Below are 56,909 nucleotides of genomic sequence, written 5' to 3' on the forward strand. Positions count from 1 at the left end.
CGGCGTCGGCACGACGGATTTCGATGACCGATACCCCTTCGCTGGCCTGGGCTTTTCGCACGTCTTCAAGTGAGGCGGGCATGCCGCCATGGGGGTACAGGTAGCGATAGTTGGTGTATTCGTTGTTGATGGCCATCAGCGCGCGGTTCGGGTCATCGGGGAAGGCAAATAGGCTCATGCCGTCATTGTTGTCGCCGAATTGCACTTCCTGGGCCTTGGCCGAACCGTTACCGCTGGGGTCGAACGCCGGGCCTGCGGCGTGCAGCGGCTGACCCCAACTGATCAGTACGCTGGAGCGATAGCCGGGTGGCAGGCTGATACTGTCAGTGGTGGCCGCCTTGATACTGTCAAAACCCAGCAATTGGCTGGAGGCGGCGCTGATGCCGGTAGCCAGGGCGCTACGGCTCAGCAGGCCGCCGCCCAAAAACATGGCTGCACCGCACAAGGCGCCGGCACCGATAAAGCTACGCCGGCTAAGGCCGATGATTTGCTCAAGGTCAGTGAGTTGATCTTCTTTTAACAGGGTCATGACAGGCTCGGCTCGCAGACGGTTTTGGCAGTCACCATAAGCAGCGGGCATGACAGCAATGTTTCAAACCGCAGTCCTGACCTTTACACAGGGGTGCCCAGCAACACCAGCGACGGCGAAAACTGCACCTGCGTCGCGCTGCCCGCCTTGAGCCCGAGTATTTCGAGGTGTTGCGGTTCGCTCAGGGCGCACAAAATCTGGCCGCCGGACAGGCTGATGCGCACTTCGCTGGGGCCGTCTTCGGCGTGGAGGATCTGCTCAATCTGCCCCTGCAGATGATTGTGCTCAGGGGGCGGTGTCTGACTGGCATCGATCACTTGCAGCCAGCCGGCCTTGATCAGGGCCACCACCGGGCTGCCCACAGCCAGCTCCAGGCGCAGGGTACTGTCGCGGGTGATTTGCGCGTGCAACGTCAGGCCGCCCGACAGTTCGAGCTCAATCATGTCGTTATGGCCATGACTGGCGATGGCGATCACGCTGCCGCGCAACTGGTTGCGGGCGCTGGTTCTGAGCATCAGGCGGCCCAGCAGGTCGAGGTCTTCGGCATCTTCGGCGGCGTCCAGCACCTGGCTCTGCAATATCTGCAGGCGCTGGTAAAGGCGCAGCACCCGCTCACCGGCGTCGGACAGTCGCGCGCCGCCTCCGCCTTTGCCGCCAACACTTCGCTGCACCAGCGCCGTTTGTGCCAGGTTGTTCAGTTCATCGATGGCGTCCCACGCAGCCTTGTAGCTGATGCCCGCGCTTTTGGCCGCGGCAGTGATCGAGCCCTGTTCGGCAATGTGCTGTAACAGCGCAATTCGCTGCGGGCGGCGGACCATGTGTTGTGCAAGCAGGGTGGGCAGGTGCATGACGGCGGATTCGCTAGACGGGTCGAGCCGCGCAAAGTGCCTGCTAGACCCGGGGGCCGTCAAGGTGCGCCTTCAGGTTTCGGGGTACGGGCCAGGCAGTACACGTCGACCCTCCGTGCCCCGGCGTTGAGCAGCAGACGAGCCAGACTTTCTGCAGTGGCCCCGGTGGTCAGTACGTCATCGATCAGGGCCAGATGCAGCCCCTTGACCTGCGTCCCCGGTGCCAGGGCAAAGGCTTGCAGCAGATTGCGCTTGCGGATTTTGGCGCCCAGCGCCTGTTGCGCAGGGGTGTCCCGGGTGCGCAGCAGCCAGTGCTCGCACCTCGGGATACTCAACTGCGCACTGAGCCAGTGACAGAGCATTGCCGCCTGGTTATAGCCACGTTGGCGCAGACGCTGAACGGACAGCGGTACCGGCAGCAAAAAGTCGGGTCGCTCCTGGCCACAGTTGAAGCGATCAAGCAGGCATCGGCCGAGAAGTTCGGCCAACAGTCGGCCATAGGGCCATTTACTGTTGTGCTTGAACCGTACGATCAGGCTGTCGACCGGAAAATCGTACGCCCAGGCTGCATGCACCTGCTCGAAGGCAGGCGGTTGCTTGAGGCAATGACCGCAGATAAGTCCAGACATTGGCAATGGCAAGGCGCAGCGCTGGCAGCTCTCGTCCAGCCAGGGCAGCTCCAGTTTACAGGCGCTGCAGATCGGTAAAGCACTCTCGATCGCTTCATCGCAGAGTAAACAGGTGTGGTTATTAAATAACCAGATGTCAACCTGTCGAATCCAATGTGGTTGACAGTTCATGTCGCATCCTTAAACATGCCGGGCATCCGTGCCGTGCCTGAAGCGCTTGCTTCAGGTTCAAGTCAAAGCATAAATCAAGAGAAACGCCGATGAGCGCCAGCACCCTTGCCAACTTGCGACATGATTGGTCCTTAGCCGAAGTTCGCGCCTTGTTTGTTCAGCCATTCAATGACCTGCTATTTCAGGCCCAGACTGTTCACCGCGCACATTTCGATGCCAATCGGGTGCAGGTTTCGACGCTGCTTTCGATCAAGACCGGGGCTTGCCCGGAAGATTGCAAATATTGTCCGCAGTCGGGCCATTACAACACCGGCCTGGCCAAAGAGAAGCTGATGCAGGTGCAAGCCGTACTTGAAGAAGCGGCCCGGGCCAAGGCGATCGGAGCTACCCGTTTCTGCATGGGCGCAGCCTGGAAACATCCTTCGGCCAAGGACATGCCCTACGTGCTGGAAATGGTCAAAGGGGTCAAGGCGCTGGGGCTGGAAACCTGCATGACCCTGGGCAAGCTGGATCAGGAGCAAACCAGCGCACTGGCTCACGCCGGGCTCGATTACTACAACCACAACCTCGACACCTCGCCCGAGTTCTACACCAGCATCATCACCACCCGCACTTATAGCGAGCGCCTGCAAACCCTGAGTTACGTGCGCGAAAGCGGGATGAAAATCTGCTCCGGCGGGATTCTGGGCATGGGTGAATCGCTGGATGACCGGGCCAATCTGCTGATCCAGCTGGCTAACTTGCCCGAGCACCCGGAATCGGTGCCGATCAACATGCTGGTGAAAGTGGCCGGTACGCCAATGGAAAACGCGGAAGATATCGACCCGTTTGATTTCATCCGCATGCTGGCGGTGGCGCGGATCATGATGCCGCAGAGCCACGTGCGGCTGTCGGCGGGGCGTGAAGCGATGAATGAGCAGATGCAGGCGCTGGCATTCTTTGCCGGGGCCAACTCGATTTTCTACGGTGACAAATTGCTGACCACGGCCAATCCGCAGGCTGACAAGGACATGCAGTTGTTCAGCCGCCTTGGCATCCTGCCCGAGGCCCGCGAAGACCATGCGGATGAAGTGCATCAGGCGGCCATTGAGCACGCGCTGATGGATCAGAAATCCAGCGAACAGTTCTATAACGCTGCGGTTTAAACCCGAGCCCCACCCTCTGCAGGAGCGAGCTCTTAAACGGCTCGCGAGCTAGCTCGCTCCTGCAGGGGCCGCTCGCTCCTGCAGGTTGTGCGCCATCTGTTTTCGAGGCCAGCATGTCTTTTGATCTGAACGCCCGTCTGGCCGCGCGTCGTGCCGACAATCTATACCGCCAGCGTCCATTGCTTGCGAGCCCGCAAGGGCCGCAGGTGGTGGTCGATGGTCAGCCGTTACTGGCTTTTTGCAGTAACGACTATCTCGGTCTGGCCAATCATCCGCAGGTCATCGAAGCCTGGCAGGCCGGTGCATCGCGCTGGGGAGTGGGCGGCGGGGCATCACATTTGGTGGTCGGCCACAGCACGCCGCACCACGAGCTGGAGGAGGCGCTGGCCGAGTTCACCGGTCGCCCGCGGGCGCTGTTGTTCAGCAATGGTTATATGGCCAATCTGGGCGCAGTTACCGCTTTGGCGGGGCAGGGCGATACGGTGCTCGAAGACCGTCTCAATCATGCTTCGCTGCTGGATGCAGGCTTGTTGAGCGGTGCGCGTTTTAATCGTTATCTGCATAACGACGCACTCAGTCTGGCCGCGCGGCTGGAGAAGGCCAACGGTAATACGCTGGTGGTGACTGATGGCGTGTTCAGCATGGACGGTGATTTGGCCGACCTTCCCGCACTGGCTCGCCAGGCCAGGGCCAAAGGCGCGTGGCTGATGGTCGATGATGCCCACGGTTTCGGTCCTTTAGGGGCCAATGGCGGCGGGATTGTCGAGCACTTCGGCTTGGGTGTGGACGATGTGCCGGTGCTGGTCGGCACCCTGGGCAAGGCATTCGGCACCAGCGGTGCATTTGTGGCCGGCAGTGAAGAGCTGATTGAAAGTCTGATTCAATTCGCCCGGCCCTATATTTACACCACCAGTCAGCCGCCCGCGCTGGCCTGTGCCACGCTGAAAAGTCTCGAGCTGTTGCGCACCGAACATTGGCGCCGTGAACACCTCAACCAATTGATTGGCCAGTTCCGGCGTGGCGCCGAGCAGATTGGCCTGCAGCTGATGGAGAGTTTCACGCCGATCCAGCCGATCATGATTGGCGACAGTGGCCGGGCAATTCGTTTGTCGCAGATGTTGCGGATGCGCGGGCTGATGGTGACGGCCATTCGTCCGCCAACGGTGCCGGCAGGCAGCGCGCGATTGCGCGTGACACTGTCCGCCGCGCACACGCAGGCGCAGGTGCAGCTATTGTTAAATGCACTCGATGACTGTTGGCGCAAGCTGGAGCCCGACCATGCGTGATCGTCTGATTTTACTGCCCGGCTGGGGCCTGGGGGTTTCACCACTGGAGCCCCTGGCTGCAGCGTTGCGGGGCCTGGACGAGCACTTGCGGGTTGAAATCGAGCCGCTGCCGGTGCTGGCGTCGACGACCCTGCAAGACTGGCTCGATGAACTGGATGCCACGCTGCCCGACAACGTCTGGCTGGGTGGCTGGTCGTTGGGCGCGATGCTCGCCACGGAGCTGGCTGCACGCCGGGGTGATCGTTGTTGCGGGCTGGTGACTCTGGCCAGCAACCCGAGTTTCGTCAGCCGTGACGATTGGCCAAGCGGGATGCCGGCCTCGACCTTCGAGCCCTTCCTCAGTGGTTTTCGCGAAGCGCCCAACACCACCCTCAAACGCTTTTGTCTGTTGTGCAGCCAGGGCTCGGCCGAGCCTCGTGCATTGGCCAGCCAGCTGTTGAGTGGCGCACCCAAAGCGCAACCGGACATCCTGCTTGCAGGCCTGGAGTTACTGGGCAAGCTTGATACGCGGCGTGCCTTGCAGGCGTTCAACGGGCCGCAATTGCATTTGTTTGCCGGGCTTGACGGGCTGGTGCCGGTACAGGCGGCAACAGACATGCTGGCGCTGTTACCTGATGTCGAAGTGGGTCTGATTGAACAGGCCTGTCATGCCTTCTTACTGGAAGCTCCCCACGAATTGGCGGCGGCGATCCAGGCTTTTTTACATGAGTCGGGTGATGACTGATCTTGGTTTTGCAACCCCCGCCAATTGCCTGCCGGACAAACGTCAGGTGGCGGTTTCGTTTTCCCGGGCCGCGGCCAGCTACGATAGCGTGGCTGAGCTGCAGCGCGCGGTTGGTCATGAACTGGCCGCCCGTTTGCCGGCCGATCTGAGACCGCAGCGGTGGCTGGATCTGGGCAGCGGCACAGGCTATTTCAGCCGGGTGCTGGGCCAGCGTTTTGTTCACAGCGAAGGCCTGGCGCTGGACATCGCCCAGGGCATGCTGGCGTTCGCCCGGCCCCAGGGCGGAGCGCACCACTTTATTGCCGGGGATGCCGAAAGCCTGCCGCTGCAATCGGGCAGCTGTGATTTGATTTTTTCCAGCCTGGCGCTGCAATGGTGTGCCGATTTCAATGCCGTGCTCAGCGAAGCCCATCGGGTGCTCAGGCCCGGAGGAGTATTTGCCTTTGCCAGTTTGTGCGTGGGTACATTGAGGGAGTTGCGTGACAGCTGGCGGGTGGTCGATGGCCAGGTCCACGTCAATCGCTTCCGTGAGTTCGAAACGTATCAACAGCTGTGTGCCGAAAGCCCCCTGGATGTGCTCGGCTTGCACAATCAGCCGCATGTGCTGCACTACCCGCAAGTACGCCAGTTGACCCATGAGTTGAAAGCCCTGGGGGCCCATAACCTCAACCCCGGCCGCCCTGAAGGGTTGACCGGCAGGGCGCGGCTTCAGGGGTTGGTGGGTGCTTACGAACAGTTTCGTCAGCCTCTTGGATTGCCGGCGACGTATCAGGTGGTCTACGGGATTTTGGAGAAAACGCGATGAGCCCTGCGTACTTCATTACAGGCACCGACACCGACGTTGGCAAAACCACGATTGCAGCAGGTTTGTTGCATGCCGCACGCGAGGCCGGATTGAGCACGGCGGCGGGCAAGCCGGTGGCTTCGGGCTGTGACAACACCCCTCAAGGTTTGCGTAACGCCGACGCGCTGGCGCTGATGGCAGAGTGTTCGATCAAGCTCAGCTATGACGAGGTCAACCCCGTGGCTTTCGAACCGGCTATCGCTCCGCACATTGCTGCGCGCGAAGTCGGTGTGGTGCTGACGGTGAAATCGTTGTTGTTGCCCATGCGCCAGATTTTGGCCCGGCAGGCGGATTTCACCCTGATTGAAGGCGCCGGAGGCTGGCGCGTGCCGCTGTCCGGGCAAGACAGTTTGTCGGATCTGGCCCAGGCACTGGATCTGCCGGTGATTCTGGTGGTGGGCGTGCGCCTGGGGTGCATCAGCCATGCCTTGTTGACGGCCGAGGCGATTGCGCGGGATGGTCTGCAACTGGCCGGTTGGGTGGCCAACATCATTGGGCCGAAGACCTCCCGGCTTGAAGAAAACCTCGCCACCCTGGCTGAGCGCCTTCCGGCGCCCTGCCTGGGCCGGGTACCAAAGCTCAAGAGCGCCTCGGCACAAGCGGTGGCCGAGCATCTGCAGCTGGATTTGCTGGACTAAGCCCTGTTCCCCATGTGACTGCTCCCTTGTAGGCGCTGGCTTGCCAGCGATCCTGGGGGCGGGTGTGCCTGTGCCCAGGCGCTGATGAAATCGCCGGCAAGCCGGCTCCCACCGTTCGAGACAGGCCCCATATAAACGCGTTGCTGATATGCCAAGACGAACGGCGGCATAGCGCTGCTTGACAATAAATGGGCGTAAACGTATGTTTCAAACACCTGTTTGACCGCCATAACAAATCCACGCGGTTGTTCATCCCCGGATTCATCAGCAGAGGTTTATCGCTATGCCTGACTACAAGGCCCCCTTGCGTGATATTCGCTTCGTTCGTGACGAACTGCTCGGTTACGAAGCGCACTATCAGAGCCTGCCGGCTTGCCAGGACGCTACTCCAGATATGGTTGACGCCATTCTTGAAGAAGGCGCCAAGTTTTGTGAGCAAGTGCTAGCACCGCTGAACCGCGTGGGTGATATCGAAGGCTGCACCTGGAGTGAATCCGGGGTTAAAACGCCTACCGGCTTTAAAGAAGCCTACAAACAATTCGTTGAAGGTGGCTGGCCTAGCCTGGCTCACGACGTAGAACACGGCGGCCAGGGCCTGCCGGAGTCTCTGGGTCTGGCAGTCAGTGAAATGGTTGGTGCGGCCAACTGGTCGTGGGGCATGTACCCGGGGCTGTCCCACGGTGCGATGAACACCATCTCCGAGCACGGCACTCCCGAGCAGCAGAACACTTACCTGAGCAAGCTGGTTACCGGCGAGTGGACCGGCACCATGTGCCTGACCGAATCGCACTGCGGTACCGATCTGGGTCTGTTGCGTACCAAGGCCGAACCTCAGGCTGATGGTTCGTACAAAGTTTCGGGGACCAAGATTTTCATCTCGGCCGGCGAACACGACATGGCCGACAACATCGTCCATATCGTTCTGGCCCGCCTGCCGGATGCACCGGCCGGCACCAAAGGTATTTCGCTGTTTATCGTGCCCAAGTTCCACGCTAACGCCGATGGCAGCATCGGTGAGCGCAACGCGGTGTCCTGTGGCTCCCTTGAACACAAAATGGGCATCCACGGTAACGCGACCTGCGTGATGAACTTCGACGGCGCTACAGGTTTCCTGATCGGCCCGCCGAACAAAGGCCTGAACTGCATGTTCACCTTTATGAACACGGCACGTCTGGGCACCGCTTTGCAGGGGCTGTCCCATGCCGAGATCGGTTTCCAGGGTGGTTTGAAGTACGCTCGCGACCGTCTGCAAATGCGTTCGCTGACCGGGCCTAAAGAGCCTGAAAAGGCCGCTGACCCGATCATCGTCCACCCGGACGTACGTCGCATGCTGTTGACCATGAAGGCATTCGCCGAAGGCAACCGTGCGATGGTTTACTTCACCGCCAAGCAAGTCGACATTGTGAAATATGGCGTTGATGTAGACGAGAAAAAGAAAGCCGATGCACTGCTGGCCTTCATGACTCCAATCGCCAAGGCGTTCATGACTGAAGTCGGTTTTGAGTCCGCCAACCACGGTGTACAAATCTACGGCGGCCACGGCTTTATCGCTGAGTGGGGCATGGAGCAGAACGTTCGCGACAGCCGCATTTCGATGCTGTACGAAGGCACCACCGGTATTCAGGCACTCGACCTGCTGGGCCGCAAAGTGCTGATGACTCAAGGCGAGGCGCTTAAAGGCTTCACCAAGATCGTGCACAAGTTCTGCCAGACCAACGAAGGCAACGAAGCCGTTCAGGAATTCGTGACACCGCTGGCTGCACTGAACAAGGAATGGGGCGAGCTGACCATGAAGGTCGGTATGGCAGCCATGAAGGACCGTGAAGAAGTGGGCGCGGCCTCGGTCGACTACCTGATGTATTCCGGCTATGCATGCCTGGCGTATTTCTGGGCCGACATGGCGCGTCTGGCAGCTGAAAAGCTGGCTGCGGGCACGTCCGAAGAAGCGTTCTACAAAGCCAAGTTGCAGACCGCGCGCTTCTACTTCCAGCGCATCTTGCCGCGTACCCGTACGCACGTTGCCACCATGCTGTCGGGTGCAGGCAACCTGATGGACATGAAAGAAGAGGACTTCGACCTGGGCTACTAAGCCCCGGCCAGTCATCTGCAAAAGCCGCTTCTCCTCAGGGGACGCGGCTTTTTTATTTTGTACGTACCCCTTGTTGCAGGGGGCGAGCTTGCCCGCGGGCTTTTATACAAACAGCTCGCGAGCAAGCTCGCTCCTACAGGTCGTGACTTAACTATTCTGCGTGGTCACAGCTTGACTCTATGTATCACTATCGTCGTTAAGTTAGACTGAGCTCCGGTTTCAACTGCCCGTTCGGGCTTGAACGTTTACAGATTACGAGGTTTGCCATGGCTGATTACAAAGCGCCCCTGCGCGATATGCGCTTCGTCCTCAATGAAGTTTTCGAGGTTGCTGCTCTTTGGGCGCAATTGCCTGCATTAGCTGATTCCGTCGATGCTGAAACTGTTGAAGCCATTCTCGAAGAAGCGGGAAAGGTCACCGCCAAAAGCATCGCGCCGTTGAGTCGCAGCGGCGACGAAGAAGGCTGCCACTGGAAGGACACCGTGGTGACGACACCTGCCGGTTTCGTCGACGCCTACAGAACCTACGCTGAGGGCGGCTGGGTCGGCGTGGGCGGCGCCCCGGAGTTCGGCGGCATGGGCATGCCCAAGTCGGTGTCGGCCCAGGTCGAAGAGATGATCAACTCCTCCAGCCTGGCTTTCGGTTTGTACCCGATGCTGACGGCGGGCGCCTGCGTATCGATCAACGCTCACGCCAGCGAAGCATTGAAGGCCACTTACCTGCCGAATATGTACTCGGGCGTGTGGGCGGGCTCCATGTGCCTGACTGAACCCCATGCCGGTACCGATCTGGGGATTATTCGCACCAGGGCCGAGCCCCAGGCAGATGGTTCCTACAAAGTCAGCGGCACCAAGATTTTCATCACCGGTGGTGAGCACGACCTCACGGAAAACATTATCCATCTGGTTCTGGCCAAACTTCCCGATGCGCCCGCCGGTCCTAAAGGCATTTCGCTGTTTCTGGTGCCCAAGTTCATGGTGCATGCCGATGGAAGCCTGGGTGAGCGCAACCCGGTTACCTGTGGTTCCATCGAACACAAAATGGGGATTCAGGCTTCAGCCACCTGCGTGATGAACTTCGACGAAGCCGTCGGTTATCTGGTGGGCGAGCCTAACCGTGGGTTGGCGGCGATGTTCACCATGATGAATTACGAGCGTCTGGGCGTCGGTATTCAGGGCCTGGCTTCGGGCGAGCGTTCGTATCAGAACGCTGTGGAATACGCCCGCGACCGCCTGCAAGGGCGTGCGGCAACCGGCGCTCAGGCCAAGGACAAAGTGGCTGACCCGATCATCGTTCATGCTGATGTGCGCCGCATGCTTTTGACCATGAAAGCCTGCAACGAAGGCGGACGTGCCTTTTCGACCTACGTCGCCAACCAGCTGGATATTGCCAAGTTCAGCGAAGACCCGGCGGCGCGTGAGCGGGCCGATGCCCAGGTGGCTTTGCTGACGCCTGTGGCCAAGGCCTTTTTGACTGATCTGGGGCTGGAAACCACTGTGCATGGCCAGCAAGTGTTTGGCGGGCATGGCTATATTCGGGAATGGGGCCAGGAGCAACTGGTGCGTGATGTACGCATCACGCAAATCTACGAAGGCACCAACGGTATTCAGGCGCTGGATCTGGTCGCCCGCAAAATCGTCGGTAACCGCGGGGCTTACTACCGCTTGTTTGCCGACGAAATTCGTCAGTTCATCGCCGCGCAATCCAGCAGCCTGGACGAATTCACCCAGCCTCTGGCTGCAGCTCTGGACACGCTTGACGAGCTGACGGCCTGGGTGCTGGAGCACTCGCAAAATAATCCGAATGAAATCGGCTCGGCCTCGGTCGAGTATCTGCAGGTTTTTGGCTACACGACCTATGCCTACATGTGGGCATTGATGGCCAAGGCTGCTTTGGGCAAGGAGTCGCAAGAAGCCTTCTATGTCAGCAAACTGGGCACTGCACGCTTCTACTTCGCGCGTCTGCTGCCACGTATTCACTCGTTGAGTGCGTCCGTGAAGGCCGGCAGCGAATCGCTTTACCTGCTGGATGAAGCGCATTTCTAAAGTCTTGTCAGGGCAATGTAAGCATTTGCTTACATTGCGTACTGCCAATCGCCCATATCGCCAGATTGGATCCATGGGTAATCTACTTATCAGGGACGTAGAGCAGGAAGCTCAAAGCAACAACAGGGACACGTAGGATTCTGCCAGGAAGGCGGAGTGAAAAGGATGTCAGGGAAACAGTCTGCAAAACCCCGCCTAGGCGGGGTTTTCTTTTTTGTGCGTCTGGATTTTGATGCGCCTGGCAGTTCCCGACTTATGGCCGCTGGCAAGCCAGCTCCCGACTTATGGCCGCTGGCAAGCCAGCTCCCACAATGAATGAGGCGAAGGGCTACAGTGTCGTGTCTTTGCGATGCGTCACTTCCTCCAGCAACGTGCGCAGTAGTTCAAGAGTCGCCTGCTGGCGCTGTACATCACGGCATACCAACCCTACTTTAAGCGGTACGCGCGGTTCACTGAGCGGCTTCCAGAGCAATGCCTGATTGTCGTGCTCGTGTCGCGAGCGCCCTGGCAATACCGTCGCCAGCCTGGTATGGGGCAAGCTTTCGAGAATCCCGGCCATGGTGTTCAGTTCAGCCTGAACCTGTGGGCGACGGCCCAGGCTTGCGAGCTGGCTCTTCCAGATCTGGCGCACCTGAAATTCTTCCCCCAGCAGCAACATGGGCAGTTCTGCAGCCTGCGTCAGTGACACCTTCTTGAATTCGCGCAACGGATGATCGGCCGGGATTACCAGTTGCAACTCGTCTTCGTACAGCAGTAAGCCGTGTAGCCCGGGCTGACGTGGCGGCAGGTAGCTGATACCGATGTCGAGTGACCCATTGAGCAGGCGCCGTTCGATCTCGATGCCCGTCAGTTCATATATCTGCACCACCAGATGCGGCTGGGCCTGGCGTACTCGCTCAAGCATCTGCGGCACCAGGCTGGTGTGCACGGTTTGCAGTACACCGATGGCAATCGTGCGCAACGCCTGGCCCTGGAAGTTGCTCAGTGCCTCTTTGGCCCGTTGCAAGCCATCGAGCAACGGCAAGGCATGGTTGTACAACGTATGGGCAGCCAGGGTCGGCAGCAGGCGTTTGCTGCTGCGTTCAAAGAGGCTGACGTCGAGGTTGTGCTCCAGGTGGCGTATCTGCTGGGACAGCGCCGGCTGTGAGATGGACAGGCGCTCTGCAGCACGTCCTACATGACCTTCCTCGTAGACCGCGACGAAATAACGCAGTTGCTTAAAATCCATAAGTATTACTTATCGAAAATGCTTAAAAAACGAAATGGCTCAAAGGCCCGACGGCGCCTAGTCTACGCCCATTCCACAAGGGCCGTAGAGCCTGAGAGCCAGAAGATCACTGATTTGCATGAGAGTTTTTGCATAGGTTAGGCAATATAACTTGCCCACAGCACGACCATTCATGCACAAGACACCCGCTTGCAAATCGGATCTGCTTATGATCACAAGGTCAGCGTGCATGAACCTGTTTAACCTGCGTCGTCCCCAGCCCAGCCTCAACCTGATGGCAGCTGAGTCTGCCCCGTCAATTCACGACGGCCGCCAGTCCCGCGCCTGCCTGATGCCCAGCGTCGAGCGTGCCGCTCAAGTCTTTGTGCGGGGCCAGGGCTCATGGCTGTGGGACAGCGAAAGCCGTGCCTATCTGGATTTTACCCAGGGCGGGGCAGTCAACAGTCTGGGCCATAGCCCGGCCGTGTTGATCAAGGCGATGGCTGATCAGGCGCAGTCGCTGATCAATCCGGGGGCGGGTTTTTACAATCGGGGAATGCTGAGCCTGGCCGCGCGTCTGTGCGACAGCACCGGCAGTGACCAGGTGCATTTTCTTAACACCGGAGCCGAGGCCAACGAGGGCGCGATCAAACTGGCGCGCAAGTGGGGGCAACTGCATCGTGGCGGCGCCCATCAAATTATTACCGCAACCCACAGCTGCCACGGTCGCAGCTTTGGCGCGATGTCCGCTTCGGGCAGCAGCAACTTTGAGAACCGCTTTGAGCCGCAATTGCCGGGCTTTATCCACGTACCGTTCAACGATCTGCCAGCGTTGCACGCCGCCGTCGACGCGCAGACCGTGGCCATCATGCTGGAGCCGGTTCAGAGCGATGCCGGCGTGATCCCGGCGACCGGGCATTACCTCAAGGGCGTCGAACGGCTGTGTCGCGAGTTGGGCATCTTGCTGATTCTGGATGAGGTCCAGACCGGGATGGGGCGTTGTGGCACCTTGCTGGCGGAACAGAGCTACGGCGTACGTGCCGACATCGTAACCCTGGGCAAAGGCCTGGGCGGCGGTGTGCCTCTGGCCGCCGTGCTGGCGCGGGGCAAAGCCTGTTGCCTGGAGCCGGGAGAGTTGGGCGGTACTCATCATGGCAACGCATTGATGACGGCTGCCGGCGGTGCGGTGCTTGAGACGCTGCTGGAAAAAGGTTTTCTGCAGCAGGTGCGGGACACCGGTCAGTACATGCGCGAGGGCCTGGCCCGTTTGGCAAATAGTTATGCACAGGGTGAACTGCGTGGCCAGGGCCTGTTCTGGGGGCTGACCTTGTCGGATGACTCGGCGCAGGCCGTGGTAAAGGCGGCCTTGTACGAAGGTTTGCTGATCAGCGCGCCTCAGGCGGACTGTCTGCGCTTCACCCCTGCGCTGTGCGTCAGCAAAGGCAACATCGATGAAATGCTGCTGCGTCTGGCCCGGGCGTTTGCACGGGTACGAACGGCGCAGTTGCAGTGCCGCAGAATTTAGAGTCATACCGGATTTAAAGAACCGTCTCGCGGTGTACCGCGCGCCCTGTGCCTGTTTTGTTCGGCACGGGGCGTTTTTTTGTCCAGGATAAGTACCGACTGAACCTTTTAATCGCGTGCGCAGTCGATTAGCTGTAGGGCTCGATTGGGCCCGCTATCAATTGGGAGCTGAACTCATGGACCTTATTAAAATCATTTTTGCGATCTTGCTCCCTCCACTTGGCGTGTTTATGCAGGTGGGATTTGCCGGCGCATTCTGGCTGAATATTCTGCTGACCTTGTGCGGTTACATCCCGGGGATCGTTCACGCGGTATGGATCATCGCCAAGCGCTAATGGAACTGTAGGAGCGAGCTTCAAGATCAACAGCTCGCGAGCAAGCTCGCTCCTACAGGTGGTGCGCAGTCCAAGGGTTATCTGGCCAGCAACTCGCTATAAAACAACCATTCCTGTTCCAGTGCATGTTCCTGATTTTTGGCCTTGCGAAATCCGTGGTGCTCATCGGGGTAGTAGTACGCCCGAGCCGGGATGTCGTTATCTTGCAGCGCCTTGAGCATGTCGCGGGTTTGTTGCGGAACGACCACGGCGTCCAACTCTCCCTGAAAGAAAATCACCGGCACGCGGATCTGGCTGGCATGCAGTAACGGGGTGCGCGCCGCATAACGCTCGGCATCCTGTTGCGGGTCGCCGATCAGCCAGTCCAGGTAGTCGCCTTCAAACTTGTGGGTGGCACGCGCCAGGGCGATCGGATCGCTGACCCCATACAGGCTGGCTCCCGCACGAAAGACATCGTGAAATGCCAGCGCACACAAGGTGGTATAGCCGCCTGCACTGCCACCACGGATAAATGCGTTTTCGCCATCGATCAAACCCTGGGCCGCCAAGTAGCTGACCACAGCGCAGGCGTCTTCAACATCCACCTCCCCCCATTTCAGATGCAGGGCCTGACGATAGTCGCGACCGTAGCCAGTGCTACCCCGATAGTTGAGGTCGGCAACGGCAAAACCGCGCTGCGTCCAGTATTGAATGCGCGGGTCGAGCATCGGGTAGCAGGCCGATGTCGGGCCACCGTGAACAAACACCACCAATGGCGGTTTGGTTTCGCCGTGCATCGCCGGGTAGAAAAAGCCATGGGCTTCGCCGCCACCGGAGGGGTAGCGCAGGGTATGTGGGCGGCTGATCTGCTCGGGGGGAAGCGGTGCAATGCCCCCGGCCAGAACGCTGACCTGTTTGTCGCGGCGGCGGATGGCAATCACGGCCGAGGGGCTGACCGGTGATGCGGCAATGCAATAGATGAACTCATCATCCAGTGCCAGACAGCGAAAGCGGCTGTAATCCCCGGTGTAATCTTCAAGATGGCCGTCAGGCGTATGGATGCCCAAGCGTGCGAAACCGCCCACGGTCCAGCTGGCCAGATAGGCCTTCTCTCCCAGTGGGAGCCAGGTGCTGGTGCCCAGTTGCCAGGGTGCTGGGGCGTGATCGGCATCAGCACTCGGGGCAGGTATCAGGCCATCGGCAAATTGTGCCCACGGCTGCCAGAAGCCGGCACGATCGGTGAGGCAATACAGGCGGTTGTGTTCGTCGAAGCGCGGTTGTTGCAGTGATTCTTCGCTGAGGTCGCCGGCGATGCAGCGCGGGGTATTCCAGCGGCCATCGACGTTGCCTTCAGCCAGCATCAAACGGGTCGACGTCCACGGCTGATGCGGCCGGCTCCATTCGATCCAGGCCAGACGCTGACCGTCAGGGCTGAGGGTGGGGGCGGCGTAGAAGTCGGCGCCTTCAGCCAATATCCGGCGCTCAAGGGTGTCGAGGCTGATGCTGACCAGTCGGTGCCGGTCGGCATTTTCTTCGACGGCGAGTACCTGCCCGTCGGTGTATTGCGCATCGCCATAGCGACAAGTGCCCCGGGTCAGTGCTTGTGGAGCCTTGCCGTCCAGGGTTTGCAGATACAGTTGCTGGTCGGATTCGTTGACGAACACCACACCGCTATCGCTCAGGCAGAACGCCCCACCGCCATACTCGTATACCCGGCTGCGCACACTGAATCCGTCGGGTGTCAGACAACGTGCCTGGCCATCGCGCCAGTGCCAGATGCGACAGGCGGCGTCAGCAGGGCGGTATTCATTCCAGAACAGCCCGGCCGGACCGACCCGCAACTCTGCGAAATCGACTCCGGCGGCTACGGCGAGTGCGGCGCTGAAGGGTTCAGCCTTTTGCGATGAGACGTGAGTTTCGATCATTTCGGAACGTCAGTTGTTCGATGGTCTGGGTGGCGTGCTCGGCTTCTTCGCGCGCCTTGAGAATCAAGTCGTGTTGCGGCGATTTGCTGCAAACCGGGTCCGCATTGCTGGCATCGCCGGTGAGCATGAAGGCCTGGCAACGACAACCGCCAAAGTCCTTCTCTTTCTCGTCACACGAGCGGCAAGGCTCGGGCATCCAGTCATAGCCTCGAAAACGATTGAAGCCGAACGAGTCGTACCAGATGTGTTGCATGCTGTGGTCGCGCACGTTGGGGAACTCGACCGGCATCTGACGCGCACCATGACACGGCAAGGCAGTGCCGTCAGGTGTCACGGTCAAAAAGATGCTGCCCCAGCCGTTCATGCAGGCTTTCGGGCGTTCTTCGTAATAGTCCGGGGTGACGAAAATCAGCTTGCAGGGGTGGCCTTCGGCTGCCAGTTTGGCCCGGTATTCGTTGGTGATGCGCTCAGCCCGCACCAGCTGTTCTTTGGTTGGCAACAGCCCGACCCGATTGAGCTGGGCCCAGCCGTAGAACTGGCAGGTGGCAAGCTCGACGAAGTCGGCCTCAAGGGCTATGCACAGCTCGATAATGCGATCGATCTTGTCGATGTTGTGCCGATGGGTCACGAAGTTCAGCACCATCGGGTAGCCGTGGGCCTTCACCGCGCGGGCCATTTCGAGTTTCTGCGCGAAGGCTTTTTTCGAGCCCGCCAGCAGGTTGTTCACCTGTTCGTCGCTGGCCTGAAAGCTGATCTGGATGTGGTCCAGGCCGGCCTTTTTGAAGTCGCTGATTTTCTGCTCGGTGAGCCCGATACCTGAGGTGATCAGGTTGGTGTAGAAGCCCAGCTTGCGCGCCTCGGCGATCAGCTCGGCCAGATCCTGACGCACCAGCGGCTCGCCCCCGGAAAAGCCCAGCTGCGCGGCGCCCATTTCCCGTGCTTCGCGAAACACCTTGAACCATTGCTCGGTGCTCAGCTCCTTGCCCTGTTGGGCGAAGTCCAGCGGGTTGGAGCAATAGGGGCATTGCAGCGGGCAGCGGTAGGTCAATTCGGCCAACAGCCAGAGCGGCAGGCCGGTTTCCGGTTTGGGCGGAATACGGCTGTCAGGCAAGTTCGATCCAGTGCTCTGCACGAGCGACCTCCATAAATTGCTCGATGTCTGCGCCGAGCTCGGGTACGCCGGGGAACTGTTGGTCCAGTTCGCCGATAATGGCGGCTACGTCACGCTGGCCATCTATCAGGCCACCGATCAATGCCGCGCTGTCGTTGAGTTTGATCATGCCTTCGGGATACAGCAGCACATGGCCTTTTTGCGCCGGTTCGTACTGAAAACGATAGCCCTGGCGCCAGGTCGGGATTTTGCTGCGATCGAAGCTCATAGGGTGATTCCTTTGTGCCAGACCCGTTGGTCGGTCACGCTGTGGTAAGGCGGGCGGTCCAGCTCGTAGGCCATGGTCATGGCATCGAGCATGCTCCAGAGAATGTCCAGTTTGAACTGCAGAATCTCCAGCATGCGCTGCTGGCCTTCGTAAGTGGTGTAGTGCTGCAGGGTAATCGCCAGCCCGTGCTCTACATCGCGCCGGGCCTGACCCAGGCGGGTGCGGAAGTACTCGTAGCCGGCCGGATCGATCCACGGGTAATGCTGCGGCCAGCTGTCGAGGCGCGACTGGTGGATTTGCGGGGCAAACATTTCGGTCAGTGAGCTGCTGGCGGCTTCTTCCCAGCTGGCGCGGCGGGCGAAGTTGACGTAGGCATCCACGGCAAAACGTACACCGGGCAGGACCAGTTCCTGGGAGCGCAGTTGCTCCGGATCCAGCCCGACGGCCTGGCCAAGCCGCAGCCAGGCTTCGATGCCGCCGTCTTCGCCCGGTGCGCCGTCGTGGTCGAGCATGCGCTGAATCCACTCGCGCCGCACTTCACGGTCGGGGCAGTTGGCCAGAATCGCGGCGTCCTTGAGCGGGATGTTCACTTGATAGTAAAAGCGGTTGGCGACCCAGCCCTGAATCTGCTCGCGGGTCGCACGGCCTTCGTACATCGCCACCTGATAGGGGTGATAGATGTGGTAGTACGCGCCCTTGGCCCGCAGGGCGGCTTCGAATTCGGTGGTGCTGAGAGGGGCGTGGGTCATGGTGCCTCCAGAAAATAATGTCTCCGTAGGAGCGAGCTTGCTCGCGAGCAAGCTCACGCCTACAGATTTAGAGCTCGATACTCATGCCGTCAAAGGCCACTTCAACCCCCCGGCGGGCCAGTTCGGCGCGCTCGGCGGAGTCTTCGTCGAGGATCGGGTTGGTGTTGTTAATGTGGATCAGAACTTTGCGTTGGCCGGGCAACTGCTCAAGCACTTCGAGCATGCCACCGGCGCCGTTCTGGGCCAGATGACCCATTTCGCGCCCGGTGCGAGTTCCGACTCCGCGGCGTTGCATTTCGTCGTCATCCCACAGGGTGCCGTCCACCAATAGGCAGTCGCTGCCGGCCATGATCTCCAGCAATGGCCCGTCGACCTTGCCCAGCCCCGGCGCGTAGAACAGTTTGCCGCCGGTGCGCAGGTCTTCGACGATCAGGCCGATGTTGTCGCCGGGGTGCGGGTCGAAACGGTGCGGTGAATAGGGCGGTGCAGCACTGCGCAGGGGGAGCGGGCTGAAGCGCAGGTTCGGGCAGGCCGGGATGGTGAACGAGCCTTCAAGCTCGATACGGTGCCAGTTCAGGCCGCCGTTCCAGTGCTTGAGCATGGTAAACAGCGGGAAGCCGGTGCTGAGGTCTTCATGAACCATGTCGGTGCACCACACATCGTGCGGGCAGCCTTCGCGCAGACTCAGCAGGCCGGTGGTGTGATCAATCTGGCTGTCCATCAGAATGATGGCGCTGATCCCTGTGTCGCGCAGGGCTCGACCCGGTTGCATGGGGGCAAAACTTTGCAGTTGTGCGCGGATGTCGGGCGAGGTGTTGCAAAGCACCCAGTTAACGCCGTCATCGGAGATTGCAATCGAGGATTGGGTTCGGGCTTTGGCGTTCAGCGTGCCATCGCGAAACCCCGCGCAGTTGACGCAGTTACAGTTCCACTGCGGGAAACCGCCGCCAGCGGCGGAACCTAGAATCTGGACAAACATGGCATGCTCTCTGGCAAATCTGAAAATAAAAACGCCCCGGCGAACCGAGGCGTTGAGTTGCTCTGCTCAGCTCTGTTGTGTACAGAGGCAGTGCAGATCAACGGCTAGCGAAGTACATGGTGACTTCAAAGCCAATACGCAGGTCGGTGTAAGCGGGTTTAGTCCAAGCCATGAGGTAACTCCTTCAGCGGTGGTGGGTGGGATCTCTAACTTAGTACAACTCCCGAAGGCGTTGTGCAAATGCTTAGGTGGCTATCTTACTCAATTAGACAGTTGTTGAACGCCCAATGTCGGAAAAAGCTCGTTGCACGTACGGTAACGATCAGCTTCTCCCTCGATAAAACGTTTCAGTCGCGGCGTGTGTTGCAAGGCACACACGAGCGCTATCAGCCTGATTGATTTGCTGTGCAGCCTTGAGTGTAGTGTCTTGCTCAAGCGCTATAAGCGCGGCGTAGAGGCCTGTGAGGTAATCCGACGGGTGACCTGCCAGTCTGGCCTGCCATAACAGCTCAGCGGCCTGCGACACGCCCAGTGACTCACTCGAGAATTGTCGTGCCAAAGTATCGCGTGCTTGTGTGAAAGAAGTTTCATCCAGCGCGCTGACTAATTTCGGCAAATCGTCGAGAAAACTCTGGATGTGGCCGTGGATTTCAGCGGTCGAGGCGTGAGGCGATTGAACGCCAAACAGCAGGCCGGTTTGCCCATTGATTTGGCGCAGGCCACTGAACACGGCGTAGCCCAATTGCAGCTCGACCCGTAGCCGCTGATAGAACGGGGTTTGCGCGATATGGGCAAGCATGCGCCAGGCGGCTTCGTCAGCGAGATTGCCCATTGGAGCAGGGCAAAACAACAGCAGGGCCTGCTCGCTGGAATCGCAGGGCTCGGTATGCCAGAGGTGCCGGCTCGCAGGTTCGAGCGATTGCGTGAGCCGGGCATCCGGGGTGCCGGGGACTTTGGCCAATACGGGCGTAATCAGGGACTGCGTGGCGGCTGGCAAGCCGACGGCCAGCCCGTCCCACTGTGCTGTGGCCCAGCACTGCTCCAGGTCCCCGACCGCGTATTCGCTGCGAGTCTGGCAGACCTCGGGGAGGCGCTTGAGCAATTGGCGAATGGGCATCAAGGAAGGGGCGCGTGGGGGGCTACTCAATGGCACGGTCGGCGGCGTGCCCAGTACGCGCAGGGCGTGTTCGAGGATGGCTGGCATGGGCATATGAAAGCCGTGCAATTTCAGCAGCCAGTCATTGGCGCAAGCGCTGAAGGACAGTTCAACTCCGGCCTGGCGGGCATCCTGTTGCAGCGAGCGCAGGCCTGTTTCCAAGAGTGGCAGCACGCCTTCTGCGGGGATTGCCCGCAGACGCCAGCGCAGGTAAATCGCAGCTTCGCCGTTATGGGCAGGAACCGCCGTGCTGAAGCTCATCGCAGACAGATCGCGGCGACTGCGCAAGCGATCCTGAGCGAAGGTGCGCAAGCCCCGGTGAGCGCTGGTTTGTCCACGAATCAGGCCGGCACTGACCGGCTCTTTAGGTGCAAGGAGAAATGGATTGGGTGTTGGCAGTTGCCAGGCGTGCAGGCGGGTGAAGATGGTCCCGGGCTGCATCTGTGCCAGCATGGCTTTAAGGGCCGCCACGGCTTGATCCGACAACTGCACCTCGCGCTGCTCGCAGTCCAGGCGGGCCAGTTCCATTGCGCCACAGACGTCCATCTGACGCTGTTGCAGTAAATGAAACTCTTCGCGCAGAGCCGGCCAGTCTTGCTGGGCGCTGAAGAACGCCAGCCAGTCGTAGAACATCTCGTTTATCTGTGTGGCGTCTTGAGTGATTTCGGCCGCTGCGCTGAACTCAATTTGCAGCAGTGCCTGACCCTTGAACTGATACAGCACAGCAGCTTTCAGGCCAGTGATCAGTTGCTGCTGGCGTAGCTGTGCCATCAGGCCGCCGGGTTTATCGGCATTGATCCAGTGGCACAGGAAGTCCAGAGCCTGGCTAGAGGCGGGCGGCAGATGCTCGAACGCGAACATCAGGTTCAAGTGCTGGCCGTCGATATGTTGGTAGCCCTGCCTGGCGTCAGCCATCAATGCCGGGGGCGCGACTTGTGCGACGGTTTCTGCGCAGCGCAGTTCGGCGCTGCAGTGTTCTGCCAGTGCGGTCAGTTGGTCTAAGGACTGCGGGCCCGTCAGGCTCAGACTCATTTGCCCGGTTTGATAGAACTGTTGGTAAAAGTCCTGCAGCGCCTGCTGAAAACTCGGGCGAGGGATTGGCAGGCTGTAGCGGTTGCCGGCATGAAAAGCCCTGAGCGGATGTGCCGGGTTCAGGTGCTGCAACAGTTTCAGTTGGCGTTGTGTGGAGGGTTCGCGAGCCCAGGCGATAAATTCGGCATGCAGTACTTCGCGTTCGCGTAGCTGGTCATCCAGAGTCATGGATGAATGCGCGAGCATGTCGCATAAACGCTCAACGCCACCGGCAAAGGCCTCGGGTGTCAGCTCAAAAAAGAAGTCGGTATGACGCTCACTGGTTCTGGCATTCACTTGACCTGCGTGGCGTTGCACGTAGGCCATGAGGTTGTCTTGTGCCGGGAAACGCTCGGTGCCGAGGAACAGCAAGTGCTCCAGGAAGTGCGCGAGGCCAGGCCAGGCGGCGGGGACATCGTGACTGCCTGCGGCTACGCGCAATACGGCCGCGCAGCGCTTGAGGCGCGGCTCATGGCGCACAGAAAGCGTCAGCCCGTTGTTCAGGGTCGAGCGTTGGGTGTGGGGGTGGTTCAGCGCAGGCATGGGCACTTCCGGAACAGAGAAGCGCTCATGCTAGCGGATTACTGGCAATTAGCGCTTGCTCAGCTCGTTGTAAAGTTCGGGGCGGCGGTCGGCCAGGTAGAAATTTCCGGTTTTAGCGTCAAGCAGCTGCTGGCGTTCCAGCGTAGCGCTAATCAAGGTTTCGTCATGTTCGGCCAGCGCAATCTGCAAGCCATTGGGGGCGGCGATACTGCTTTGGCCGCAGTAATGAATACTGCCCTCATGTCCGCAATAGTTGGCGTAGGCCACATAGCACTGGTTCTCGAAGGCACGGCAGCGCACGGTGACATCGGCGATAAAGTCATAGGGCGCCATGTTGGCGGTGGGTACCACAATCAATTCGGCGCCGGCCAGGGCCAGGCGCCGGGTATTTTCCGGGAATTCCAGGTCGTAGCAAATCAGCAGGCCCAGTTTCCAGCCATTGAGTTCGAACACCGGGAAGGCGTCGGGGCCTTTACTGAACATGGAGTGGTCCAGGTCCCCGAAAAGATGGGTTTTGCGGTAGTTGCACAGGCTTTTGCCGTGGGCGTCGATCAACTGCACGCTGTTGTAGATTTTCCCGTCGGCACCGCGCTCGGGGTAGCCGTACGCAATCGCCATGTTCGTGGCTTTGGCCAGTTCGGCAATTTGTTTCGCAGCATCGCCGTCGTGGGTTTGCGCGAGGCTCTCCACGGCTCTGGCACCGATGTTGTAGCCCGTGAGGAACATTTCCGGCAGGACCAGCAAGTCGACGTCTTCGGATTGCAGCGCAGTTTCACTCAAGCGCTGAAGGTTTCCCGCGACATCCAGCGGCAGGGGCGGACATTGATAAAGTGCGATGCGCATGGGGTTCTCCGGTGTGAATGCTGACCTTTCCCAGGAGTCTGGCTCGACGGCGCTGATGCAATCGCTGGCAAGCCGGACGTGAATAAGCCTTGGATCAATTCAGACCCTGGGGATACACGATCATCACAAGGATGGTCAATCCGGCAGGGCAATCGGGCCGATTTCGTGGAACACATCGCCCGGCCCTGGATTCTCGGCATGGGTGCTGCCGCCGAAGTGGGTCATGATGCCCCATACCGCGTTCAAGGAGGTCTGTACCGCACCCTCTACCCATGCCGGGGTCCATGACACATCATCGCCGGCAATGAAAATTCCGCGTTGCTCGCCGGGTAAATCCTGCTGCATGAAGTGGGCGTACATTCGCTGGTTGTAGCGATAGTGCCCCGGCAGCGCGCCTTTAAAGGCGCCAAGGAAGTGCGGATCGGCTTCCCACGACACGGTGATCGGGTCGCCGATGATGCGGCTGGCGATATCCACCTTGGGGTAGATCTTTTTCAGCGAGTCGAGTGCCAGTTTGACGCGCTTTTCCACGGGGTGAGGAAGCATTTTCAGCGCATCACTCATCCACGAGTACGACAGACAGATAACCCCGGGCTTGTCGTCTCCGTTATCGAACAGGTAGGTACCGCGGGTCAGGCGATCGGTGAGAGTCATGCTCATCAGGTCGCGGCCGGTTTGCGGGTCTTTGTCTTTCCAGAACGGGCGGTCGACCATGACAAAAGTTTTCGAGGACTGCATGTAGCGCGTACGGTCCAGTGCCATCCACACCTTTTGCGAAAACAGCGACTCTTCGCATTCGATCTGGGTGGTCAGCAGCCAGCTTTGACAGGTGACCAGAATGGCTGCATGGGAGCGGACTACCCCCAGGTTGTCGGTGACGCAAAACTGCCCGTCAGGGGCGCGGGAGATGGCTTTGACCCCGGTACGCGGTGCACCGTTGTGCAATGAGCTGAGGCTGGTGCCTTCGGGCCAGTGGGCGCAGCGTTCAGGCGCATGGCGCCAGATGCCCAGCGGGACTTGCTCGACGCCGCCGACGACCAGGTGCTGGTGGTCATCACAGTTGGTCATCACTACCCGGAAAATTTCGAGCATCGAGTTCGGGAAATCGGAGTCCCAGCCGCCGGTACCAAAGCCGACCTGGCCAAACACTTCGCGGTGCTGGAAAGACAGTTTGGCGAAGGCCTTGGATGTGGCTACAAAGTCGTAGAACGTGCGGTCGTCCCACAGTGGAACCAGCGTGTTCCACAGCTCTTTGAGGCGTGGTACGTCACGGTCGCGGATGGCTTGCTGGATATCGCCAAAGCGCGAACCCGATTCGAGCGCATCCGCCCACGCGTCAGCGACTTCCTGGAAGAGTGCAGGCAGGTCCGCCAATTTCTGGGCATAGAACGTCTGGCCTTCCAGATCGATCACAGTGCTGCCCGAAGCGGGTGTCAGCGGGTTGGGAAACGGTTTGGTTTCCAGCCCCAGCTTGTCGACGTAATGGTAGAACGCGGTTGAAGACACCGGGAAACGCATGCCGCCCAACTCGGCGATTACCCCTTCAGTACCTTCAAAGGCTTGTGAACGCAGGCGCCCACCCATTTTCGAGGCTTCATACACTACGGGTTTGAGGCCCAGTTTCATCAGTTCGTATGCGGCGACCATTCCGGCCATGCCAGCGCCGACGATGGCCACCTCGGACCCCAATTTGTCCGCAGGGATACTGCCCAGGCCAGCCGGGTGTTCGATCCAGTCATCAAAGGCAAACGGAAAGTCCGGGCCGAAGATGGTAATGGGTTTTTTTCCGTCGATAGGGTGGCGATTATTTTTGTTCATGGCTGACCTGCTGGCGACCCGCGTTCAACGCTGAGTATAGGAAAAGACAGGCACCATGATAGGGAGCGCAGAACACGTTAATAAGGCGCAATGTGTCGTCGTTATGACTAATTTTTAGTCATTATGACGAATAAAGACTACATAGTGATGTGTCTGGCAGGGGTAAGTGTCACCCGCGGTCGACTTTGCTGCTGAGAATGATCGAGGTGGTGGTTTTTTCAACACCTTCGACATTGCCTATCTGATCCAGCAATTGATCCAGCTGCTCGGGAGAGTCGCTGCGTAGCCAGGCCACGTAATCGAATTCGCCACTGACAGCGCACAGTTGCTGCACCTGGCTCATGCTGCTCAGGCGTCTGACGACCTCTTTACCCGAGCGCGGTTGCACGGTAATGCCGACATAAGCCTGCAAGCCACCATCAATAAGTCGCTGCCCCAAACGTACGCCGTAGCCTGTGATCACTCTGGTTTTCTCCAGCCGCGCCAGACGAGAGGTCACTGTAGTGCGCGCAATCCCCAGCTTGCGCGCCAGCATCGCCACGCTTTCGCGGGCATTGAGCTGCAAGGCCGCAATCAATTGACGGTCGATTTCATCCAGTGCATGCGGGTGGGCATCAGACAAGGGGGGGCTCCTGTTACATGAGTGGCGCGGGCGGTCATGGTACATGGCCTCTCGTTAGCAGCCTACGTCTGGACACGGTTCTTCATATGTTCATCAAACGACAGTTATAACCACGAAGATAATGACTCTGTCGATCATACGAAGAAATATATAGAAGTTGTAAGCGTGTATCGGCAGTTTATTGGAGGGGTAAGTTCGGATTAGGCACTTTTCGCTAAATATGTAACGTTGAATTTAATTACCTGAAAAACTACAACGTCCAGTACTTATATTTGTACCGGGCGTCGCGACAATAATCACTCTTGCTATTGACATATAAGAAAACATTTTAGGTGCGTGCGCCCCGTATCCAAATAAAAAAACGTCGTCGATACTGATTATCGCAACATCGAATCTGTTCATAACCGGCAATCTCTATTTCTTTGGAAATAGCAGGCGGCCATTAATTGAGGAATATATAAATGGTTACTCAAAAAGCGATTACCCATACAAGTCCGGGTGATATGGATACCAGCTTTGGAATAGGTGGCATTGCAACCATTGAGGTGCCAGGTGCCTTTTACTCTACCGTTACGGGAGTCATAAATGGTCAGGACGACTCCCTGTATGTTTGCGGAACGGCGGATACGGAAACTGGTTCAAGATTTTTCATCACGGCTTTAGAATCCAGCGGGAGCATTAATCAAGATTTTGGTAACAAGGGTTTTGTCATTGGTACCTTTGGTGCAGCAGTCGAAGACTCCTATGCCGCGCAGCTTGTCTGGTCTCACGATGAAAAGCTGCTACTGATTGGGTCCTCCCGTATTGGTCTCGATATTTATCCGGCACTGGCCAAGTTTGACCAACGGGGCAATATTGAACCGACATTTGGCGAAAGTGGCAGTGGTAAAGTTGTAGTGTTACTTCCCGGTCCGCCGGGCACACATTTCTCATCAGAAAGCGATTCTGAGCAGAAGGCGGTTAAAAGCACTATTGCACCATTGAAAGTCGGCGCAGCCAGCCTGCTGAATGATGGGAAAATTCTGTTTTCCCATTATTTCTTCAGAGGACCTGCCCCAAGCTACGGCATGGTCATCCAGCTCAGCTCTAATGGCTCTCTGGACACAGAGTTCAACGCTACCGGTTATTTAGCTGTCATGGCTCCCGGTTACAAGTCGGGTCAGACACAAGTAACCAATGTAACGATTGATTCAGCAGGCCGGTATTTAGTGTGCGGTGGTGTTAACCGTCTTGACTCCTCCCCGCTTAATTCTTTTATTGCGCGCTATACGGCACAGGGTGTGCCGGATAACACATTCGGCCCGGACGGGTTTCAAATAGTGTTTCAGGATGAAGTCCTTCCCGGTGGGGATCGCGTAGAAGTAATGGTTCCGTTGGACGCTGGGGGTGTTTTAGGGCTCGGTGGTTCTATTTATGAGCCTTATGTCGGTCAGCTATTAATGCTGGAAGAAAATGGCCAGATGAACCCTGATTTTAATTTTGGTACCCCCCTTAATACACGTTTGGGTGAAAGCGGGACGCTTTGGAAAAACTGTACTTATCAACCTGACGGGAAGCTGGTAGTCGTGGGTGCAATCGACAAGCTTGTAGACTCATTTGACTTTGATATCGTTATTGCCCGTTTTGATAATTCGGGTAGTCTGGACAGTTCATTCAACTCGGGGCTCGGTTGGGTGCGCACGCGATTAGGCAATGAAGTAGCAGGCGCTTACACGGTTCAGCTGCAGAACAACAAGATTGTCGTTGGTGGGGTTTCGGATTCCATGGGGGTTGTATTGCGCTATCAAAGTTAAGACCTGTGTAGTTTAACAATAACTCAGCCTTGTAGTGTGAGTTGCTGAGTGTAGATAAGAGCCTGTCATATATATGGCGGGCTCTTCAGTATTCTTATTTCATCGCCCGAATCTGATGGACTGTCACGGGGCCATCAAGGTAGGTGAGGTTGTTATGCGTGTAAAGATTGCTAGGGCGGCGCACGTACGCTCTAAGCCGTTGCGCCTGGATGCTCGCACCTCTGGTCATGCTGTCTTCGGTGCGAAAGGTTGCCACCCGGCTTGCGAATCAGAGCCTTCCAGATGGCGAAAGGAGCTTTGACGAGAGTTTCCATGAGCGGTGTTCTAAGGAGGCCGGCGAGCCTGTACTTAACCTCTGGAGCGCAGAACTAACGCCAGGGCTCATGCAAAAACACGAAAGCCGCGCAATGCGCGGCTTTGAGTATGGTGGGCCCAGTAGGACTCGAACCTACGACCAAGGGATTATGAGTTGGCAAGTGACGCTGCAAGCCTAACGGGATCGTACATAGGTAAGCACAGGTTAAACAAGTCAAAGCAGCGTGGATATTGATGTGTAACGGAGCCTAGCGGAGGTGATAGAAACTAGGTGCTGTACCTCTAGTGTACCCGCGAGGTCGCTTTATTTGGGGGGAGGCTCGTGATTAGGCACAGGAGGAGGTGAAGCTCCGTCGATTTTTTCGTTTTTTTGCCACTGCTATCAGTTTTGCATTTCTTCGTGAGTGTCCGAGCTAGCACCCGCTGGCAGATCTGCTAAGGGATAGATTCGAGCTGAAATGAATTTGATTCTCATGAGAGAATGATCGACGAAATTAAATACCAAAATGGAGGTTGATGAATGCCGCTTACATCCAAGCAAATTAGCGCAATACAGAGTCAGCTTGAGAGTAAACGCAAAACTGTGTCTTTCGATAGTTACGACCTTTCGGTTAGGCAAATTTTAGATATGGTGGAGTCAGGAGATGTATTTGTTCCGCCAGAATACCAACGACAGTTTATTTGGGATTCAAATCGGCAGTCGGTTCTTATTGAATCGGTTTTTTTGGGGATTCCGGTTCCGAGTTTGTTTATGGCAACTAACACCGATTCAACATGGGAGGTAGTCGATGGAGTACAGAGGCTTGGCTCTCTTAGTCATTTTGTAGGTACCGAAGGGCTTCTCGATAAAATCAACAAAGATACGCCCCTTGTTGTAAAAAATCTAGAGAAGCTAGATAACTTCAATGGCGTGAGCTTTCAGGATTTACCTAAGTCAATACAGCTACAGTTCTTGACGCGTCCTATCCGAGTTACTGTTTTAAATGATAGGAGTGATCTTGCTGTAAGATTTGACCTGTTTGAACGGCTAAATACGGGGGGGGTATCCCTTACTGCGCAGGAAATAAGGAACTGTGTTTATCGAGGTAAGTTTAATGATGATATAAAGCTTTTAGCGGCATGTCCGGTGTTTAGAAGTGTTGTTAGAGTTCAGGATAGTAAAGGATTGAATGGTACTTATGAAGAGTTGGTGTTGCGGTTTTTTGCATATTTAAATAATTATAGTAACTTTAATCATTTAGTGAAGGACTTTCTTAATGGGTATATGAATGATAACCGTCATGTTGGTGTGAGTGTTGCAGATAAAGCTCTTTTTGATAAGACTATAGATATATTGCATAAGGCCTTCCCGAAGGGTATTTCAAGAGGTAGAGCGGTCACCCCAGTAAATTTGTATGAAGCCTTTTCGGTAGGCGTGGCTTTAGCGTTAAGGAAAGGCAAGGCTGTTGATCCGGTCAAGCTGCCGGACTTAATTGATGATAAAACACTTAAAACTTATACAGGGGCAGGGTCTAATCAGAAGAAGTATGTTGTGGGTAGAATTGAGTATGTAAGAGATGCTATATGACAATCTGTAAATATGTCAGGGAGGGTGCGAATAGTCGATTGGCAGAGGCTCGAGAGCTGCTGGTTAATATTAAAAATGAGGAGCCTCAAGAAGGTGTTCCACGACCACCAACGCCTCTGTCTTCTGCGCTAAGAGGGCTGATGTATGTCTCGCTGTATGGTGCGATAGAGTATGCAGTTACTCATGGTGTTCAATGCTTCATAAATCACATGTGTGGACTTAAAGTCAGTACTAAACATTTAGAGTCGTCTCTCTATTCAATTGCTCTTAACTCACAGCTGGAGTCTGCTAGAGGGGGCGCTGAAAGAAGAAAGTGGGAAGCTAGAAGGGCTATTTTCGTAGGAGTAGATTCTGAAATAGTTTGCAGCATACCTGACACGGTTTTTGGCGGTTTTTTGCATAATGTATATCCGAAAACAGTACTTGAAATATTCCTGTGTCTAGGAATAAGCAAGCCTGCGACGATTAGCGAAAGTGAGATAGGGTATCTGAATGAAATCACAGAAAAGCGTAATGCGGTTGCGCATGGGCGAGAAACAGCCACTGAGGCCGGTAAAGGGTTATCAGTGAAAGATTTAGAACTTAGATTAAGTGTGTTATATAGCGCATGTTCATATTTCCTGGATGTGATCGAGGAGCATGCGCTGGAGCTTCGTTTTGTTAAGTTGCAGTATAGGGCTGGCTATCAAGAGAAGGCTGCAGGTTGAAAGTGGTTTTTTTATTAAAAAACAATACGCTCTCAATGGTGGAACGCTTTGCTATATATTTTTTAGAGTTGGTATTCATGTCGACCATCGAGCGAGATGAGCTAAAATCTGCTCGATGAGTCGGTTTTAATGATAAGCTTTCTGCCATTTCACTGATTATTAGTGCAACGTCATTTCTGATTTCTTTATAGTATGAATTTTGCACGACAATAATGCATGGTGCTTCAGGCTTCAATACTCTCGATATTTCGCTCAGGGATTTATAAAGTGAGTCGAAGTACTGGAGGTGATTTTTCAAGTAGTAAGTTTGAGAAGCTTTGGATGGGTGTTCGCGCAATGCATCCAGGAAAAACTTACACTCACGGCCCCACTCAGCCCGTATTTCTATGTTGCTTTTCTGAACGGTTGAGCTTCCAGTGAGTGAGCGACGAAGCTGTTTAAACTGGACGCCACCTATCCCAATAACAGCTAACTCAATATATGTTGCTATTGCGTAGTCAATTCGAGTGCAGTATGGAGGAGAGGTAATCACTGCATCAATAGAATCAGTTGAGAGCGGAAGGTTTTCAGCATTGGAAAGGATCAAGTTTAGTCGGTTTGGATCAACCTTGCTTGCGAAGAGGCGTTTTTTGTACTGTGAAAGAAGTAACTCTATTTCTTTCGTAAATAGGCTAGTAACACATTGTGTTGTAACATGTTTTTTGTCTGCAGCATTTTTCGGAACCTTTATCCAAGTTGGATTAGAGGCTACGAAGTTTTGAGTAAGGCGTCGTGTTACTCTGAAAAGTGCCAAATAGAATAGCGCAGCTATGGGCGTGACCTTATCGAGTGCTTCTGCTGTGCTTAGCTCTAAATATGTAGAAGGAGATACTAGCGTCCGATTGATGCTAGACTCAATTGTTCTTATAGCCAATGCGGATTGTGGGTCAAACCAATTACATAATGGATCTGTTTCAGATTTTTTAGATGCTGGGCTTTGACTTTTAATTACTGAATGCGCTATGGGCAGCAAGTTCTCTAATTCAAGACTGGAAACGAGCGATGCTTTTGCGACTAATATCATCGCCGGATTCAGATCAGAACCTACTGCTTCGAAGCCCCGTTTAAGTGCCGTCGTCGTAGTGGTGCCACTACCATTCCAAGGGTCAAAAATTTTGGCGTTATTCGGTAGACAAATCGATTCCAGCGTGCTTTCAACAAATGCGTCGGAGAAGCCTGCGTAGTAAGGGAACAGTTTTCTGCCTTCCGCCTCTGCAGAGTCCAGATATCGTTTGGGGTTAGCTATTTGAGGATAATGTGGCAACGTATTTTTCACAGCAAGAAGGCTACAAGAGGTTCCACTCGGGATTCTACCCTGCTTTGAGCGCTTCCAGCGAGCCAAACGACATAGATCCGACAGACCTCTGTCGGATTCATTGAGCCGCTTGTCAATTATCACCATTGCCTTTTCTTAATTTCTGCATAAACCTCTTGGTCAGATTACTTCTGTCGTGAGACGCAGACTAGCGAGATATATTATGTAGCTTCATGAATCGTGATAAGCGGAGTAAGCAGGTTATAACTGCTTATTTGTGGCTGGTTAGGTTTCTGTATTTTTGGTGTGTGAGCTTAAATTGAATTATATGGTGCGAGCTTTGATAGATCATAAGTTACATGAAAATTGAAGTCCAAACATTGTCGGGGTGAGCATATTTTGAGGTGTGGCTAATTGAAGTATACGCCATAAATCGACTTTAACCATATAAAGTAATCGGGATCAGATATCTTTCTTTCTAGTGTCTCGTTGTCATGTGTTAGCCAGAAATCCATGGATTTAAGGTTTATCTGAAATTTAAAGCTTGTCGGGAACTTAGGTGTATTGTTAGGAGGGTTGTTGTTTGTAAGCTCGAATTCAATTTCTGTTGGGAATCTTTCAAGGACCCTACCCATCGCAAAGAGAAATAGTTCTACAATGTCTAAATAGTCTTCGACTTCGACTAGTGTAGGAATGTAATAGTCGTGTTCTACTTTGTTGCGGGTTTTATTGAGTTTTGATAATATCCGAGCGGATAGTATTCCGCACTTTGCGATGTGATTAAGTTTTATGTCGAAACCAAGTTTTTTTCTTTTATGGATTAGCTCAAAGCCTAGATTTTCACAAAGTATTTCCACACTTTTATGGAAGGCACGCTTAGCATTGCCGACGGCGTTTATTAAGGATCTCTCTCCATCAGATTCTTCAAAATCTTTACGTGCAAATTCTAGATAAGCAGAGGGGGAGGTGCCTGGGCCATAAGAGATCCAGTCATAGGAGGCCAGGCAATCAGAGTATTCAAGTAGATGTTCTGGTTTAAAATCAGTGATTTTCATGAGATGACCGGTTGAGGTTGCTTTTTGTATTATTTTTAGGCTGGTGAAAGATGTAGTGCGGTTTGGCTAGTCTAGATTTCTTCAGCAGCAGCTATTCTTTAAACTAACGATTTATTTCGTATTTTATGGCTGATAGACTATGTTAGTTTAATGGGGAATGCTAGTTGTATTTGGTAGAGCTGTCTGAGCGGCACACAGAAGGCTCTCGGGTCGCTAGTGCAGGATTAATTATTTGCATGTGAGATACAAATTCGGTTTTATAGTGCTATATAGTTGTTGTTTGTTTGCACAAGTGTGTATTCCGTATGTATAAGCTAGTTGCGGATAGGTTTCAAAACTATAATGCCATTAATAATCTCGATGGTTAATTCACTCCCAAGAGTTAAGCCCATCATAGTAAGTAACTCTGCTGGTAAATCGACTATTAGGTTACCACTCTCATCTGCAGCATCTTGGCATGTTACGGTCCAAGTTTCACTCTCATTCATAGTCCTGAGCCTGCATGCCAGGAAATCTGTTGAGTTGGTCAGAATGCTCATCTTCATCTGGTGCTATCACATTGCTATGTGGTACTGGCATAGGGTTTAAATGTTTGAGGGTTTTTTCTAGAAGTCCCGTAGATCGGAGCGTGCAACGCGTGACCATTAGCGGCAACTCTAGCGGTTTATCGTCATCCTCATCGAGAAAGATTGGCGCGAACGGGCTGTCGTCAATTTTCATTTTAAGGGTTCTCTTGGTGGACTGATGGCCGTGAATTAACTTATTTTGCTCAAGACTATAGCTAGTAATATCGAAGGTCTAATGCTGATACGGCTTTTTGTTCACGAAGTCCTGCACCTCGTTATCACTTTCGATATTCCCGGCTCCAACGCTGTCACCATTAAATAAAGGTATATGGCTTGGAGGCTCAGTTTTCGCTGCCGAGCTGTGCTGAGTATGCGTACCATCCGGGGCGTTGGTAAATCCGCCTCCATTTCCCATAGCCTCCGAAAAGCTTGAGGAACCACCTCCAGCGGCATTGTTTGACTCTTGAGTTCCTCCAAAGTCGAACCCTCCGCTGTCAGTCTCCGTGGAAGCCATGCTCATCTGTGCGGATTTGAACGCCGCTGACAGCGCAGACATACCTCCAGTCGCCTGTGTGGCACCAGCCAAGGCAGAGGCACCTGCAGAGGCGGCTGCGGATGCTGCCATCGTTGCCGCCCCTATGGCCGCCCCAGCCCCAAAGCTGCCGATGCCGGATGATTGCCCTCCTGAACCCACTATCCCAGCAAGCATAGGCGGCAACTTGTTTACCAGGGTGAGCAGAACAACAGATGCTACTAGCAGGACGCACAAACTGTTCAAGTCGGGCGTTCCGGCCTTAAACGCTGTGTAGTACTGGTCTATGAAAGATTTCCCGATGCCTATTAGCAGGATCATTGTGAAAAGCTGAATACCAATACCGAGTACTGCTTTGTAAAAGCTGACCGCAATATCTGAGGTCCAACGGCTTCCCCCGAACCCTAATAAAAAAACGCCGGCGTATGCCAGAAGCCATGCAGATACTAGTAGCAGCAACATATTCACTGCAATGAGGGCTAGGACTATTAACACCACGATTGCAGCCACGAGCATAACCGCAGAAACAACCGGAGACAGCAGGGATGCTGATTCACTGACTTTCGACAAGATGCTGAAACCAATGTCGACGATCCCGGATGGGGAAAGGCCATTACCGAGACCTGAAGCCTCGGCACTGATGTTGCGCATGGTGTTGATCATGGATATAGATATGGCCGGTCCATTTATCAGTAGCCACCAGAAAAAACCTAGTGTTCCGAAAAACTTTATGGTTTCGGCGAAAAACTCCTGAATATCCGCTCGTCGCAGAGCCATGAACCCATACGTCCAAACCATGCTCACAAGCGCCAGACTCCAGAATAGCCAAGTGGCCGCACTAAGAATTTTGGATTGCCAGGTAATGGCTACTGCAGAGAAGCTATCTAGGATTTGGTTCAGCATATTCCCGCTATCCAAGTCAGCAGCCTGAGCAGCTTGTGCGCTGATGAGTGCTGCGAACAGTAGGTGAGTCGAAATGAGCTTTTTCATGCGTTCACCATTGTCTGTCGTTGCTTTGGGTGTTTTTGTGACTCAGCGCGCAAGCATCTCTAATCGTTTGCTGATCTGTTTTCGAAAGCCCTGTGGGGTCGTCGTTACACTTCAGCCTCTTCGAGCTGTGCTGCTCGTTGCAGCCGCTTAGGAGGGCGATTAGAAGGGCAATGCAGGTTAAGGTTCGACAGTGCATATCTGCTCCTTACCAAGACCTTTCAGCGCTCTGGCTGTTATTGCCCGAGAGAGCATGTTGGTCGGCAGCCTGTTGCTGGGATTCTCGATCACCTGCTATCTGAGCTTCAGTAGCTACGGAGCTTTGCTGAGCGACGAGCAAGCTTCGGATTTGTATGAGCTGATTGGCTTGGGCACTAGCCAGTTGATTAGCCGATTGGATTGCTTGCATTTGCCCCTCAGCGTTGACGGCTTGGCGCTGCATATTTGCCAAGTTATTGGCATCCCGTTGTAGGGTGTTTTGTTGGCGATCAACGCTCATCAGAAGGGCGTCGGTGCTTAGTTTTCGGGCAGTGCTGGCCTCTGCACGGGCAGTGGCGATGGCCCGTTTATCCTGATCTGAGCAAGTCTGAGAGCCAAAGCAAGGGGACGCTGAGTAGTGCGAGGTGTCGTGAAACTTGGATAAGTAGTTTTCGAGGCTGCCTGCTTGGTGCCTGTAGTAACTGAGGGTGTTCTGAGCTTCCAGTAGCTTCGTTATCGTTTGGTCAGCCTGATCCCAAATATAGGATGAAGGCGCAGCAGTGTTCTGCAGCATATTTTCGTACTGCATTAGCTGAGTTCGGTACTGCTCAATCTGCTTTACGACAGCGGCGACACTCTGCATTGCACTGATTGTGGTTTGCCCCAAATTCAATCCGTCGGCAACGGGTATGCCTGCAAGTGCTGGTTGGAGGTGTGTTGCTGCGATTACCAGTAAACACCCACCTATAAAACCATTGGTTTTGTTCATGGGAACTCCAAGGAAGAACGCGGAATGATTGCGTGATTTTTTAGCGGCTAAAATTTTAAGGACTGCACCAAGTGCAGCATTTCGCTCTGGTTAGCCTCGATCCGCTTTAATAGCGCCCTCACTACGCCGGGTGTCCAAGCACTGCCCGTGATGGCTAGTTTGGTGTCATCGGTCAGCCAGAGCTTTAAAAGCCCTCCTAAGCGACCTTGATCAGCATTAACCTTTGCAAGCTGATGCACACACTGCGAGTCGATTGTTCCTTTGATTACGTGCCCAAGGCTTAGGCGGCGGAGATACTCGGCCACTGTCAGGCTTACTCGGGCTGCGTTTTCTTTAATTACCATTTCCTCACTAGCCAAGACGGGAACCCTCAAGTGTTTGCCATGTTTCCTTGAGTCCACACGGGATCGATTCGATTGCATTAGATACATCTCCTGTCGTCACAACGATGTTCCTCTCGCGGTAGCGAGACGCCTCGCAGAGCAAGAAAGCGTTGAGTGCCGCCAGGCGCGAATAAGTGATAGTGAAATTAGCTTGCCGGCTTGCCGGTTGGCTAACTTTACCTATCTTGCCCGGCATCTTAACGTTCTAAATTCGTTCTTCTAGAGTTCATCTTAAAATCACAAAAGCGTTGTTTTTAAGTAATCCAGCGTTGCTTTAGCGATACCTGGTCGTAGCTCATAATAAAGTTGTTCATGTAATTTTAGGTGCCTGCCTAATCTGAGTTGTGCCCCCCAAGTGTCAAAAGGTAGCTCCCCACGACTGCAATAGTCGGAGGTAAGCGGTGGTAACCAGTTCGAATGAAGCTTGATAGTTGTATTGCTAACACTTGGGGGGCTTTAACTCTCGTCAATGAGTCGAGCAACGCCAACAGCAAGGAAATACACGCGACGTCCGAGTTTCTTTTTCTCTGCGCTAAGTCGACGACCGAGATCACTATCTTGGCGAATAGTAAAGCGCAGGCCGTCTGGCGAGCGGTCAAATAATTCTGCGACTTGGCTGAGGGTCATAAGTGGACCGTATTTCCTTACAAGATATTGTTCGGTGCTCATCGCTAGACTCCTATTAGTGCCGTAAGTAAAGCAATATTAGGGTGAGTTATCGCTAGGATCAGCTGAGAGATATGACATCTAGGGTTTACCTGTCTTCAAGCACCGCTGTATGTTTTTTGAGCAGATGTGATTTCGCATCACCTAGTTAAAAGATCAACTTCGTTAAATTAGTTAAAGACGCGCGCATGTTAAGGGGGCTCCAAGCTTTATACCGCGGGGGGTGCAAGGCAGATGTGGCCCCTAAATCCGCGAGGGGGTATGCCCCTGAATCCGCGATAGGTCGCCCCTGAATCCGCGAAGCTCGACGCCCCCGAATCCGCGAAACAAATGAGCTCATATCTAGGAGGGTTGTGGATAACTAAGACTTTTTTAGACTTGGACAGAAGCAATGTGTGGCCCTTTTGCGGGAACCGCCCAGTTAAATAGGAATAGTTTTCTGCTCATCTTCCACTAAATAAAATTTCGTTTGGTCCTAAAATTGTGATTCGATACTCAGGTAGATTATCTGCCTTGCTTGCATAATTCATGGCTTCGCGGAATTTTCGAAGGCGTGTTGTAGTGCTGCCACATTTGCTCGCCAGGGTGGCTAGTGAAACTTTCCACATTCCTTGTCTTCCTACGTGTTTACGTGCGATTTCGTATAACCGGCGCTCAAGCGGCTTTCTTAGCAGAAAATAGTCGGAGGGTATTGTTAAGACCTCCTTGGCCTCAATAGCGTTATAGAGCCATTGGGATAGAGTCATTTCAATCGCAACCATTCGTGCGTCTGTAGAGGATCTTTCAATAAAGCGATAGTTATCTATAAGCCCAAATGAGCTCGTACTGTTGATCCCAGAGGTATAGATGTTTGTCTTCAGGGTCGTCCCCTTTAAGCGATCAAGTCCGTCTCGTATAGCCCGATAGTCCTCGCCTCTCACCCCCCGATGCGTTGCCATCAAGTAGTCATAGGCTACGAATTTAACAGTTCGGGAGGTTGGAAGCCCTGAATTGATACCTGCCAGTAACTGGCTGGTTGCATATATCAGTATATCTTTGTCTCTTATCGTGGCTCTGCCATAGAGCGAGGGTATCACTTCTACGCTTTTGCGACCGTCCACACTGGTCCATCGCCAAATTTTTAAGTCCTCCCGGGTTGCCAGCGAGAAAATTGGTGCTTCCATCGTTGCTTGATCATCTTTAAAAGAGTAGTTGCTCATAGTGCACAGGAAAAACCCCAACTGCTCCATATCTGAGGAATCGGTGCGTGGTTTGACTTCCTCATTGTCTGGCATCGAGGGCATCTTTATCGCCCACATATCGATTGATATGTCCTGAAAGTAGGTAGAGGTGAATGGTTTGAGTTTTTATATGCGGTGCTAACCATGAGTTCCAGTCCGGAGTATAGATGAGTACTAGCGCTATCATCCGGAAGGCAGTATGGTTAGACAGCGGTAAAATATGAAAAACGGCGTTTACAGGGGGGTGGGATGGGCGCCAAAGATGATCGAATTTATATTTATGAGAATTGCGATACTAAAATCGCTACGGCTATACGGTGCTTTTTATCTCGAATTGAGGGACATAGCACTTCTTCGAAGTCAAAGTCAGTTTGGAAGTTGCTAGGTGGTTGTATCGACGAAGATGCAATACGATTTGCAAAGCTTTATCCAGATTGGCAAATTTCCGCTCTTATACTTGAATATGGTGGTCTATCAAAACTTGGGAAATTTTGGAGTGATCATGTATGTCACATAGCTGCGCATGACTACGCGGTTGCAAAGAGTTTTTGGAAAAATGAAGGCAAGGATGACTTAGTAGCATTTGTGGAGACGCTTGAATCTTTGAGCGATACGATGGCGTTGGCAATAGCACAGACTCCTGGGGAAATCACACTCAAGGAGCCAGGAATGTTACGGGGTGGGATGAGGGTCAAGGCCTATTCAAAAGCTGAGCGTCACTTTCCCTACTGTGAACTTTGTTGGAGGTTGAGCGAGGCCGCGAGAGATCATCTTGCAGAGGCGCGATTGTCGTACACTCTTAACGATACCCGTAGAAAGAAAGTGATTGAGAAAGACGAAGAGGACGGGATTGGTAGCTTACGCTTCTGTTCTGTACATAATCCAAGTGATCCTGATTCGAGGTATCGTGCTGCTCATCGTTATCGCGATTGTTTTTGGCGAGAAATAGAAGCCTGCAGAAAGCGTTTTTTAATTGCACGTAAATCTATTCTATCAAGCTATATTGATTCTCCCTCCTCACTTGGGGTCCAGGTGAATTTGCTTTCTGATAACGGTCTGAGTCGGGATAAAATTGTTGCAGTCACGAGGTTGCCTGAGCCTGTAGTCGATAGTATTTTGGCTAGATATGAATGTACAGAATATCTAAAACTAACTGAAAAGGAGTTGCAGTTTAACATTGCAGACCACGCTTTTATTCGTCAGGCGGCCTATTTAGTGGCTCATGATGATTTGGCTGGTTTGATTGAGTTGGAAAAGGCTGTGCCCGGGCTGCTGCTAGAGGCGCTTGGCGATGTTATTGAGGAGGCTTTTAATCGAAAACTCTCACTTCAGAGTAGAAATATAGTACAGCTTGTGTTGGAGGGGCTGACTCCGTCTGATATTGCGGGTAGGTTACGTATTTCGCGTCAGCTGGTTCATAACACTACGAAGAGAGAATTGGTGGTGGCGTATCGCAAATTCTTGAGGCTAGCCCATTATGAGGACTAACCTTCTTAAGTATGTCTTTTTATGTGTAAGTCGTCCCTAACTATATGGGCCTGTGAAATAAGCAGGACCTAGTGTTTACGATTTTCATAGGCGCTCTTGTTAAACCTTGCGCAGATACACAGTTAGGCGAATGAGAGGGATGAGTGATGTTTTGTTTTTGAGGTAGGCGCGGTGCTGAAATCTTAACTTTATCTGGTGAGGTGGTGAAACATTGGTTGGTGAATTCCGACAACTCTCTAAGACGTTTGTTGGTATAGCGCTCAGGGCACAGCAATAAAATACCTCCTAGTTCATATAGCTTGAACGCTTTTATTAAAAAAGCATTATCAGGGCTGTCGGTATCCTCAACCTGCCAAAGCTCTTTTTGGAAAGTTGAACGTGGATAATCTTTTGGGTCTACTAAATATGATAGGGGGCGGTTGTCTCGTAGTTTTAACATGTTGGCGGCTGAATATACCCATAAATCCAATGCTGCCGGAAGCATTAATAGTGTAAGGAATACAACCATCACTAAGGAAATGCCGACCTTAAAGTAGCGTCGCAGCGGGCTCCCAGGCATTGCATAGAAAGCTATAATTGGAAGGGTTGATAGCAGCATGGAAATGAAGCAGTAAGGAATAACTTGGAACTCTTCTATTCCTTGATCTGGCCCGCGCCAAGCTAGTAAGGTAATTTGGGCTGGGAATACGCCTGTTAAAGCTGTTAGCCATATAAGTGATGCTATGCAAATCAACGTCCTTTTTTCATGGATAAAGCACCAGACGATACCATGTCCACGACCAGCTTTTTTCATATAGCGATTTCTCGCTGCACTAGTGAAGGAGAGCGCCCAAATGGAGCCTGTCAGTGCTATAGCATAGGCGATTAACAGGATGATCCACGTAGGGGTTTCAATGTATTCAGATAATATAAGGCTTAGCGTAAGCCATATGAAGCCTACCCAGACTACTTTGACGAATCTCATTGCGAGCTTGGCTGTGTTTGATGGTTTCAATTTAAACGGTGAAACGATGACGCTGAAAATGATTGAGGGAAATGCGAGTATGGTCAGAAGGCCGCAAAGTCCAATAAAAATAGAAAAAAGCCATACTAGCAAATTTTGAATGCTGTCAATGGACTTCAGCAGTAATTCTGGGTGGCCAATTACCCAGAGATACTTACTTAATGTAAGTATTGCTGCCATAGTTCCAAAGAGTACACCCCACCATTTGCCGTCACTGAAAACTTTAAGGGCATACTCTTTTATGGTCGAATTTCCTGATGGGGATTCGTCTGTGCTACCTGCGCTCAAATGTGTATCTCCTTAAATGCATTTTCGATAACTTATGTGGTTGGTATATCTGATGCTCTAAAATTCGGTGCGTATATTGTTAGGCTATCAAGCTTGTTAACAAGGTCCTCGGCCCGAAGATGTGTGTAGCGTTTGAGCATTTGCATAGACTTGTGGCCACTAATAGCTGAAACCTCTTGGTCTGACAGCCCACCTTCTACAAGTCGGCTTACTGCTTCATGACGGAGGTCGTGAAACCTGAAGTTAGGGAGGTCCAGCTTCTTTTTCAACTGCCCCCAAATTTTGGTGAAGGTATACGGTCGACGTTTCCCGTCCTTTCCAGGCTCACCGAAAAAAACCAGATTGCAGTCGATCGGCCGCACAGGGTTATCCAACGCAGCTTTGAATACTTCTGTGGCGCGTTTGCTCAGCGGGACGGTTCGCGATGAGTCGTTCTTTGTGTCTGAGAGGCGTATGACACGCTTTGCCAAATCTACCTGAGGTCGCCGTAAGGATGAGATCTCAGACGAGCGCATACCCGTTTCCAAGGCGATGCATACAATCCAGCCCAGCATCGGGTTGCTGTGTCGATTCACGGCGGCGAGCAAATGGCGTTCTTCCTCCGGCGAGAGTCTACGATCACGACCTTCTCCCGGGCTGGGCTTGCGAATGTTCAGCACCGGATTGAAGGTCAGGCCCAATCCCCACTCCTGAATAGCGACGGTGTATAGGTGGCTCAACAGAGCCAACTCTAGGCGCACAGTGTTGTTGCTGATGTTTCCATCGCGGCCGGGCTCACTCAGTCGCTTGTCGCGATAGCCGGCAATGATTTCTGCAGAGAGGGCGGCGAGAGAGTATTTGCCAAGATGCTCTATGAGCTTCTTGGCTTTGGTAATTTCACCGCGCTGGGTGCTGGGCTTCTTGGTGGGGGTGATGTCGCTCAGGTAGCGCTTGAGTGCAGCCTCAAGAGTCATCTTCTCCGAGCCGCTGCGTTGGATGTAAACGCCTCTGACCATTTCGTCTTCGGTACGTCGAGACCAGTCCTCCGCGTCACGCTTGGTGCGGAAGGTTTTAGCCACCGTAGGCCAGCCAGTTTTGCGAATCAGTGCCTTCCAGGTGCCGGAAGGTGTTTTGACGAGTGTTGCCATGAGAGGGTGCTCCTAGGCGGCTGGCGAACCAGCACTGTACCTAATTTGTACCCTTGGAGCGTAGGACTGTAAAAACAGTGACCACTCCAGAAACACGAAAGCCGCGCAGTGCGCGGCTTTGAGTATGGTGGGCCCAGTAGGACTCGAACCTACGACCAAGGGATTATGAGTCCCCTGCTCTAACCAACTGAGCTATAGGCCCTCAGTAGGCCGCGGATTATAACGATGGTTTCTCGCGAGTGCTATCCGAAAAGTCTGAAATAGAGGCGTGAAGAATGTTCTCTGCGATTTTTTTTGCAGTTTAAGACCCGATTGAGATATTTCTCTTAGTGTTGCTCGCAGCCTGCTCGACAAGAAAATCCCGTAGCCGCAGGGCTTCGACACCCTCTGCAATGACGGTACTGGCAATGACTGAGTCGTAGGTGTTATGTGGGGGCGACGCGATAAATTTTTTGTCGTTTTTTCTGTGCCCAGAGATAAATGCTTGAGCTGGTCTTGATTGATGACCCTCAGGGTTTAACCCCTGCTCCGACGGTCCAGGTAAAAGTGGCAGTAATAGTATGGCCGGCGAGCGTGGTTTGAGCTGCCCTCTACAGGCTCGGCTCTGGCGGGAGTTGCGGGTGGTATCGCGCAGGAGTGGGGCAGGGGTTATTGCTAGAAAGCAAAACCCCCGGCAGGGCCGGGGGTTTTGGTATCACTCGTCGAGGAAGGAGCGCAGATGCTCGCTTCTCGTCGGGTGGCGCAGCTTGCGCAACGCCTTGGCTTCGATCTGACGAATCCGTTCACGGGTAACGTCGAACTGCTTACCAACTTCCTCAAGGGTGTGGTCGGTATTCATGTCGATACCGAAGCGCATGCGCAGTACTTTGGCTTCACGTGCGGTGAGGCCGGAGAGTACGTCGCGCGTTGCTTCTTTAAGGCTCTCAACGGTGGCTACATCGATTGGCGACTGCATAGTCGAGTCTTCGATGAAGTCGCCCAGATGGGAGTCTTCGTCATCACCGATCGGGGTTTCCATGGAAATCGGCTCTTTAGCGATCTTCAATACCTTGCGGATTTTATCCTCAGGCATTTCCATGCGTTCGCCCAGCTCTTCCGGGGTCGGTTCACGGCCCATTTCCTGCAGCATCTGGCGGGAAATACGGTTGAGCTTGTTGATCGTCTCGATCATGTGCACCGGAATACGGATGGTGCGGGCCTGGTCGGCGATCGAGCGAGTGATCGCCTGACGGATCCACCAGGTGGCATAAGTCGAGAATTTGTAGCCGCGGCGGTATTCAAACTTGTCTACCGCTTTCATCAAGCCGATGTTGCCTTCCTGGATCAAGTCGAGGAACTGCAAGCCACGGTTGGTGTACTTCTTGGCAATGGAGATCACCAGACGCAAGTTGGCTTCAACCATCTCTTTCTTCGCGCGGCGGGCCTTGGCCTCACCGATCGACATGCGACGGTTGATGTCCTTGATCTCGGCAATCTTCAAGCCGGTTTCAGCTTCCAGTGCAGACAGCTTTTGCTGGCAACGGATGATGTCCGGTTGCAGGCGACCAATAGCTTCAGCATATTTGCTTTTGCCTTTGGCCAGCGCGTCGCTCCAGCTTTCATCAACTTCGTTGCCCGGGAACAGGCGCAAGAAGTCGGTGCGCGGCATGCGTGCATCACGTACACACAGCTGCATGATGGCGCGCTCTTGTGCACGCAGACGCTCCAGAGCGCTACGAACACGTTCAACCAAGCCTTCGAATTGCTTCGGGACCAGTTTGATCGGCATGAACAGCTCAGCCAGTACGACCAGCTCTGCAATTGCTTGCTTGCTGCCGCGACCGTGCTTTTTCAGTGCCTTGCGAGCGATTTCCATCTGATCGGAAACAGCGCCGAAACGCTGAGCCGCGATGATCGGGTCAGGGCCGCTTTCGACCTCTTCCTCTTCCTCGGTGGACTCTTCCTTATCTTCCTCTTCGTCATCGCCCTCGGCTTTCACCTTTGGGTCGACGGGAGGCGGTACTTCGGCTGCAGGCGGTGCAATTCCGTCGTCCGGGTCGATATAACCGCTCAGAACGTCGGACAGGCGTCCACCTTCGGTGGTGACGCGAGTGTACTCGGAGAGAATATGGTCAACCGTGCCAGGGAAGTGCGCAATTGCGCCCATCACTTCGCGGATGCCTTCTTCGATACGCTTGGCGATTTCGATTTCGCCTTCACGTGTCAGCAGTTCTACCGTGCCCATTTCACGCATATACATGCGTACTGGGTCGGTAGTACGACCAATGTCGGTCTCTACTGCTGCCAACGCTGCAGCTGCTTCTTCAGCAGCTGCTTCGTCGGTGTCAGCATCGGCCAACATAAGGGCGTCCGCATCCGGAGCACTCTCGTGTACGGGGATCCCCATGTCATTAATCATGCGGATGATGTCTTCCACTTGCTCCGGATCTGAAATATCTTCGGGCAGGTGGTCGTTGACCTCTGCGTAAGTCAGATACTTCTGCTCACGGCCGAGGGTGATCAACTCTTTGATACGAGACTGCTGTTGCGCTTTTCCGGACATAACACCCTATCCACTGAAGGTCTTGGCGGGCAAAAAACAAGCCGAGGATTATACCTTAGCTATGACCTCACGCGCCAGTTGAGGTCGGGTTTGATGCGGAATTATTGCGACTTAGAAGGTCGCGTAACTGATTTTTCTCCTCGGTACTGAGCTCGCCTTGACGTGCTTTTCGAAGAAGTTGTTCCAGATTTCGCTCGCGTTGGCGAGCTGACAGGCTAGTTATAGTGTCGAAAAACTGTTGTTCAAGGTTGTCGGCATCAATTAACCATTCCTTTTCCAGCAATCTTTGTAATAAACGACCCTGTTCAGTCCCGTGCCAGCGGGATAGCAACTGAATAGAGCTTAGCTTAGGATTTTTCTGTACGGCCTCAACCAGAGCGATCAGCAGTTGGTTATTAGTCTGGTCTTCTGCAGCGAAGTGCCCGGCGTCTTCAACTTTTGCAGCCAGTTGAGGGTGGTGCAGCAAGGTGCGCAGTGCGGCCAGGGTTGGCGGCTCTACTGCTGCGGGTATGCGCGGGCCGCGCGGCGGGTCGTTGTCACCGCCTCGCCTGGTTTTTTTGTCCCATGGCTTGTTTTCCCACTTCTTGCCGCCAGCGCCAGGCTTTTTCGGAGTCCACTCCTGTTGGGGGAGGTAGGAGTCCGGTTGCTGGAAGTCGCTATAGTCAGGCATTCCATCGTAATCAATGCCCGGGTCGTAAGCAGGTTGCGCCTGTGTTTTAGCAGGTGCGTTCTGTGCCAGTTGGCTGACTGTTTCGCTGGTGAGGCCGGTTATCTCGCTCAGTCGTTGACGCATCAAGGTCCGCAGGTTGGCGCCCGGGACTTTGTCGATCAGCGGTGCTGCAAGGGTGGCCATATGGGCCTTGCCCTCAAGCGATCGCGGGTCGGACTCTTCAGTCAATTGCTGGAAGAAGTAATCGGCCAGCGGTTGTGCGTGCTGGTTGATGCGGGCCTTGAAGGCGTCGGTGCCTTCTGAGCGCACCAGGGTATCCGGGTCTTCGCCTTCGGGAAGGAACAGGAAGCGCGCGCGACGTCCATCCTGCAGGCAGGGCAGGGTTGCCTCCAGTGCGCGCCAGGCGGCATTGCGGCCTGCCTGGTCGCCGTCAAAGCAGAACAGAACGCTGGGCACCACGCGGAACAGGCGCTTCATGTGTTCTTCGCTGGTTGCCGTACCGAGGGTGGCTACGGCATTGCGCAGGCCTTGCTGGGCGAGGGCGATGACATCCATGTAGCCTTCGACCACGATGATTTCGTCGAGGCTGCGGTTGAATTTGCGCGCTTCGAACAGCCCGTACAGTTCCTGGCCCTTATGAAAGACCGGGGTTTCGGGGGAGTTCAGATACTTTGGTTTATCGTCGCCCAGCACGCGGCCGCCGAAAGCGATTATGCGGCCCCGGCTGTCGCGGATCGGAAACATGACGCGATCACGAAAGCGGTCATAGCGCTTGCCGGTTTCGGCATTTTCGACCAGCAGGCCGGCGTCGATCATGGCCTTTTGTTGCAGCGTGTCGCTGCTCAGGTGCTTGTACAGGTTGTCCCAGCCCGGCGGGGCGAAACCGAGGCCGAAGTCGCGGGCTATTTCGCCGGTCAGGCCTCGTCCCTTCAAGTAGTCCACGGCTGCTTTGCGTGCAGGATGGCCTTTTAGGGCTTGACGATAAAAGTCGGCAGCGGCTGTCAGTAGCGGGTAAAGCGGGGAGTCGGTCGGCTGCCTTGGTTTGTGTGGGCGGCCGCTTTCTTCCCGGGGTATTTCCATGCCGGCGGCTTTGGCCAGTTCTTCTACAGCCTGGGGGAAGTCCAGGTTGTCGTGGTCCATGATAAAGCCGAGGGCATTGCCGCCTGCGCCGCACCCGAAACAGTAATAGAACTGTTTGTCAGGGCTGACGCTGAAGGATGGGGTTTTTTCTTTATGGAAGGGGCAGCAGGCGGTGTAGTTTTTGCCGGCTTTCTTCATTTGCACGCGCGAGCTGACGACATCGACGATATCGGTGCGGTTCAGAAGGTCGTCAATAAAGCTCTGGGGGATTAACCCGGCCATGGCGTTCTCGTCATCTCAGCGCAGAAATTAACCCGCATGAAGGCTTGGTCATCTGGGCGTGCAGGCAAGTGCTCTGCAAGATCGGGGACGTCTGCTTGATCATGTTGGGGGAGTGTATCTGTCGAAACATCACTGATTCATTATTAATCAGGGTGAAAAGCTTCGTAAGGTGTCGCGCTCTGAGTCCGGCATTGACCAATGGCTGGTCTCGGATAGCTCATAAGCAGGCACTGGAGAGGTGCCTTGGGCTGATCGTCTTTAGGAAAATCAGAGGGGTGTGCTCGTCGGTAGCCTTGGAAGGCTCGTCAGTAAAGACGTGCACCGCTGGCTATTAGGCCAGGTCTGACGTGATGTAGCGTTTTGTCGCGGTCGCATCTGCGGCCTTGACAATAAAGCATGTAACTAAAGCTGCAACTGCCTACGGCCCGGCTTTAGGCCGGGCTTGGCAGAAGCGTGCTTCGAACGTCTGTGTATTAGTACAGGCGAACGGCGCGGCGCTGCTCGCGCTGAACTTTCTTCGCGTGACGCTTAACAGCAGCTGCTGCTTTACGCTTACGCTCAGAAGTCGGCTTCTCGTAAAATTCGCGGCTGCGAACTTCAGCCAGAACACCGGCTTTTTCGCAGGAGCGCTTGAAACGACGCAGAGCTACGTCGAAGGGTTCGTTCTCTTTTACTTTGACGGCTGGCATCCAGAGCTACCTTCATTCATTACCGGGGTCAACGTCTCAAGGCAAAATCGCGTTGGAAGACGTCGGTTTTTAAGGGTTGCGGATGTTAACCCCTCATCGCCCGGAATGCAAAGCCTCTGATCGAAAACCGCTGGCCGGGGGCGGGAGTGGCGACTATTATGCGCGCCTTCGAATTTAGCCTCTACAAGGCGTAAACCCATGCTAGTACTGGGATTAGAAACCTCCTGCGACGAGACCGGCGTCGCGCTTTACGACAGTGAACGCGGGCTTTTGGCCGACGCACTGTTCAGTCAGATCGACTTGCACCGCGCTTATGGCGGTGTAGTTCCGGAGCTGGCTTCAAGGGATCACGTCAAACGCATGCTGCCCTTGATTCGTCAGGTGCTGGCTGAGGCTGATTGTGTGCCTACAGAGATTGATGCCATCGCCTACACGGCGGGGCCTGGATTGGTCGGAGCCCTTCTGGTTGGGGCTTCGTGCGCTCAGGCGCTGGCTTTTGCCTGGGGCATTCCGGCCCTGGGTGTGCACCACATGGAGGGCCATTTGTTGGCTCCGATGCTGGAAGAGCAGCCCCCGGAATTTCCGTTCGTCGCTTTGTTGGTGTCGGGCGGGCATACGCAGTTGGTGCGTGTGGATGGAATCGGTCAATACGAGTTGTTGGGCGAGACTCTGGACGATGCTGCCGGAGAGGCGTTCGACAAGACAGCCAAGATGATGGGGCTCAACTATCCGGGTGGTCCTGAGATCGCGCGATTGGCCGCTCAGGGCGTTGCTGGCCGGTTTGTGTTCCCCAGGCCAATGACTGACCGTCCGGGGCTGCAGTTCAGCTTCAGCGGCCTTAAAACCTTTGCCTTGAATACATGGCAGCGCTGCGTGGCAGCAGGTGACGATACGGAGCAAACCCGTTGCGATATCTCTCTGGCGTTCCAGCAGGCTGTGGTCGAGACGTTGACCATCAAGTGCAAGCGCGCTTTGAAGCACGCAGGCATGAAGCGCCTGGTGATTGCGGGCGGGGTTAGTGCCAATAAAGCGCTGCGCGTTTCACTGGAGAAAATGCTGGGCGAGATGAATGGCAATGTGTACTACGCCCGGCCGGAGTTTTGCACGGATAACGGCGCGATGATCGCATTTGCCGGTTGTCAGCGGTTGCAAGCAGGTCAGCACGAAAGCCTGGCGATCAGTGTGCAGGCACGTTGGCCAATGGAGCAGCTAAAGCCGTTGTGAGTGCGGGTGTGAGGTGCGGTTTGGCGTTGCTTGAGCGTTGTTCATGTGCGCTATTCAGAAATGCCGTTCGCGCCCGGCCATGAGGTCGCGTAAATTGCTGCGATGGCGCCACACAATGAGCCCAGTCAAGGCACTCATTGGCAGTAAGGCGGCAGGTTCTTGCCAGGCCAGCAATGGCAGGGTCAGAGGCGCGGCAATCAGCGCTGCCAGTGAACTGGTGCGGCTTAGCTGGAAGGTCAGCAGCCAGGCGACAATCGCTAGCAGTGCGGCAGGTGGGTAGAGTCCCACCAGCATGCCTGCGGCAGTGGCGACACCTTTGCCGCCGCGAAAACGGAAGTACAGCGGATACATGTGCCCGATGACGGCGCAGACGCCTATCCAGGCCTGTTGCTGGAGCGGGAGGCCGAGCTGGTTGGCCAAAAGTACAGGCAGCAAACCTTTGCACAGGTCGCCGAGCAGGGTCAGGACGGCCAGCTTTTTGCCGGCAAGGCGCAACATGTTGGTCGCGCCGGCATTGCCCGAGCCACTCATTCGCGGATCGGGATTTCCCGTCAGGCGGCTGAGCAAAATGGCGAAGGACAGAGAGCCAAGCAGGTAGGCGAGGATCGCCAGTAACCAAAACATGCTAACTATTCCGGGCGAGGACGCCCTGATTCTAACGGCGCATTGCGCCCTTGTCGTGCTGCGGAGAAGAGTGCTTGGACAGAGTGTTTATCGAAGGCCTGGAAGTTGACACCGTGATTGGTGCTTATGACTGGGAGCGTGGCATCCGCCAGTGCTTGCGGCTTGACCTGAGTTTTGCCTGGGATAACCGCCCGGCTGCAGCGGGTGATGACCTGACGCTGGCCCTGGATTACGCCAGTGTCTCATCGCGAATTCAGGCATTTGCCGAGGCGGCTCAATTCCAGTTGGTGGAGACCTTTGCAGAGCGTTTGGCCGAAGTGCTGATGAGTGAATTCAACATTCCGTGGTTGCACTTGAAGCTGACCAAGCCCGGGGCCGTTTCGGCGGCCAGCGGTGTTGGTGTGGAGATTGAGCGCGGATGTCGCTAACTCGGGTTTTCCTTGGGCTGGGCAGTAATGTCGAGCGTGAAAAGCACTTGTGCGCGGGGCTTGATGCGCTTGCCGGCTTTTTGCAGGGCATGAATTGTTCTGCGGTGTTTGAAAGCCAGCCGGTGGGCATCAAGAGCGGACCCTTTTTCAACCTGGTGGTGTCAGCAAAGACTGATTTGCCATTGGCTGAATTAAGTCGACGTTTGAAGCTTATCGAAGCGGATAACGGGCGTTATGCCCTGGATCGCAAGGGTTTGCCTTTGGACATCGACGTGTTGTTTTACGGTGATCTGGAGGGCAACTTTGACGGTTTGATTTTGCCTCGCGCAGAAATTCTCAAAAATGCTTTTGTTTTATGGCCTTTATCGTTGATAGCGCCAGACAAGGTGCATCCGGGTGTGGGCAAGACTTTGGCGCAGATGTGGGCAGGTGCACAGATCGATCAGGTTCTGGCGCCTGCAGCATTTGAATGGCGGGGGGAGCAGTTGACCCCGGCCGGGATGCTTTTGCCTTTGTAGTGGCTGCTGCAGGCTGTGATGGGTTGCCTGGCGGCCCTGCTGTGAAGGTCCTTCGGTCCTTTTCGCAGCCTGCGGCAGCGACTACAAGAGTTGTGTATCAGGCTTTTGCTGCTTCTTTGTAGGCTTGCAGCGCCTTTAGTCGCTCGTGCTTCAGCGCTTCTCCAAGTTCAGGGCCTTTAAATCCTTGTTCAAGTAATGGCTGGACAGCCACGGCCTGTGCCGCCTTGGCTGCTGCGCGCAAATAATCGGCCTGAGGGTATGGGCGATTCTCCAGTCCCAGGCGCCCCTTGGCATCCATCTCGCAAGCCACGACAAACTCCTCAAAGCGCTGCGGTCGACGATACACGTCAAAGCGCTGCAACAATTCCAGTAGCGTCGAGGCTTTTAGCTCCAGTGCGCGATGACCGTGGGTGTGATATTCGCCTACAAGGAGTGCCAGCTCCTGACAGTCGCGGGGCACTTTGTAGCGCTCATTGACTGCTTTGATCAGGCGAAGCCCTTTGTGTTCGTGGGCAATGTGGCGTGGCCAGTCCTTTTCAGGTGTAAGCCCTTTTCCCAGGTCATGTAGAAGGCATGCCCAGCGCACGGTCAATGGTTGATTGTGCAGGGCGGCCTGCTCCAGCACGCTCAAGGTGTGTACGCCGCTGTCGATCTCCGGATGATGCGCGGGAGGTTGCGGCACACCGAACAGAGCGTTGACCTCAGGTAGCAGCACTTCCAGAGCGTCACAGCTGCGCAGTACTTCTATGAATACCTGTGGCTGATCTTCCATCAGGGCGCGGGAAATTTCTTTCCAGCAGCGCTCCGGAGTCAGGGCTTGCAGCTCGCCTGAGCAAGACAGTTGGCGCATCAGCTCCAGTGTTTCGGGAGCGATGGTGAAACCGAGCCCTGCATAGCGCGCGGCGAACCGGGCAACTCGCAGTACCCGGAGTGGATCTTCGGCGAAAGCGGGCGAAACATGGCGTAAAACCCGTGCTTCAAGATCGCGCTGGCCATGGAAAGGATCGGTCAAATTACCTGCGTCATCTTCAGCCATCGCATTGATGGTCAGGTCGCGTCGAATCAGATCCTGCTCAAGGGTAATGTCGGGGCTTGCATGAAAAATGAAGCCGCCATAGCCCCGGCCGCTTTTGCGTTCTGTACGGGCCAGTGCATATTCCTCTCCGGTTTTGGGATGAAGAAATACAGGGAAGTCCGTGCCCACCGGGCGAAACCCTTTGGCGAGCATTTGTTCGACTGTTGCGCCGACCACCACCCAGTCTATATCTGTGACGGGCCTGCCCAGCAGGCGGTCCCTTACGGCGCCGCCAACTTTATAAATCTGCATAAAAAACCTCCGTTAGCACGACAGGATAACGCTTGCGCCGTGATAACGGAGGCTTCTGTGTTTACAGGTGAATGGCGCTCATGTCCAAACGTCCGTAGTCGGTGTCGGAGTGCTCGCCTTTTGGGGGGACATGGTGGACCTTCATGACCTGGTCGCCTTGTAGCGTTTCAAGATGAATATCAAAACCCCACAAACGATGCAGGTGTTTGAGCACTTCGTCGGTTGAGTCGCCCAAGGGTTTGCGGTCATGTTGCTGGTGGCGCAGGGTCAGCGAGCGATCACCACGGCGATCGATGCTCCAGATTTGTACGTTGGGTTCGCGATTGCCCAGGTTGTACTGGGCCGCAAGGGTTTCGCGAATGGTGCGGTAGCCATTCTCGTCATGAATGGCAGGTACCAGCAGGTCATCCTTTTGGTCATCGTCCATGATGCTGAACAGTTTCAGGTCGCGGATGACCTTGGGTGACAGGTATTGCAGGATAAAACTTTCGTCCTTGAAGCTACTCATGGCGAATTTGATGCTTGATAACCAGTCGCTACCAGCCATGTCCGGGAACCAGTGGCGGTCTTCTTCAGTGGGATGCTCGCAAATACGCCGGATATCGCAATACATCGCAAAGCCCAGCGCGTAGGGGTTGATCCCGCTGTAGTGAGGGCTGTCAAAGCCAGGCTGGAACACAACGCTGGTATGGGATATGAGGAACTCCATCATGAAGCCCTCGGTCACCAGGCCTTCATCGTAGAGGTCATTCATCAAGGTGTAGTGCCAGAAAGTTGCCCAGCCCTCGTTCATTACTTGGGTTTGCCGTTGTGGATAAAAGTACTGGGCAATCTTGCGTACGATGCGCACGACTTCGCGCTGCCAGGGTTCGAGTAAAGGAGCATGTTTTTCGATGAAGTACAGGATGTTTTCCTGAGGTTCGTCGGGGAAGCGTGCATTGTCCTTCTCGCTTGATTTGTCTGCGCCTTTGGGAATGGTGCGCCACAGATCATTGATCTGTTTTTGCAGGTGTTCTTCACGATCCTTTTGCCGGCGACGTTCTTCTTCGGCTGAAATCGGGTAAGGCCGTTTGTAACGATCGACACCGTAGTTCATCAGGGCATGGCAGGAGTCGAGCAGATCTTCGACCGCATCGATACCGTGGCGCTCTTCGCACTGCATGATGTACTGCTTGGCGAACACGAGGTAGTCGATGATCGAGCTGGCATCTGTCCAGGTGCGAAACAGGTAATTGCCTTTAAAGAAGCTGTTATGCCCATAGCAGGCATGGGCCACCACCAGTGCTTGCATGCAGATGGTGTTTTCTTCCATCAAGTAGGCGATGCACGGGTCGGAGTTGATTACTATCTCGTAGGCAAGCCCCATCTGGCCGCGGCTGTACGACTTTTCGGTGCTCAGGAAGTGTTTGCCGTAGGACCAATGGTGGTATCCCAGTGGCATGCCCACAGACGCGTAGGCATCCATCATCTGCTCGGCAGTGATCACCTCTATCTGGTTGGGGTAGGTATCCAGGGCGTAACGTTCTGCCAGGCGGCCGATTTCACGGTCATAAGCCTGGATCAGTTCGAAGGTCCACTCTGAGCCGGTAGAGATGGGTTGGCGCTTAGTCTCTTTGGCGGTCATGTCACTAACCTGCGCTGGAAGAGTTCACGGAAGACCGGATAGATATCGCCGGCCGAGACCAGTTGCTGTTGGGCGAAGGTATCTGAAAAAGATTCGCTGATACGCTCGTACTCGTACCAGAGTGCCTGATGTTCGCGCGGGGTTATTTCCACGTAAGTGTAGTACTGCACGAAGGGCATGATCTGATTGATCAGAATATCGCGGCAGATGGGGGAGTCGTCGTTCCAGTTATCCCCGTCCGAAGCCTGTGCTGCGTAGATATTCCACTCGTTAGTGGGATAGCGCTCAGCCATGATCTCCTGCATCAGCTTAAGAGCGCTGGAGACGATGGTGCCGCCGGTTTCCCTGGAATAGAAAAACTCTTCTTCATCAACTTCCCGTGCACTGGTGTGATGGCGAATAAACACCACATCAATCTTGTCGTAGTTCCGTTTCAGGAACAGGTAGAGCAGGATGAAAAAGCGCTTGGCAATATCCTTGGTGGCCTGCGTCATGGAGCCTGAAACGTCCATGAGGCAGAACATTACGGCTTTTGAGCTGGGGTTGGGTTGCTTGACCAGCAGGTTGTACTTGAGGTCGAAGGTGTCGAGGAACGGCACACGGTGGATGCGTGCGCTGAGCTTCTCGATTTCAGTCTCGATTTCTTTGATATCGCCGAAGTTGTCAGGTTCTTCGCGCTTTAGCCGTTCAAGTTCAGCTTTGGCTTCCTTGAGTTTTTTCCGGCTGCTGCCGGACAGGGCAATACGCCGTGCGTGAGCCGAGCGCAGGGTGCGGATGATGTTGATACGAGAAGGGTTGCCTTCGTTGCTGATACCCGCACGTACCGTTTTAAAGGTATCGGTTCCCGTGAGATTGCGTTTGACCAGGTTGGGCAGCTCAAGGTCTTCGAACATGAATTCGAGAAACTCTTCCTGGGTAATTTGAAACACGAATTCGTCCATGCCCTCGCCGGAATTGCCCGCCTTGCCAGGGCCGCCACCGCCACCCGCGCCACCTTGCGGGCGTTGAATGTGTTCGCCGCTGGTGAATTCCTTGTTGCCGGGGTGAACCACCGTTTGCTTGCCACCACGCCCGTGATGCAGCACCGGCTCATCGATATCCCGGCCTGGAATACTAATTTGCTCGCCATGTTCCATATCGGTAATGGAGCGGCGGCCCACGGCCTCTTCTACGGCCTTTTTGATGTGGTCACGGTAACGCCGCAGGAAACGCTGACGGTTTACCGTGCTCTTGTTCTTGCCATTGAGGCGTCGGTCGATCACATAGCTCATTAGGCCCTCCGGGCAGCTTCAAGTTGTGAGCTGCAAGCTGCAAGTCCAAGCAACGCGCGTGCTTTTCCTTGCAGCTTGAGGCTTGAGGCTTACAGCTGCCTCACTGCGATTTTCTGACCCGCAGGTACCACTCGGAGAGCAGCCGTACTTGTTTGTCGGTGTAGCCACGTTCGACCATTCGGGTAACGAAGTCGTTGTGCTTTTGTTGATCCTCTTTGCTTGCCTTGGCGTTGAAGCTGATGACCGGGAGGAGGTCTTCGGTGTTGGAGAACATTTTTTTCTCGATAACCACCCGCAGTTTTTCGTAGCTGAGCCAGGTCGGGTTTTTGCCGTTGTTGTTGGCACGGGCCCGCAGCACGAAGTTGACGATTTCGTTACGGAAATCTTTCGGATTGCTGATGCCTGCCGGTTTTTCGATTTTCTCCAGCTCTTCGTTGAGGGCCACACGATTGAGAATTTCGCCGGTCTCCGGATCGCGGTACTCCTGATCCTGAATCCAGAAGTCTGCGTAAAGCACATAGCGGTCGAAGATGTTTTGCCCGTACTCGCTGTAGGACTCCAGGTAAGCAGTCTGAATTTCCTTGCCGATGAACTCGATGTAGCGCGGTGCCAAGTACTCTTTGAGGAAGCGCAGATAGCGTTCGCGTGTTTCCGCCTGGAACTGCTCTTGTTCGATCTGTTGTTCCAGTACGTAGAGCAGATGTACCGGGTTGGCTGCAATCTCGTGCGGGTCGAAGTTGAATACTTTGGACAGGATCTTGAAGGCGAAACGGGTCGACAGACCGTTCATGCCTTCGTCGACGCCAGCGCTGTCACGGTACTCCTGGATTGATTTGGCTTTTGGGTCGGTGTCTTTAAGGTTTTCGCCGTCGTAGACCCGCATTTTTGAGTAAATGTTGGAGTTTTCCGGCTCTTTAAGGCGCGACAGTACAGTGAACTGTGCGAGCATTTTCAGGGTGTCGGGCGCGCAATGGGCTTTGGCCAGCGAGCTGTTGAACAGCAATTTGTCGTAGATCTTCACTTCGTCACTGACGCGCAGGCAGTACGGTACTTTGACGATGTAGATCCGGTCGATGAACGCTTCGTTGTTCTTGTTGTTACGGAAGGTGTGCCATTCCGATTCGTTGGAGTGAGCCAGCAGGATGCCGGTAAACGGGATCGCGCCCAGACCTTCGGTACTGTTGTAGTTACCCTCTTGAGTGGCAGTCAGCAGGGGGTGGAGAACCTTGATCGGGGCCTTGAACATCTCCACGAACTCCATCAGGCCCTGGTTGGCCCGGCACAGCGCCCCTGAGTAGCTATAGGCGTCGGCGTCGTTCTGTGGGTATTCCTCGAGTTTGCGGATGTCGACCTTGCCCACCAGCGCCGAAATATCCTGGTTGTTTTCATCTCCTGGCTCGGTTTTGGCCACGCCGATCTGATTGAGGATCGATGGGTAGAGTTTCACCACGCGGAACTGGCTGATGTCGCCCCCGAATTCGGCCAGGCGTTTGGTCGCCCACGGCGACATGATGGTGCTCAGGTACCGTTTGGGAATACCGAAGTCTTCCTCGAGAATGGCGCCGTCTTCGGTGGCATTGAACAGCCCCAGTGGCGACTCAAAGACCGGTGACCCTTTGATTGCATAAAAAGGGACTTTCTCGATCAGTTGCTTCAGTTTTTCGGCCAGCGATGATTTACCACCGCCCACCGGGCCCAGCAGATAGAGGATTTGTTTCTTTTCTTCCAGACCCTGCGCAGCATGGCGGAAGTAGGAAACGATCTGGTCAATGCATTCTTCCATTCCGTGGAAGTCTTCAAAGGCCGGATAGCGGCGAATCACTTTGTTGGAGAAGATTCGCGACAGGCGAGAGTTGTTGGAGGTGTCCAGCAGTTCCGGTTCACCAATGGCCAGCAGCAGCCTTTCAGCAGCAGAGGCGTAAGCGCTTTTGTCTTGTTTGCACAGTTCAAGATATTCCTGAAGTGTCAGTTCTTCTTGGCGTGTGGATTCAAAGCGTTGTTGGAAGTGGCTAAAAATACTCATGACGTCACCTCGCTCGATACGTGGAGCCGGCGATAGATCGGTCAGTTCGAGTGCTGGCATGCAGCAGCATTTCAGCCGCCGTGTACCCCCCAGGACACCATCAAGGTGGTTAACTCCTTGAACTTACTACTGATAATCCATACACCGGTGTACCGGCTCTCCCCAGATTCGGATGGCCTGATCTAAAGGATAGTTGGTAATCGGAGAGGTCAAGGCGAGATGCGAGATTTGTTATGTTGACCGTTGGTCAGGCAGGGCGCCAACCCGCGGATCACGCGGGCTGGCGTCTATAAAAAATTATTCGGCGTCGTGTTGGGAGGTTTCTTGCGGATAAGTCGCACGCCACAGCTCGAAGCCGCCATCAAGGCTGTAAACCTCGCTGAAGCCCTGGCTCACCAGATAAGCCGCAGCGCTCTGACTGGAGTTGCCGTGGTAGCAAGCAACGATCAGGGGGGCATCCAGATCGGCGTTGGCGATGAAGTCGTGCAGCGAGTGGTTATCCAGGTGCTTCGCGCCGCTGATATGGCTGGCAGCGAACGCCTGCGGGTCGCGTACGTCGACTACCACGGCGCCTTGTTCGCGTAGAGCCTGTGCTTGATCGGGCGGGATACGTTTGAATTCGGTCATGGAGGGTTCCTGTGGCCTGACTGCGGGCGCGGCTAGACGGCGCCCAAGGGTGGGGAAGGTTGTTCGGGGAGCGGAGTGGCTGAGTGGGCAGCAAGGCCAAGGTCGTCACAATCACAGCTAAGGCGCTGGCCGGAGTCGACATTGAGCAGCGTCATGGCTCCTCCCCAGACACAGCCGGTATCGAGAGCGAAAATGCCGGGTTCCTTGCAGTTGCCTTCAAGTGCAGCCCAATGGCCAAAGATTATCTTGAGGCCTTGGGTCTTGCGCTCTTTATAGCTGAACCAGGGGGCGTAGCCGGGTGGTGCGCTGCCGACCCCTTCTTTGCTTTTGAGGTCGAGTTTGCCGTCTCGGGTACAAAAGCGCATACGCGTGAAATAGTTGGTAATTACCCGCAAGCGGGCAACGCCAGTGAGTTCGTTGTCCCACTTGGCCGGTTCGTTGCCGTACATGCCATCCAGAAAAGGGCCCAGCAGGTTGTCGTCACGCAACGCGTGTTCGACTTCGCTTGCGCACTTGAGGGCTTTTTTCAGGCTCCACTGCGGTGGTATTCCTGCGTGCACGAGGGCTACGTTGCGTTCCGCATCGTGGTGCAGCAAAGGTTGTCGGCGCAGCCATGACAACAGTTCGTCGCAATCGGGCGCTTGCAGGATTTCGCGCAGCGTATCGCCTTTTTTCAGGCGCTCGATGTTGTGGGCGGCGGCCAGCAGGTGCAGGTCGTGGTTGCCCAATACGCACACCAGCGACTCGCGTATGCGATATAGAAAACGCAAGGTCTCCAGCGATTCCGGGCCGCGGTTAACCAGATCGCCCACCAGCCAGAGTTTGTCTTTGGCGGGGTCGAAGGCTACGCGCTCCAGCAGGCATTTTAGCGGCTGGAGGCAGCCTTGCAGATCGCCCACGGCATACACGGACATCAGTGCAAGGCTCCGGGCACGGCAAGACGG

Annotated in this window: 51 protein-coding genes and 1 tRNA gene (2 of these 52 running past the window's edge); 16 read left to right on the top strand and 36 right to left on the bottom strand. The window is 54.8% G+C overall.

Going from position 1 to position 56,909, the window contains the following annotated elements; all coding sequences use genetic code 11:
- The 3 genes from ACP7BO_RS17125 to ACP7BO_RS17135 all read right to left on the bottom strand — a co-directional run.
- Positions 1 to 529, bottom strand: the 5' end (the start) of a protein-coding gene (locus ACP7BO_RS17125) for a PhoX family protein (RefSeq protein WP_426211625.1). Its footprint begins 1,373 nt before the window's first position; only the first 529 of its 1,902 coding nucleotides appear in the window; it begins with the start codon at positions 527 to 529; its stop codon lies off the left edge, out of view.
- An 83-nt stretch (positions 530 to 612) separates the two neighbouring features.
- Positions 613 to 1,377: a TOBE domain-containing protein gene (locus ACP7BO_RS17130; RefSeq protein ID WP_426211627.1), complete on the bottom strand. Its 765-nt coding sequence runs from the start codon at positions 1,375 to 1,377 to the stop codon at positions 613 to 615.
- A 59-nt stretch (positions 1,378 to 1,436) separates the two neighbouring features.
- Positions 1,437 to 2,177, bottom strand: a complete 741-nt coding sequence (locus tag ACP7BO_RS17135; protein ID WP_426211629.1) for a ComF family protein — start codon at positions 2,175 to 2,177, stop codon at positions 1,437 to 1,439.
- A gap of 89 nt (positions 2,178 to 2,266) precedes the next feature.
- Here ACP7BO_RS17135 and bioB point away from each other — a divergent pair, with 89 nt between their 5' ends.
- The 7 genes from bioB (at position 2,267) to ACP7BO_RS17170 (ending at position 10,948) form a co-directional block, all read left to right on the top strand.
- Positions 2,267 to 3,322: a biotin synthase BioB gene (gene bioB, locus ACP7BO_RS17140; protein WP_060696688.1), complete on the top strand. Its 1,056-nt coding sequence runs from the start codon at positions 2,267 to 2,269 to the stop codon at positions 3,320 to 3,322.
- Between the two features lie 113 nt (positions 3,323 to 3,435).
- Positions 3,436 to 4,608 (top strand): 8-amino-7-oxononanoate synthase, encoded by a 1,173-nt coding sequence (bioF, locus tag ACP7BO_RS17145; RefSeq protein ID WP_426211631.1) that lies wholly within the window; start codon positions 3,436 to 3,438, stop codon positions 4,606 to 4,608.
- The gene (locus ACP7BO_RS17150) at positions 4,601 to 5,332 is read left to right on the top strand and encodes an alpha/beta fold hydrolase (protein WP_397455569.1); all 732 of its coding nucleotides are present in this window, start codon (positions 4,601 to 4,603) and stop codon (positions 5,330 to 5,332) included. The genes bioF and ACP7BO_RS17150 overlap by 8 nt, the downstream gene beginning before the upstream one ends.
- Positions 5,325 to 6,137 carry a malonyl-ACP O-methyltransferase BioC gene (bioC, locus tag ACP7BO_RS17155; protein ID WP_397455570.1) on the top strand — a complete coding sequence of 271 codons (813 nt, stop codon included), beginning with the start codon at positions 5,325 to 5,327 and terminating at the stop codon, positions 6,135 to 6,137. Before ACP7BO_RS17150 ends, bioC begins: the two co-directional genes overlap by 8 nt.
- On the top strand, positions 6,134 to 6,814 hold the full coding sequence (gene bioD, locus ACP7BO_RS17160) for a dethiobiotin synthase (RefSeq protein ID WP_397455571.1): 681 nt from the start codon (positions 6,134 to 6,136) through the stop codon (positions 6,812 to 6,814). Before bioC ends, bioD begins: the two co-directional genes overlap by 4 nt.
- Positions 6,815 to 7,097: 283 nt before the next feature.
- Positions 7,098 to 8,903, top strand: a complete 1,806-nt coding sequence (locus tag ACP7BO_RS17165; protein WP_426211634.1) for a phenylacyl-CoA dehydrogenase — start codon at positions 7,098 to 7,100, stop codon at positions 8,901 to 8,903.
- A gap of 266 nt (positions 8,904 to 9,169) precedes the next feature.
- Entirely contained in the window at positions 9,170 to 10,948 is a 1,779-nt protein-coding gene (locus ACP7BO_RS17170) for an acyl-CoA dehydrogenase C-terminal domain-containing protein (RefSeq protein ID WP_426211636.1), read from the top strand.
- A 328-nt stretch (positions 10,949 to 11,276) separates the two neighbouring features.
- Here ACP7BO_RS17170 and ACP7BO_RS17175 read toward each other — a convergent pair whose 3' ends face one another.
- A complete protein-coding gene (locus tag ACP7BO_RS17175; RefSeq protein ID WP_426211638.1) occupies positions 11,277 to 12,176 on the bottom strand; it encodes a LysR family transcriptional regulator in 900 nt (299 codons plus the stop codon).
- Between the two features lie 229 nt (positions 12,177 to 12,405).
- On the opposite strand from ACP7BO_RS17175, the gene ACP7BO_RS17180 reads away from it, so the two are divergent.
- Positions 12,406 to 13,680, top strand: coding sequence for an aspartate aminotransferase family protein (locus tag ACP7BO_RS17180; RefSeq protein WP_426211640.1), 1,275 nt, complete (start codon positions 12,406 to 12,408; stop codon positions 13,678 to 13,680).
- A gap of 175 nt (positions 13,681 to 13,855) precedes the next feature.
- Positions 13,856 to 14,014 (top strand): YqaE/Pmp3 family membrane protein, encoded by a 159-nt coding sequence (locus tag ACP7BO_RS17185; protein ID WP_004419451.1) that lies wholly within the window; start codon positions 13,856 to 13,858, stop codon positions 14,012 to 14,014.
- A 77-nt stretch (positions 14,015 to 14,091) separates the two neighbouring features.
- Here ACP7BO_RS17185 and ACP7BO_RS17190 read toward each other — a convergent pair whose 3' ends face one another.
- The 10 genes from ACP7BO_RS17190 to ACP7BO_RS17235 all read right to left on the bottom strand — a co-directional run bounded on the left by ACP7BO_RS17190 (position 14,092) and on the right by ACP7BO_RS17235 (position 25,123).
- A complete protein-coding gene (locus tag ACP7BO_RS17190) occupies positions 14,092 to 15,918 on the bottom strand; it encodes a S9 family peptidase (protein ID WP_426211642.1) in 1,827 nt (608 codons plus the stop codon).
- Positions 15,884 to 17,029 (bottom strand): pyrroloquinoline quinone biosynthesis protein PqqE, encoded by a 1,146-nt coding sequence (gene pqqE / locus ACP7BO_RS17195; protein ID WP_426211733.1) that lies wholly within the window; start codon positions 17,027 to 17,029, stop codon positions 15,884 to 15,886. Before pqqE ends, ACP7BO_RS17190 begins: the two co-directional genes overlap by 35 nt.
- The gene (gene pqqD / locus ACP7BO_RS17200; protein ID WP_004419445.1) at positions 17,022 to 17,297 is read right to left on the bottom strand and encodes a pyrroloquinoline quinone biosynthesis peptide chaperone PqqD; all 276 of its coding nucleotides are present in this window, start codon (positions 17,295 to 17,297) and stop codon (positions 17,022 to 17,024) included. Before pqqD ends, pqqE begins: the two co-directional genes overlap by 8 nt.
- A complete protein-coding gene (gene pqqC / locus ACP7BO_RS17205) occupies positions 17,294 to 18,046 on the bottom strand; it encodes a pyrroloquinoline-quinone synthase PqqC (protein WP_397455576.1) in 753 nt (250 codons plus the stop codon). The genes pqqD and pqqC overlap by 4 nt, the downstream gene beginning before the upstream one ends.
- A 67-nt stretch (positions 18,047 to 18,113) precedes the next feature.
- On the bottom strand, positions 18,114 to 19,025 hold the full coding sequence (pqqB, locus tag ACP7BO_RS17210; protein ID WP_426211644.1) for a pyrroloquinoline quinone biosynthesis protein PqqB: 912 nt from the start codon (positions 19,023 to 19,025) through the stop codon (positions 18,114 to 18,116).
- Positions 19,026 to 19,122: 97 nt separating this feature from the next.
- Complete coding sequence (pqqA, locus tag ACP7BO_RS17215; RefSeq protein WP_003444522.1) at positions 19,123 to 19,197, bottom strand: pyrroloquinoline quinone precursor peptide PqqA; 75 nt, start codon at positions 19,195 to 19,197, stop codon at positions 19,123 to 19,125.
- 150 nt (positions 19,198 to 19,347) lie between these two features.
- The gene (pqqF, locus tag ACP7BO_RS17220) at positions 19,348 to 21,795 is read right to left on the bottom strand and encodes a pyrroloquinoline quinone biosynthesis protein PqqF (RefSeq protein ID WP_426211647.1); all 2,448 of its coding nucleotides are present in this window, start codon (positions 21,793 to 21,795) and stop codon (positions 19,348 to 19,350) included.
- 48 nt (positions 21,796 to 21,843) lie between these two features.
- Positions 21,844 to 22,638, bottom strand: a complete 795-nt coding sequence (locus tag ACP7BO_RS17225) for a carbon-nitrogen hydrolase family protein (RefSeq protein ID WP_426211649.1) — start codon at positions 22,636 to 22,638, stop codon at positions 21,844 to 21,846.
- 135 nt (positions 22,639 to 22,773) lie between these two features.
- The gene (locus ACP7BO_RS17230; protein ID WP_060696702.1) at positions 22,774 to 24,456 is read right to left on the bottom strand and encodes a flavin monoamine oxidase family protein; all 1,683 of its coding nucleotides are present in this window, start codon (positions 24,454 to 24,456) and stop codon (positions 22,774 to 22,776) included.
- Positions 24,457 to 24,625: 169 nt separating this feature from the next.
- A complete protein-coding gene (locus tag ACP7BO_RS17235; RefSeq protein WP_426211651.1) occupies positions 24,626 to 25,123 on the bottom strand; it encodes an Lrp/AsnC family transcriptional regulator in 498 nt (165 codons plus the stop codon).
- A 416-nt stretch (positions 25,124 to 25,539) separates the two neighbouring features.
- On the opposite strand from ACP7BO_RS17235, the gene ACP7BO_RS17240 reads away from it, so the two are divergent.
- The 3 genes from ACP7BO_RS17240 to ACP7BO_RS17250 all read left to right on the top strand — a co-directional run bounded on the left by ACP7BO_RS17240 (position 25,540) and on the right by ACP7BO_RS17250 (position 29,460).
- Positions 25,540 to 26,871, top strand: a complete 1,332-nt coding sequence (locus tag ACP7BO_RS17240) for a hypothetical protein (RefSeq protein WP_426211653.1) — start codon at positions 25,540 to 25,542, stop codon at positions 26,869 to 26,871.
- A gap of 835 nt (positions 26,872 to 27,706) precedes the next feature.
- On the top strand, positions 27,707 to 28,753 hold the full coding sequence (locus ACP7BO_RS17245) for a DUF262 domain-containing protein (RefSeq protein WP_426211656.1): 1,047 nt from the start codon (positions 27,707 to 27,709) through the stop codon (positions 28,751 to 28,753).
- On the top strand, positions 28,750 to 29,460 hold the full coding sequence (locus ACP7BO_RS17250; RefSeq protein ID WP_426211658.1) for a HEPN domain-containing protein: 711 nt from the start codon (positions 28,750 to 28,752) through the stop codon (positions 29,458 to 29,460). Before ACP7BO_RS17245 ends, ACP7BO_RS17250 begins: the two co-directional genes overlap by 4 nt.
- Here ACP7BO_RS17250 and ACP7BO_RS17255 read toward each other — a convergent pair.
- The 8 genes from ACP7BO_RS17255 to trfA all read right to left on the bottom strand — a co-directional run bounded on the left by ACP7BO_RS17255 (position 29,414) and on the right by trfA (position 37,184).
- Positions 29,414 to 30,901: a DNA methylase gene (locus ACP7BO_RS17255; protein WP_426211660.1), complete on the bottom strand. Its 1,488-nt coding sequence runs from the start codon at positions 30,899 to 30,901 to the stop codon at positions 29,414 to 29,416. The two genes, ACP7BO_RS17250 and ACP7BO_RS17255, sit on opposite strands and share 47 nt — an antisense overlap.
- A gap of 263 nt (positions 30,902 to 31,164) precedes the next feature.
- Positions 31,165 to 31,809: a hypothetical protein gene (locus tag ACP7BO_RS17260; protein WP_426211662.1), complete on the bottom strand. Its 645-nt coding sequence runs from the start codon at positions 31,807 to 31,809 to the stop codon at positions 31,165 to 31,167.
- 480 nt (positions 31,810 to 32,289) lie between these two features.
- Positions 32,290 to 32,529: a hypothetical protein gene (locus ACP7BO_RS17265; protein ID WP_426211664.1), complete on the bottom strand. Its 240-nt coding sequence runs from the start codon at positions 32,527 to 32,529 to the stop codon at positions 32,290 to 32,292.
- 78 nt (positions 32,530 to 32,607) lie between these two features.
- Positions 32,608 to 33,897 (bottom strand): P-type conjugative transfer protein TrbL, encoded by a 1,290-nt coding sequence (trbL, locus tag ACP7BO_RS17270; RefSeq protein ID WP_426211666.1) that lies wholly within the window; start codon positions 33,895 to 33,897, stop codon positions 32,608 to 32,610.
- A 205-nt stretch (positions 33,898 to 34,102) separates the two neighbouring features.
- The gene (trbJ, locus tag ACP7BO_RS17275; protein WP_426211668.1) at positions 34,103 to 34,861 is read right to left on the bottom strand and encodes a P-type conjugative transfer protein TrbJ; all 759 of its coding nucleotides are present in this window, start codon (positions 34,859 to 34,861) and stop codon (positions 34,103 to 34,105) included.
- Positions 34,862 to 34,908: 47 nt separating this feature from the next.
- On the bottom strand, positions 34,909 to 35,292 hold the full coding sequence (locus ACP7BO_RS17280; RefSeq protein ID WP_426211670.1) for a plasmid mobilization protein: 384 nt from the start codon (positions 35,290 to 35,292) through the stop codon (positions 34,909 to 34,911).
- Positions 35,293 to 35,700: 408 nt separating this feature from the next.
- Positions 35,701 to 35,913, bottom strand: coding sequence for a DNA-binding protein (locus ACP7BO_RS17285; RefSeq protein ID WP_426211672.1), 213 nt, complete (start codon positions 35,911 to 35,913; stop codon positions 35,701 to 35,703).
- A 440-nt stretch (positions 35,914 to 36,353) separates the two neighbouring features.
- Entirely contained in the window at positions 36,354 to 37,184 is an 831-nt protein-coding gene (gene trfA, locus ACP7BO_RS17290) for a plasmid replication initiator TrfA (RefSeq protein ID WP_426211674.1), read from the bottom strand.
- A 195-nt stretch (positions 37,185 to 37,379) separates the two neighbouring features.
- On the opposite strand from trfA, the gene ACP7BO_RS17295 reads away from it, so the two are divergent.
- On the top strand, positions 37,380 to 38,618 hold the full coding sequence (locus ACP7BO_RS17295; protein ID WP_426211676.1) for a hypothetical protein: 1,239 nt from the start codon (positions 37,380 to 37,382) through the stop codon (positions 38,616 to 38,618).
- Between the two features lie 40 nt (positions 38,619 to 38,658).
- On the opposite strand, the gene ACP7BO_RS17300 is transcribed toward ACP7BO_RS17295, so the two are convergent.
- From ACP7BO_RS17300 to rpsU, 6 genes are all read right to left on the bottom strand, one after another.
- Complete coding sequence (locus ACP7BO_RS17300; protein ID WP_426211678.1) at positions 38,659 to 39,909, bottom strand: hypothetical protein; 1,251 nt, start codon at positions 39,907 to 39,909, stop codon at positions 38,659 to 38,661.
- 32 nt (positions 39,910 to 39,941) lie between these two features.
- Positions 39,942 to 41,036: a tyrosine-type recombinase/integrase gene (locus ACP7BO_RS17305; protein ID WP_426211680.1), complete on the bottom strand. Its 1,095-nt coding sequence runs from the start codon at positions 41,034 to 41,036 to the stop codon at positions 39,942 to 39,944.
- A 125-nt stretch (positions 41,037 to 41,161) separates the two neighbouring features.
- A tRNA-Ile gene (locus tag ACP7BO_RS17310) sits at positions 41,162 to 41,238 on the bottom strand.
- Between the two features lie 492 nt (positions 41,239 to 41,730).
- Positions 41,731 to 43,578: an RNA polymerase sigma factor RpoD gene (gene rpoD, locus ACP7BO_RS17315; protein WP_426211682.1), complete on the bottom strand. Its 1,848-nt coding sequence runs from the start codon at positions 43,576 to 43,578 to the stop codon at positions 41,731 to 41,733.
- 67 nt (positions 43,579 to 43,645) lie between these two features.
- The gene (dnaG, locus tag ACP7BO_RS17320) at positions 43,646 to 45,610 is read right to left on the bottom strand and encodes a DNA primase (RefSeq protein ID WP_426211684.1); all 1,965 of its coding nucleotides are present in this window, start codon (positions 45,608 to 45,610) and stop codon (positions 43,646 to 43,648) included.
- A 473-nt stretch (positions 45,611 to 46,083) separates the two neighbouring features.
- Positions 46,084 to 46,299: a 30S ribosomal protein S21 gene (gene rpsU / locus ACP7BO_RS17325; protein WP_002551877.1), complete on the bottom strand. Its 216-nt coding sequence runs from the start codon at positions 46,297 to 46,299 to the stop codon at positions 46,084 to 46,086.
- 198 nt (positions 46,300 to 46,497) lie between these two features.
- Between rpsU and tsaD the strand changes: the two genes are divergently transcribed.
- The gene (gene tsaD, locus ACP7BO_RS17330) at positions 46,498 to 47,523 is read left to right on the top strand and encodes a tRNA (adenosine(37)-N6)-threonylcarbamoyltransferase complex transferase subunit TsaD (protein ID WP_397455584.1); all 1,026 of its coding nucleotides are present in this window, start codon (positions 46,498 to 46,500) and stop codon (positions 47,521 to 47,523) included.
- 54 nt (positions 47,524 to 47,577) lie between these two features.
- Here the strand turns inward: tsaD and plsY are convergent, their stop codons facing one another.
- The gene (gene plsY / locus ACP7BO_RS17335) at positions 47,578 to 48,147 is read right to left on the bottom strand and encodes a glycerol-3-phosphate 1-O-acyltransferase PlsY (RefSeq protein WP_397455585.1); all 570 of its coding nucleotides are present in this window, start codon (positions 48,145 to 48,147) and stop codon (positions 47,578 to 47,580) included.
- Positions 48,148 to 48,221: 74 nt separating this feature from the next.
- Between plsY and folB the strand changes: the two genes are divergently transcribed.
- Together folB and folK are read left to right on the top strand one after the other, a co-directional pair.
- Entirely contained in the window at positions 48,222 to 48,575 is a 354-nt protein-coding gene (gene folB / locus ACP7BO_RS17340) for a dihydroneopterin aldolase (protein ID WP_397455587.1), read from the top strand.
- Positions 48,566 to 49,093 (top strand): 2-amino-4-hydroxy-6-hydroxymethyldihydropteridine diphosphokinase, encoded by a 528-nt coding sequence (folK, locus tag ACP7BO_RS17345; RefSeq protein WP_426211687.1) that lies wholly within the window; start codon positions 48,566 to 48,568, stop codon positions 49,091 to 49,093. Before folB ends, folK begins: the two co-directional genes overlap by 10 nt.
- A gap of 97 nt (positions 49,094 to 49,190) precedes the next feature.
- On the opposite strand, the gene ACP7BO_RS17350 is transcribed toward folK, so the two are convergent.
- The 7 genes from ACP7BO_RS17350 to apaG all read right to left on the bottom strand — a co-directional run.
- On the bottom strand, positions 49,191 to 50,420 hold the full coding sequence (locus ACP7BO_RS17350; RefSeq protein ID WP_426211689.1) for a multifunctional CCA addition/repair protein: 1,230 nt from the start codon (positions 50,418 to 50,420) through the stop codon (positions 49,191 to 49,193).
- Between the two features lie 61 nt (positions 50,421 to 50,481).
- Positions 50,482 to 52,044: a SpoVR family protein gene (locus tag ACP7BO_RS17355; RefSeq protein WP_426211691.1), complete on the bottom strand. Its 1,563-nt coding sequence runs from the start codon at positions 52,042 to 52,044 to the stop codon at positions 50,482 to 50,484.
- Entirely contained in the window at positions 52,041 to 53,315 is a 1,275-nt protein-coding gene (locus ACP7BO_RS17360) for a YeaH/YhbH family protein (protein ID WP_060696714.1), read from the bottom strand. Before ACP7BO_RS17360 ends, ACP7BO_RS17355 begins: the two co-directional genes overlap by 4 nt.
- Before the next feature lie 100 nt (positions 53,316 to 53,415).
- Entirely contained in the window at positions 53,416 to 55,338 is a 1,923-nt protein-coding gene (locus tag ACP7BO_RS17365) for a PrkA family serine protein kinase (protein ID WP_426211693.1), read from the bottom strand.
- A gap of 297 nt (positions 55,339 to 55,635) precedes the next feature.
- Entirely contained in the window at positions 55,636 to 55,965 is a 330-nt protein-coding gene (glpE, locus tag ACP7BO_RS17370) for a thiosulfate sulfurtransferase GlpE (RefSeq protein WP_397455591.1), read from the bottom strand.
- A 32-nt stretch (positions 55,966 to 55,997) separates the two neighbouring features.
- Positions 55,998 to 56,879 carry a symmetrical bis(5'-nucleosyl)-tetraphosphatase gene (locus tag ACP7BO_RS17375; protein ID WP_060696716.1) on the bottom strand — a complete coding sequence of 294 codons (882 nt, stop codon included), beginning with the start codon at positions 56,877 to 56,879 and terminating at the stop codon, positions 55,998 to 56,000.
- Positions 56,879 to 56,909, bottom strand: partial view of a Co2+/Mg2+ efflux protein ApaG gene (gene apaG / locus ACP7BO_RS17380; protein WP_060696717.1) — the 3' portion only. 350 nt of this gene lie beyond the right edge of the window; only the last 31 of its 381 coding nucleotides appear in the window; its start codon lies off the right edge, out of view; it ends in the stop codon at positions 56,879 to 56,881. The genes ACP7BO_RS17375 and apaG overlap by 1 nt, the downstream gene beginning before the upstream one ends.

Origin of the sequence: Pseudomonas sp. TWR2-1-1 (genome assembly GCF_049897045.1) — a bacterium.
Lineage (GTDB): Bacteria > Pseudomonadota > Gammaproteobacteria > Pseudomonadales > Pseudomonadaceae > Aquipseudomonas > Aquipseudomonas versuta.

Bases quoted from the DNA above. Each gene is read 5' to 3' on its own strand.
- ACP7BO_RS17130 (WP_426211627.1), bottom strand. From the start codon at position 1,377: ATGCACCTGCCCACCCTGCTTGCACAACACATGGTCCGCCGCCCGCAG.
- ACP7BO_RS17135 (WP_426211629.1), bottom strand. From the start codon at position 2,177: ATGAACTGTCAACCACATTGGATTCGACAGGTTGACATCTGGTTATTT.
- bioB (WP_060696688.1), top strand. From the start codon at position 2,267: ATGAGCGCCAGCACCCTTGCCAACTTGCGACATGATTGGTCCTTAGCC.
- bioF (WP_426211631.1), top strand. From the start codon at position 3,436: ATGTCTTTTGATCTGAACGCCCGTCTGGCCGCGCGTCGTGCCGACAAT.
- ACP7BO_RS17150 (WP_397455569.1), top strand. From the start codon at position 4,601: ATGCGTGATCGTCTGATTTTACTGCCCGGCTGGGGCCTGGGGGTTTCA.
- bioC (WP_397455570.1), top strand. From the start codon at position 5,325: ATGACTGATCTTGGTTTTGCAACCCCCGCCAATTGCCTGCCGGACAAA.
- bioD (WP_397455571.1), top strand. From the start codon at position 6,134: ATGAGCCCTGCGTACTTCATTACAGGCACCGACACCGACGTTGGCAAA.
- ACP7BO_RS17165 (WP_426211634.1), top strand. From the start codon at position 7,098: ATGCCTGACTACAAGGCCCCCTTGCGTGATATTCGCTTCGTTCGTGAC.
- ACP7BO_RS17170 (WP_426211636.1), top strand. From the start codon at position 9,170: ATGGCTGATTACAAAGCGCCCCTGCGCGATATGCGCTTCGTCCTCAAT.
- ACP7BO_RS17175 (WP_426211638.1), bottom strand. From the start codon at position 12,176: ATGGATTTTAAGCAACTGCGTTATTTCGTCGCGGTCTACGAGGAAGGT.
- ACP7BO_RS17180 (WP_426211640.1), top strand. From the start codon at position 12,406: ATGAACCTGTTTAACCTGCGTCGTCCCCAGCCCAGCCTCAACCTGATG.
- ACP7BO_RS17185 (WP_004419451.1), top strand. From the start codon at position 13,856: ATGGACCTTATTAAAATCATTTTTGCGATCTTGCTCCCTCCACTTGGC.
- ACP7BO_RS17190 (WP_426211642.1), bottom strand. From the start codon at position 15,918: ATGATCGAAACTCACGTCTCATCGCAAAAGGCTGAACCCTTCAGCGCC.
- pqqD (WP_004419445.1), bottom strand. From the start codon at position 17,297: ATGAGCTTCGATCGCAGCAAAATCCCGACCTGGCGCCAGGGCTATCGT.
- pqqC (WP_397455576.1), bottom strand. From the start codon at position 18,046: ATGACCCACGCCCCTCTCAGCACCACCGAATTCGAAGCCGCCCTGCGG.
- pqqB (WP_426211644.1), bottom strand. From the start codon at position 19,025: ATGTTTGTCCAGATTCTAGGTTCCGCCGCTGGCGGCGGTTTCCCGCAG.
- pqqF (WP_426211647.1), bottom strand. From the start codon at position 21,795: ATGCCTGCGCTGAACCACCCCCACACCCAACGCTCGACCCTGAACAAC.
- ACP7BO_RS17225 (WP_426211649.1), bottom strand. From the start codon at position 22,638: ATGCGCATCGCACTTTATCAATGTCCGCCCCTGCCGCTGGATGTCGCG.
- ACP7BO_RS17230 (WP_060696702.1), bottom strand. From the start codon at position 24,456: ATGAACAAAAATAATCGCCACCCTATCGACGGAAAAAAACCCATTACC.
- ACP7BO_RS17235 (WP_426211651.1), bottom strand. From the start codon at position 25,123: ATGTACCATGACCGCCCGCGCCACTCATGTAACAGGAGCCCCCCCTTG.
- ACP7BO_RS17240 (WP_426211653.1), top strand. From the start codon at position 25,540: ATGGTTACTCAAAAAGCGATTACCCATACAAGTCCGGGTGATATGGAT.
- ACP7BO_RS17245 (WP_426211656.1), top strand. From the start codon at position 27,707: ATGCCGCTTACATCCAAGCAAATTAGCGCAATACAGAGTCAGCTTGAG.
- ACP7BO_RS17250 (WP_426211658.1), top strand. From the start codon at position 28,750: ATGACAATCTGTAAATATGTCAGGGAGGGTGCGAATAGTCGATTGGCA.
- ACP7BO_RS17255 (WP_426211660.1), bottom strand. From the start codon at position 30,901: ATGGTGATAATTGACAAGCGGCTCAATGAATCCGACAGAGGTCTGTCG.
- ACP7BO_RS17260 (WP_426211662.1), bottom strand. From the start codon at position 31,809: ATGAAAATCACTGATTTTAAACCAGAACATCTACTTGAATACTCTGAT.
- ACP7BO_RS17265 (WP_426211664.1), bottom strand. From the start codon at position 32,529: ATGAAAATTGACGACAGCCCGTTCGCGCCAATCTTTCTCGATGAGGAT.
- trbL (WP_426211666.1), bottom strand. From the start codon at position 33,897: ATGAAAAAGCTCATTTCGACTCACCTACTGTTCGCAGCACTCATCAGC.
- trbJ (WP_426211668.1), bottom strand. From the start codon at position 34,861: ATGAACAAAACCAATGGTTTTATAGGTGGGTGTTTACTGGTAATCGCA.
- ACP7BO_RS17280 (WP_426211670.1), bottom strand. From the start codon at position 35,292: ATGTATCTAATGCAATCGAATCGATCCCGTGTGGACTCAAGGAAACAT.
- ACP7BO_RS17285 (WP_426211672.1), bottom strand. From the start codon at position 35,913: ATGAGCACCGAACAATATCTTGTAAGGAAATACGGTCCACTTATGACC.
- trfA (WP_426211674.1), bottom strand. From the start codon at position 37,184: ATGCCAGACAATGAGGAAGTCAAACCACGCACCGATTCCTCAGATATG.
- ACP7BO_RS17295 (WP_426211676.1), top strand. From the start codon at position 37,380: ATGGGCGCCAAAGATGATCGAATTTATATTTATGAGAATTGCGATACT.
- ACP7BO_RS17305 (WP_426211680.1), bottom strand. From the start codon at position 41,036: ATGGCAACACTCGTCAAAACACCTTCCGGCACCTGGAAGGCACTGATT.
- rpoD (WP_426211682.1), bottom strand. From the start codon at position 43,578: ATGTCCGGAAAAGCGCAACAGCAGTCTCGTATCAAAGAGTTGATCACC.
- dnaG (WP_426211684.1), bottom strand. From the start codon at position 45,610: ATGGCCGGGTTAATCCCCCAGAGCTTTATTGACGACCTTCTGAACCGC.
- rpsU (WP_002551877.1), bottom strand. From the start codon at position 46,299: ATGCCAGCCGTCAAAGTAAAAGAGAACGAACCCTTCGACGTAGCTCTG.
- tsaD (WP_397455584.1), top strand. From the start codon at position 46,498: ATGCTAGTACTGGGATTAGAAACCTCCTGCGACGAGACCGGCGTCGCG.
- plsY (WP_397455585.1), bottom strand. From the start codon at position 48,147: ATGTTTTGGTTACTGGCGATCCTCGCCTACCTGCTTGGCTCTCTGTCC.
- folK (WP_426211687.1), top strand. From the start codon at position 48,566: ATGTCGCTAACTCGGGTTTTCCTTGGGCTGGGCAGTAATGTCGAGCGT.
- ACP7BO_RS17350 (WP_426211689.1), bottom strand. From the start codon at position 50,420: ATGCAGATTTATAAAGTTGGCGGCGCCGTAAGGGACCGCCTGCTGGGC.
- ACP7BO_RS17355 (WP_426211691.1), bottom strand. From the start codon at position 52,044: ATGACCGCCAAAGAGACTAAGCGCCAACCCATCTCTACCGGCTCAGAG.
- ACP7BO_RS17360 (WP_060696714.1), bottom strand. From the start codon at position 53,315: ATGAGCTATGTGATCGACCGACGCCTCAATGGCAAGAACAAGAGCACG.
- ACP7BO_RS17365 (WP_426211693.1), bottom strand. From the start codon at position 55,338: ATGAGTATTTTTAGCCACTTCCAACAACGCTTTGAATCCACACGCCAA.
- glpE (WP_397455591.1), bottom strand. From the start codon at position 55,965: ATGACCGAATTCAAACGTATCCCGCCCGATCAAGCACAGGCTCTACGC.
- ACP7BO_RS17375 (WP_060696716.1), bottom strand. From the start codon at position 56,879: ATGTCCGTGTATGCCGTGGGCGATCTGCAAGGCTGCCTCCAGCCGCTA.